At 64.6% G+C, this 41,697-nt stretch carries 35 protein-coding genes, 2 pseudogenes and 1 riboswitch; of the genes and pseudogenes, 18 read left to right on the top strand and 19 right to left on the bottom strand.

Going from position 1 to position 41,697, the window contains the following annotated elements; genetic code table 11:
* Positions 1–237 (top strand): hypothetical protein (locus tag ACESNG_RS17260; protein WP_373069971.1); only part of this gene is annotated, 237 nt, incomplete at its 5' end.
* A 155-nt stretch (positions 238–392) separates the two neighbouring features.
* Here ACESNG_RS17260 and ACESNG_RS17255 read toward each other — a convergent pair.
* Positions 393–2,468: a penicillin-binding protein 1A gene (locus ACESNG_RS17255; RefSeq protein WP_373060456.1), complete on the bottom strand. Its 2,076-nt coding sequence runs from the start codon at positions 2,466–2,468 to the stop codon at positions 393–395.
* A gap of 116 nt (positions 2,469–2,584) precedes the next feature.
* Between ACESNG_RS17255 and ACESNG_RS17250 the strand changes: the two are divergent.
* The 5 genes and pseudogenes from ACESNG_RS17250 to ACESNG_RS17230 all read left to right on the top strand — a co-directional run.
* Positions 2,585–3,421, top strand: a pseudogene (locus ACESNG_RS17250) (nitrilase-related carbon-nitrogen hydrolase); the annotation flags it as partial.
* A 258-nt stretch (positions 3,422–3,679) separates the two neighbouring features.
* A complete protein-coding gene (locus ACESNG_RS17245) occupies positions 3,680–4,510 on the top strand; it encodes an NAD+ synthase (RefSeq protein ID WP_373060458.1) in 831 nt (276 codons plus the stop codon).
* A gap of 53 nt (positions 4,511–4,563) precedes the next feature.
* On the top strand, positions 4,564–5,139 hold the full coding sequence (locus ACESNG_RS17240; protein WP_373069969.1) for a HupE/UreJ family protein: 576 nt from the start codon (positions 4,564–4,566) through the stop codon (positions 5,137–5,139).
* Entirely contained in the window at positions 5,136–5,408 is a 273-nt protein-coding gene (locus tag ACESNG_RS17235) for a hypothetical protein (RefSeq protein ID WP_373060452.1), read from the top strand. Before ACESNG_RS17240 ends, ACESNG_RS17235 begins: the two co-directional genes overlap by 4 nt.
* The gene (locus ACESNG_RS17230) at positions 5,405–5,680 is read left to right on the top strand and encodes a DUF6702 family protein (RefSeq protein WP_373060450.1); all 276 of its coding nucleotides are present in this window, start codon (positions 5,405–5,407) and stop codon (positions 5,678–5,680) included. Before ACESNG_RS17235 ends, ACESNG_RS17230 begins: the two co-directional genes overlap by 4 nt.
* On the opposite strand, the gene ACESNG_RS17225 is transcribed toward ACESNG_RS17230, so the two are convergent.
* Positions 5,575–6,441 (bottom strand): creatininase family protein, encoded by an 867-nt coding sequence (locus ACESNG_RS17225; RefSeq protein WP_373060448.1) that lies wholly within the window; start codon positions 6,439–6,441, stop codon positions 5,575–5,577. The genes ACESNG_RS17230 and ACESNG_RS17225 overlap by 106 nt on opposite strands.
* A gap of 134 nt (positions 6,442–6,575) precedes the next feature.
* Here ACESNG_RS17225 and ACESNG_RS17220 point away from each other — a divergent pair, with 134 nt between their 5' ends.
* The 4 genes from ACESNG_RS17220 to ACESNG_RS17205 all read left to right on the top strand — a co-directional run bounded on the left by ACESNG_RS17220 (position 6,576) and on the right by ACESNG_RS17205 (position 9,734).
* Entirely contained in the window at positions 6,576–6,992 is a 417-nt protein-coding gene (locus tag ACESNG_RS17220) for a transposase (protein WP_373060446.1), read from the top strand.
* A gap of 611 nt (positions 6,993–7,603) precedes the next feature.
* The gene (locus ACESNG_RS17215) at positions 7,604–8,017 is read left to right on the top strand and encodes a hypothetical protein (protein ID WP_373060444.1); all 414 of its coding nucleotides are present in this window, start codon (positions 7,604–7,606) and stop codon (positions 8,015–8,017) included.
* A gap of 71 nt (positions 8,018–8,088) precedes the next feature.
* Entirely contained in the window at positions 8,089–8,973 is an 885-nt protein-coding gene (locus tag ACESNG_RS17210) for a trypsin-like serine protease (protein WP_373060442.1), read from the top strand.
* A 554-nt stretch (positions 8,974–9,527) separates the two neighbouring features.
* Entirely contained in the window at positions 9,528–9,734 is a 207-nt protein-coding gene (locus ACESNG_RS17205; protein ID WP_373060440.1) for a hypothetical protein, read from the top strand.
* A gap of 112 nt (positions 9,735–9,846) precedes the next feature.
* Here the strand turns inward: ACESNG_RS17205 and ACESNG_RS17200 are convergent, their stop codons facing one another.
* From ACESNG_RS17200 to ACESNG_RS17180, 5 genes are all read right to left on the bottom strand, one after another.
* Positions 9,847–10,638: a creatininase family protein gene (locus ACESNG_RS17200; RefSeq protein WP_373060438.1), complete on the bottom strand. Its 792-nt coding sequence runs from the start codon at positions 10,636–10,638 to the stop codon at positions 9,847–9,849.
* Positions 10,639–11,499 (bottom strand): neutral zinc metallopeptidase, encoded by an 861-nt coding sequence (locus ACESNG_RS17195; RefSeq protein WP_373060436.1) that lies wholly within the window; start codon positions 11,497–11,499, stop codon positions 10,639–10,641. It lies immediately after the preceding gene.
* A 16-nt stretch (positions 11,500–11,515) separates the two neighbouring features.
* Positions 11,516–13,504, bottom strand: coding sequence for a DUF3857 domain-containing transglutaminase family protein (locus ACESNG_RS17190; protein ID WP_373069967.1), 1,989 nt, complete (start codon positions 13,502–13,504; stop codon positions 11,516–11,518).
* Positions 13,505–13,572: 68 nt separating this feature from the next.
* Entirely contained in the window at positions 13,573–13,890 is a 318-nt protein-coding gene (locus ACESNG_RS17185) for an HNH endonuclease (protein ID WP_373069966.1), read from the bottom strand.
* Positions 13,891–14,213: 323 nt separating this feature from the next.
* On the bottom strand, positions 14,214–14,678 hold the full coding sequence (locus tag ACESNG_RS17180) for an HIT family protein (protein WP_373060430.1): 465 nt from the start codon (positions 14,676–14,678) through the stop codon (positions 14,214–14,216).
* A gap of 176 nt (positions 14,679–14,854) precedes the next feature.
* Here ACESNG_RS17180 and ACESNG_RS17175 point away from each other — a divergent pair, with 176 nt between their 5' ends.
* Entirely contained in the window at positions 14,855–16,981 is a 2,127-nt protein-coding gene (locus ACESNG_RS17175; RefSeq protein WP_373069965.1) for a thiamine pyrophosphate-dependent enzyme, read from the top strand.
* A 66-nt stretch (positions 16,982–17,047) separates the two neighbouring features.
* On the opposite strand, the gene ACESNG_RS17170 is transcribed toward ACESNG_RS17175, so the two are convergent.
* From ACESNG_RS17170 to ACESNG_RS17130, 9 genes and pseudogenes are all read right to left on the bottom strand, one after another.
* Positions 17,048–17,173 (bottom strand): hypothetical protein, encoded by a 126-nt coding sequence (locus ACESNG_RS17170; protein WP_373060460.1) that lies wholly within the window; start codon positions 17,171–17,173, stop codon positions 17,048–17,050.
* Between the two features lie 116 nt (positions 17,174–17,289).
* A pseudogene (locus ACESNG_RS17165) lies at positions 17,290–18,835 on the bottom strand (polysaccharide biosynthesis protein); the annotation flags it as partial.
* Between the two features lie 283 nt (positions 18,836–19,118).
* Positions 19,119–20,597, bottom strand: a complete 1,479-nt coding sequence (locus ACESNG_RS17160; RefSeq protein WP_373060426.1) for an SLBB domain-containing protein — start codon at positions 20,595–20,597, stop codon at positions 19,119–19,121.
* A 9-nt stretch (positions 20,598–20,606) separates the two neighbouring features.
* Positions 20,607–21,662 carry a polysaccharide biosynthesis/export family protein gene (locus ACESNG_RS17155; protein WP_373060424.1) on the bottom strand — a complete coding sequence of 352 codons (1,056 nt, stop codon included), beginning with the start codon at positions 21,660–21,662 and terminating at the stop codon, positions 20,607–20,609.
* Between the two features lie 105 nt (positions 21,663–21,767).
* The gene (locus ACESNG_RS17150) at positions 21,768–22,139 is read right to left on the bottom strand and encodes a type II toxin-antitoxin system VapC family toxin (protein WP_373060422.1); all 372 of its coding nucleotides are present in this window, start codon (positions 22,137–22,139) and stop codon (positions 21,768–21,770) included.
* A gap of 6 nt (positions 22,140–22,145) precedes the next feature.
* Entirely contained in the window at positions 22,146–22,400 is a 255-nt protein-coding gene (locus ACESNG_RS17145) for a type II toxin-antitoxin system Phd/YefM family antitoxin (RefSeq protein WP_373069964.1), read from the bottom strand.
* 69 nt (positions 22,401–22,469) lie between these two features.
* Positions 22,470–24,107, bottom strand: coding sequence for a hypothetical protein (locus ACESNG_RS17140; RefSeq protein WP_373060230.1), 1,638 nt, complete (start codon positions 24,105–24,107; stop codon positions 22,470–22,472).
* Positions 24,104–25,027: an ABC transporter ATP-binding protein gene (locus tag ACESNG_RS17135; protein WP_373069963.1), complete on the bottom strand. Its 924-nt coding sequence runs from the start codon at positions 25,025–25,027 to the stop codon at positions 24,104–24,106. Before ACESNG_RS17135 ends, ACESNG_RS17140 begins: the two co-directional genes overlap by 4 nt.
* 5 nt (positions 25,028–25,032) lie before the next feature.
* Complete coding sequence (locus ACESNG_RS17130; protein ID WP_373060226.1) at positions 25,033–25,455, bottom strand: GntR family transcriptional regulator; 423 nt, start codon at positions 25,453–25,455, stop codon at positions 25,033–25,035.
* Positions 25,456–25,585: 130 nt separating this feature from the next.
* Here ACESNG_RS17130 and ACESNG_RS17125 point away from each other — a divergent pair, with 130 nt between their 5' ends.
* From ACESNG_RS17125 to ACESNG_RS17110, 4 genes are all read left to right on the top strand, one after another.
* Positions 25,586–28,549, top strand: coding sequence for a prolyl oligopeptidase family serine peptidase (locus ACESNG_RS17125; protein WP_373069961.1), 2,964 nt, complete (start codon positions 25,586–25,588; stop codon positions 28,547–28,549).
* Positions 28,550–28,746: 197 nt separating this feature from the next.
* Positions 28,747–29,316 carry an RNA polymerase sigma factor gene (locus ACESNG_RS17120; protein WP_373069959.1) on the top strand — a complete coding sequence of 190 codons (570 nt, stop codon included), beginning with the start codon at positions 28,747–28,749 and terminating at the stop codon, positions 29,314–29,316.
* Positions 29,313–30,593, top strand: coding sequence for a hypothetical protein (locus ACESNG_RS17115; protein ID WP_373060220.1), 1,281 nt, complete (start codon positions 29,313–29,315; stop codon positions 30,591–30,593). Before ACESNG_RS17120 ends, ACESNG_RS17115 begins: the two co-directional genes overlap by 4 nt.
* 100 nt (positions 30,594–30,693) lie before the next feature.
* Entirely contained in the window at positions 30,694–31,185 is a 492-nt protein-coding gene (locus tag ACESNG_RS17110; RefSeq protein WP_373060218.1) for a hypothetical protein, read from the top strand.
* Positions 31,186–31,195: 10 nt separating this feature from the next.
* Here the strand turns inward: ACESNG_RS17110 and ACESNG_RS17105 are convergent, their stop codons facing one another.
* From ACESNG_RS17105 to ACESNG_RS17095, 3 genes are read right to left on the bottom strand one after another with little or no spacing between them, the layout of a single operon-like run.
* Positions 31,196–32,983: a Mur ligase family protein gene (locus ACESNG_RS17105; protein WP_373060234.1), complete on the bottom strand. Its 1,788-nt coding sequence runs from the start codon at positions 32,981–32,983 to the stop codon at positions 31,196–31,198.
* A 5-nt stretch (positions 32,984–32,988) separates the two neighbouring features.
* Positions 32,989–35,853 carry a cyanophycin synthetase gene (cphA, locus tag ACESNG_RS17100; RefSeq protein WP_373060216.1) on the bottom strand — a complete coding sequence of 955 codons (2,865 nt, stop codon included), beginning with the start codon at positions 35,851–35,853 and terminating at the stop codon, positions 32,989–32,991.
* Positions 35,854–35,859: 6 nt separating this feature from the next.
* Entirely contained in the window at positions 35,860–36,738 is an 879-nt protein-coding gene (locus ACESNG_RS17095; protein ID WP_373069957.1) for a cyanophycinase, read from the bottom strand.
* Positions 36,739–36,813: 75 nt separating this feature from the next.
* On the opposite strand from ACESNG_RS17095, the gene iadA reads away from it, so the two are divergent.
* From iadA to ACESNG_RS17080, 3 genes are all read left to right on the top strand, one after another.
* Positions 36,814–37,977 (top strand): beta-aspartyl-peptidase, encoded by a 1,164-nt coding sequence (iadA, locus tag ACESNG_RS17090; protein WP_373060212.1) that lies wholly within the window; start codon positions 36,814–36,816, stop codon positions 37,975–37,977.
* Positions 37,978–38,117: 140 nt separating this feature from the next.
* Positions 38,118–38,321: riboswitch (cobalamin riboswitch) on the top strand.
* A 188-nt stretch (positions 38,322–38,509) separates the two neighbouring features.
* The gene (locus ACESNG_RS17085; RefSeq protein ID WP_373060210.1) at positions 38,510–40,930 is read left to right on the top strand and encodes an ATP cone domain-containing protein; all 2,421 of its coding nucleotides are present in this window, start codon (positions 38,510–38,512) and stop codon (positions 40,928–40,930) included.
* 20 nt (positions 40,931–40,950) lie between these two features.
* A partial coding sequence (locus tag ACESNG_RS17080) for a carboxypeptidase regulatory-like domain-containing protein (protein ID WP_373069955.1) occupies positions 40,951–41,697 on the top strand: 747 nt, incomplete at its 3' end.

The raw sequence follows: 41,697 nt of genomic DNA, 5'->3' as shown, positions 1-41,697 counted from the left end.
TGCTCCGCGAGCTTCGCGCGAACCTGCCGACTCTCCGACAGCTCCGAAGCAGCCGCACGCACCGCCGTTCGCGCGAAGTCCGCGAAGATCGCGAAGGCCCGCGAAGCACAGCAACCACAGGAGTGGTGGTTCGGCGCGCCCAGGTCCGCTGGCGTGATGTCCGTATCGATCCTTCTTGCTGTTCTTCGCGTCTCGCGAAACTGTTCGTGGCAGAGAACAAGGCGGACGTTCGCGTGATGCTGTGGCCGAGAGGATGGCTCCCGTGCGCCGACATCTCGTCCGCTGCCAAAAGCACCCGCAGATCATGCAGAATCTGTTGCACGAGCAGCACGTGCAGTATGCCGCATGACAGCACTATGCACTAATTAGCGGCCTAGTCAGTAGCTCTCAGCTCAATACCCGATCGGTCCCAACCGGAACAAGCTCCACGGCCACACCGGTGCTCCCGGTTCGGTGCCTGCCATAAACCACTCGACGTACCGTCGTTCGCTCGGCGTCGTCGCATTTGATGGCTGACCGCTGGCCCGATCGAGCTCCACGGGCACCACGCCAGGCGGTGGAGTCCAGATCCCGCTGGCGCGATTTCCATACGCGGCCGCGAGAATTTGTCCGGCGATCGGCGCCGCCAGTGTTCCGCCCACGGCGCCCGGAGAGATCATGGCCGGCTTGTCGAAACCAAGCCACACGCCCGTCACCAGCTCGGGCGTCATCCCCACGAACCAGACGTCGGTATTGTCGTTCGTCGTACCCGTCTTGCCGGCCACGGGGATGCGTGCCGGCACGATCTTGCGAAGCGCCGTAGCCGTGCCGCGGGTGACCACGTCCTGCAGCATGTCGCGCATGATGAAGGCCACCCGCGGGTCCATCGCGGGCCGTGGCGGCGGGATCAGCGGCGTGAACACTGTGCGTCCGCTGCGATCCTCGATGCGCTGCACGAATCGCGGCTCGATGGCCACACCGCCGTTGTCGAACGTCGCGTACGCCGCCACGAAGTCGAGCGGCTGCACCACACTCGCTCCCAGCGCGCTCGAGGGATACGGTGAGATCGGCGCGCGCAAACCGGCCCGGCGCGCAAGGGCAATCACCGAGTCCATGCCGACAGTGAGCGCGAGCTGCACCGCCACCGAATTTCGTGATTTCGTGAGTGCTTCTCGTACGGTCAGCGCGCCGAGGAACGCGTTGTCTGCGTTGTCGGGACTGTAGTACTGCCCGTTGTCGAGCCGGATGCGCAGCGCGGTATCGGCAACCATGGCGTTGGCTGTGAGCCCCTGCGCGATTGCCTGAGCGTACACGAAGGCCTTGAAGCTCGAGCCGGGCTGACGATTGCCGTCCACGGCGCGATTGAACGAAGACCGCGCGTAGTCACGGCCACCCACGAGCGCCCGCACGTCACCGGTGGTCGGATCGAGCACCACCGCCGCGCCTTCCAGACACGCCTCGACTTTCGCCGCCTTCGCTGGCGCGGCAAGGGTATCGCCGGCCACTCGAGCGCATCGCTGGCCGCGAAATCCGGGACGCGTTTCGATCTCGTCGAGCCCGCTGCTGAGCGCTTGCTGCGTTGCCCGCTGCAACGCGGCGTCGATGGTGGTGTGAATGCGGTACCCGCCCTGCATCACGGCGATACCCGCGCGCTCGGCCTGTACGCGCACCACGTCGACCACCCATGGCGCTGGTGAACGGATGAACGTGACCGTGCGCACGGGTTCGCGTTGAGCGGCGGCCAACTGCGCGGCGCTGATGTAGCCCTGCTCCGCCATCAGCGCGAGCACCGTGTTGCGTCGCGTGCGATTGCGGTCGGGATAGCGCGCCGGGTCGTATTGCACGGGGCTCTTCGGCATCGAGGCCAGCGACGCCGCTTCGGCCAGCGTGAGATCGGCCGCGCCTTTGCCGAAGAACTGGCGTGCGGCCATTTCGATACCGTACGAACCGCGACCGAACGAGATCTGATTCAGGAACGCCTCGAGGATCTGCTCCTTGTTGTAGTGGCGTTCCATCTCACGCGCGGCCTGCTGCTCACGCAGCTTGCGCCCAGCCGTCACATCACGACGATCAATCAGATCGGGATGCATGTTGCCCACCAGCAGCTGGGTGATCGTGCTCGCCCCGCGGAGATTGCCCTTCGTCACCGCATCTTTTATCGCGCCGGCCACGCCCACCAGGTCCACGCCGTCATGTTGATAGAAGCGTTTGTCCTCCACGGCCACGAAGGCATGTCCCACGAACTTGGGCAGCGAGCGCAGCGCGATGTTGGTGCGGCGCCCCTTGCCCAGCTCCCCGATCAGCGATCCGTCCCGCCCCAGCACCAACGTGGCCTGCGCCGGCGTGATGATCTGCCACGCCTCGCCGGTGGCGCCGGGTGCCCGCTGCGCCGCCATGCCGAGTGGTAGGGTGGCCAGCGCGAGCGGCATCCATGCCATGGTCGCCAGTCGGATGCACGATCGTTCGAGTCGGGACTTCAGAGGACGCATGGGGGAATTGTACACGTGCGACCGCGACCCGGTACGCCGACCCCGTTCCGCCGTTTCATGCCTGAAACCCGCACGCGACCGTAGTCGATGCGGGCTGATCCTCGTAGTTTTCAGGTATGCCTGGTGATCCGATTCGTCCGCTGACGCTTGCCCTCTGCCAGTTCGCCCCCCGCAAGGGCGACACGGCCGCCAATTTCGCCCGCATCGGGCGTTTGTGCGCGCAAGCCTCCACCCTCGACCCGCGCCCGCAGGTCGTGCATTTCCCCGAAACCGCGCTCTCCGGCTACTTCGTGGAAGGCGGCGTCCGCGAGGTCGCCTGCACCGCCGGCGCCCTGGCCTACGATCTCGACGACACGTACCGCACCGCGTGCGCGGCGGCCGGGATCGACTGCGTGCCGATGGATATCGTGATCGGCTTCTACGAGCGCTGGCGCGATACGCTGCACAACAGCGCCGCGTATCTCACCATCGGCCTCGACGACGGGCCGCCCGTCATCCGGCACGTGCACCGCAAGAATTATCTGCCCACGTACGGCCTGTTCGACGAAGAGCGCTTCGTGGAACGCGGCACCGAGATCCGGGCCTTCGAAACGCCGTGGGGACGCGCGGCGATACTGGTGTGCGAAGATGCCTGGCATTCGATCAGTGGCACGATCGCGGCGCTCGATGGCGCACAGGTGGTGTTCGTGTCGTCGGCCGCCCCCGCCCGCGGCGTCTGGCCCCGAAACGACGGCGTGGCCGGACCGTACAGCGCCGCCCGCTGGGAGCGGCTCAGTCGTGACATCGCCGAAGAACAGGGCGTGTACACGAGCTTCGTGAATCTGGTGGGCACAGAAGGCGGCAAGCGCTTCTTCGGCACGTCGCATCTGGTGGGCCCCGGCGGCGACGTGCGTGGACGCGCGCCGGTGTGGGACGAGTCTTTCATGTCCCTCACCATCGATCTCGATGACCTCGTGCGCGCGCGTGCGGACGGACCGCTGCTGAGCGATCTGCGCGTGGCGTTACCGCATGTCCTCGACAATATTCGGCGTGTGCAGGACGGCACGTGGGTGCCGCTGTCGTACGACGGGCCGGAACCGGCCGCCGCCGATCTGCTCCGAGGGGCTCGCGGCTTCACCACCGGCGAGTTCGCGGTCCCCACTGCCGCATTGCAGCGCGCCAACTCGATCGTGCGGGCCATCCCCGAATCGCTACCGGTGATCCGACACGAAATGCGCGACCACGGCGGTCCGCCGCCGTTGGCGATCGATGCCGCGTTGACGGAAGAATGGCTCACAGGCTTCCTGCGCGACGAACTCACCCGACGTAGCTTCGGCAAAGCGGTCATCGGCATCTCGGGCGGCGTCGATTCGGCCGTCACCGCGTTTCTCGCGGTACGCGCCCTCGGCCGCGAGAATGTGATCGGCATTCGCCTGCCCTACCGCACGTCGAGCGCGGAATCGCTCGATCACGCCCAACTCGTGATCGACGCACTCGGGATCGAGTCACGCACCGTCGATATCAGTCCCGCAGTCGACGGTTATCTCACCGCTGAACCGGACGCCGACGCCTCGCGTCGCGGCAACATCATGTCGCGCATGCGCATGATCGCGCTCTTCGATCTCTCCGCCCGCTATCGCGCGCTGCCACTCGGCACCGGCAACAAAACAGAGCGCCTGTTCGGCTACTTCACGTGGCACGCCGACGATTCGCCGCCGATCAATCCGATCGGCGACCTGTACAAGACACAAGTCTGGGCGCTCGCCCGCCACCTGGGTGTCCCCGACATCATCATCACGAAACCGGCCACCGCCGATCTCATCGCCGGACAGACCGACGAAGGCGATCTCGGTATCAGCTATGGCCGTGCCGACGACATTCTCAACGGCATGCTGCACGGCTTCTCGCACGAGGCACTACGCGCGCGCGGTTTCCAGCTGGACGAACTCACACTCGTTTCACGTCGTCTCAACGGCACGCACTGGAAGCGCCGTCCGCCCGCAACCGCGTTGGTGAGTCAGTCGGGCATCGGCGAATCGTATCTGCGCCCGGTGGACTACTGAGCGCTCTCGCGCCACCGATCGCGTTCGCGTAACCGATATTCGACGAGTTTCGCGTGTACTTCGAACTTGGCTTTCGACATATCGCCGATTTGGCCGGGTACGATCACATCCTGTTCGTGGCGGCGCTCGCGATTCCGTTCGGTGTGGGAGATTGGCGACGGCTCGCCATTCTGGTCACCGCGTTCACCCTCGGTCACAGTCTTACGCTGGCCCTCGCCACGCTTCGTCTCGTGTCCGTGCCGTCGCAGCTGGTGGAAACACTGATCCCGGTCACGATTCTGTTCACGGCGCTCGATACGTATACGTCGGCCACACCGCAGCGGCCGGAGAATCCGATCACGCTTCGGAGTTATGGCGTGGCACTGCTGTTCGGACTCATTCACGGGCTTGGCCTCTCCACGTACCTACGCGCCTTGCTGGGCAGTGAAGAAAGCATTGCGGGGGCCCTGCTGGCGTTCAACGTCGGGCTCGAGATCGGTCAGCTCGTAATTCTCTCCATTGTGCTTGCGGTTGGTGCCGCGCTCGTGCCGGCGATCCTGCAGCGGCGCCGGTGGGTACAACTGTCGGTGGGCGTGACCGGTGGTTTCGCGCTCATGCTGTTGGTCCAGCGCCTCGGCGCTTGGTCGTGACCACCCCGTTGAAGCTGGCGACGCTGACGCTGGCCGCCGTGCTCTTCGGCGGCGGCGAGGTGGAGGGGCACGCGCCGCGCGACATGCACGAGGTGCACAGCACGCATACGCGCGCCGTGGTCGAGAACGGCGCGCTCATGTGGAAGGTACGGTTGTTCAGCGATGATCTGGAGAAGGGGCTGCGCGCGTATGCGCGTCACCCCGCCTTTGTGCTCGACCGCGACCCGAAGGCGACTCGCTGTTCACGGCGTACTTCAACGCCAAGGTGAGCGTGTCGGCCAATGGCCGCGCGCTCAGGGCATCGCTCGTACAACAGGGCGTAGATAAAGACCCTGTTGGCGGCACCGTGCACTGGTACCTGTTGCAGTTCAGCGCCGGGCGTGCACCAACGAGTCTGTGTATACGCAACGCGCTGTTGGCCGAGCTCTTTCCGAGTCAGGCCAACATCGTGGTACTGCTGTCGATGCCGGGCGAGAAGCGACACTCGCTGTACTTCGGCGACGGTGACATGGCGGCGCAGACGGTCGATCTGCGGCGCTGACCGCGCGAGCCCACCGATCCGCCAATATGGCGTTCGGCGGCACCCGCCAACTGCACGCAGAACGCCGCGATCCGCTCCACCGCCTGCGCCACGAGTATCGCGCCTTTCTCGGCCGTGGCGGCACGCGGATCGCCTACCCCCGTATCAGCCGTCACCTGCGTCCGGCGGCGTGGCATCGATGCCCAGCCGCTGCGTACGCCGTCGAATACGCTGGGCTTGGCGTGCCCATCGCCCCACGTGTCGCGGTCCGGCACCACCAAGTGTGGTGCCACGTGCATGATCGCCGCCGTCTCGAGCTCCCTCGCATGATCGCCGGCGCTGTCGAACACGCCGTGATCGCCGGCCAGCCACCAGTTCACGATCGAGAGCACGATCGGCGTGCTTGGCTGCAGCTCACGCACCCACGCCCGCAGTTCATTACCGCCGTGCGCACTCAGCAGCACCAGCGCGCGCACACCGTGCGGTGCGAGGCTGCGCACCACATCGCGCAACAGCGCCAGCTGCGTGCTTGGCATCCTGTTGGTCGTGAACGGCAAGTCGAGCTGCGTGGTATTCACACCGAACGGCACCGCCGGTAGCGCCACCACGTTCACGCCGCGCGCGGCACAGGTGGCGGCGACCCGCGCCGCCACTTCGCGCCCCATGATCATGTCGGTACCGTACGGTAAATGGGTGTTGTGCGGCTCGGTGGCGCCGCAAGGGAGTAGCGCGACCGGCCGCACACCTTCGCGCATCGCGGGCCACGTTTGTTCGTCCAGCACGCCAACGCGCGGCGCGTATCCGTCGTGCGCCGGTCGGCAGACGAACCGTACATGAATGACTCAGGGTTCACCCGACCCATCAACGTCTGCTGCGAACGATCGTCACCGACCGCCGCCTTGGCCGAAATTCCCTCGTGTCGTACGCACCGGACCCGCTGTGTCAGCCGAGCGAGCTTCAGCGCCATGCCAGACACGACCACGCGCTGATGACGCTTTTGATCGCCTCGCGGTTCCGCCACCTCGACGCCCGAGCTGTGCCCTTCTTGATCGTCGATGCGCACTACGAACGGGCTCTGCGAGAGAGCCACCAGCTGTCGATTGCCACCCTCTGGGTCATCGATATGCGGGCTCACGGCGATCGCGAGTATTTGGGCTGCGGGCTGGGCAATGCCGACAGCACAGAGCGTTGGAGCGCGATGCGACAGGATCAATTACTCGTGGGGCTGCACGACAGTCAGTGCAAAGTAAATGACGAGCATGCCGACGTGCGCAACGTGATGCTGAGCCCGGCATTGCCTGCGGTCAGCGTGGCTCGTCCACACCCTCTATGAAACGCCCGACGTGTCCGCGCTGACGGATCCCAAAAACCGCCGTCGCCTGTTCACGTCCAACGCGCTCGATCGCGAGTAGCGACAGATCCGGCACCGCACGAGCGTGACTCGACACGTTACGCGCGCGCCACAGAGCGCGATGACGGGAAGAGCACGCGATGCAAGATGCTCCCCACCACCCTCATCACAATTGAAACGCCCCGTGTACTGCCGTGATACCGATCACCAGCGGTAGTTGCTAGGCGACTGCAGCGTACGTAGTCTGAGCTTTCCTGCGCTAAAACATGGTCGACTCGTTCGGCGCGTTCCGCTCCCCTTCCATCAAACCATCGAGATTTATGGGTGAAGAAATTTTCGAAGTCACAGTACGCCGGTTTTGCAGCCCTCTTCGTCGCAATCTCCTGTAGAGAACAGAGTTGACCGACGGAAGCCGAACTCGTCAAACGGTCCACTGCGGTTTCGGTCAAGCCTGACCAGATTCGTCCCGAGGAGCGTTTTCCTTTCGACCTTGAATCGCGCGTTGTCGGATTCGGTGGGCTCTACATGAACGAAGCCAGCGAAGTACACGTGTGGGTCACAGCCAAAGGAATATTGAGACGGCACGCGCCGCCGTGACGCGCACCTTCCTTGACGGCACACTGCCACGACCGCTGGGACAGAAGTCCTCTGGCTTTGTGGTGGACGAGGCACTGTTCACCGTGTCTGAACTCGCCGCGTGGCGTGACCTCGTGTTCGACGCCGTGAACAATGGACAGATTCCATCTGCTGTTTCGTTAGACCTCGACGAACGGTTGAACCGAGTTTGTTTTGTGATGGATGGTCCCGAGACCATAGACCAAGCGCGAGCCGCCATTGTGAAGCTAGGCGTTCCAGCCGCAGCGCTATCAGTCGAACGTGGCACACGACCCGTTGATGCTACGGCGAGCACCACGCCGAACTCGATTACGGACCAAGACAGCGTCATCGTTGGCGTGATAGGAACGTCGGGGAGCCGAGCCCAGACGGTCAATCGTTTTGCACTGTGAGCTTTACCGCAACGACGAATGCCGGGCCAAGATTCGTGACTGCCTCTCACTGTTCGTCACACGAGTGGAGCGTGGACGGTGCGCTCATGCGCAACTCCCCATCGGTGCGCCAGATCGGCTTCGAGACCGAAGATCCCGCTGGATACGCTGGCGGGCTCCGGACGTGCCGAGGGAGTGACGCCGCGACGTATTCGTACTCAGCAGGTCTTGCTGGCCAAGTTGGCTTGATCGCCAGGCTGAATCCCGGCGGCTCTTTACAATGGAACCAAAGCACGCCGTTCTGGACTATTTCAGCGGCTGCGCCAACAAACATGTTCGTTGGCCTCAGCATCAGTAAGACGGGCATGATTACGGGCTGGACGTCTGGCCAGATCACGCATACCTGCAACGATTATTTTTCGTCTGGGACGCGCACGCGCACTTGCCAGAACGATGCCAACGTCTATCTGAAAAAGGGGGATAGTGGCGGCCCCGTATTCTTTGAAAACGGCATGGGTTCCGGCTACGTCACGTTGGCTGGCATTACCTCAGCGATTGGTGGCTGGCCGAACAACAACATGATTTTCTCTTCGTTTGCGCGCGTAGCGCAGAATCTGGCAATCGACGCGTACGATGTGATACATCCGTCGCTCTTCCCAGCCCAGCCCGTGGTCACTGGCAGCCTCTCAGGTAACAACCCCGTTCTGACTTGGCCTTCGGTACCGTCGGCGGTAAGCTATCGTCTTCTTCGTCAATGGTATCGATACTCGAACGAACAGGGTTCGAACGGTTTCGAGGACATGGGAAACGTGACCTCCCTGTTTTCCGGCGATTTTCTTATCGTCGATGCGTACACCGGCACCACGATTCCGAATTTCAGCACGGAGGGCTACGCGGCATATCAATTGATTGCGTACAACAGCAACGGCACGCCCTCTCGCACCAGCGTTATGAAGTACTTCCGTCTCGCTCCGTAGTCGGCTGCCTCGGCAACTTCATGCCGATGTCACGAAGTTCGTTACACCGGGCGCGCTCGAGACGTACATCGGTTTCTCGGCCAAGCGCGAACGGGTTTCGGCAAGACGCCCCTAACGCGTGAAGGCGCGGCAAAACCGGCTTCTCCGGTGAGCTCAGTTTCTCGTTTCTTCGCTTCGCGCACGACGGTCAACTTTTCGGAGCTCTCATGCGTTTTTCTGCTGGTGTTATTGGCATGCTAGCGTTGTTCACGTTCGCCGATCCCATCGGCGCACAAGTCTTTCGTGACCGCTTCGTCACCGCCGTGGTCGGACTCAGTTCGAGTCGAGGGGGTAATTTCCAGGAAAGAGACACGTATTCTGCGGATCTGTTGGTCGGCGCTCGCGTTGACGCGTCCGCGCACAAATCGTGGATTGTCAGCGCAGTCGCGGGCGGCGCCTTTCGAAACGGAAGTAGCTTAACGTGCACGTTTCGGGTCCCCGGAGGTCCGTGTGCGCCGCTCATGCCGTCCGTAGGGTACTCTGGCGCCTCCGCGGGGATTGAGCTTGGAAGTAGAGTGGCGACACTGATGCTGCTGGCCGGACCGGCGCTTGCGGTCACCACGGAGCAAGCCACGCTTGCACTCGCGGCACGAGTCGATCTAAGCGTTTTCGTCGTGAAGCGCGCAGCGTTGGTGATCTCCGCGCGAAACCTGACCATTCCCAGTCTCATGGGGATGCACACGAATGTCTACGGCATCTCTGCTGGCGTTCGTCTTCGGTAACCGCTCAGCGTTTCGTTGACTCCCGTGAATTCGCGCACGTCACTGGGAGCCGGATTTACCGCGTGCAAGGCGGAAGTTCGCAGACGATCGCCGCGTTACGTTCCGCGACCACCTACCTGTCCGCCCACATCGCATGCGGATCGACGACCGCCAGCTCCGCGCAGAATGCCGCGATCCGTTCCACCGCTTGCGCCACGAATACCGCGCCCTTCTCGGCCGTGGCCGCGCGCGGATCGCCCACTCCCGTATCTGCGGTCACCTGCGTCCAGCGACGCGGCAGCCATGCCCAGCCGCGGCGCACGCCGTCGAACACGCTGGGCTTGGCGTGACCGTCGCCCCACGTGCTGCGATCGGGCACCACCAAGTGCGGCGCCACATGCATGATGGCTGCCGTCTCGAGTTCGCCAGCATGATCGCCCGCGCTCGTGAACACGCCGTGATCACCAGCCTGCCACCAGTTCACGATCGCAAGAACGATCGACGTGCTGGGCTGCAGTTCGCGCACCAACGCCCGCAGCTCATTACCGCCGTGCGCATTCAGGAGCACCAGTGCGCGCACACCATGTGGTTCGAGGCTGCGCACCACATCGCGCAGCACGGCGAGTTGTGTGCTCGGCATCATGTTGATCGTGAACGGCAAGTCGAGCTGCGTGGTATTCACGCCGAACGGCACCGCGGGTAGCGCCACCACGTTCACGCCGTGCACGGCACACGCAGCGGCAACCCGCGCCGCCACTTCGCGCCCCATGATCGTGTCGGTACCGTAGGGCAAATGCGTGTTGTGCGGCTCCGTGGCGCCGAACGGGAGCAGCGCCACGGGCCACACGCCCTCGCGCATTACGGGCCAGCTCTGTTCTTCCAGCACGCCAACGCGCGGCGCATACCCATCGTGAGTTGGTATCACTCAGCGCCCTTGCCCAAACGTGTCGCAGACCCTTTGATCGCCCGACTCGAACCCTTTTCGGAACCAGGCCCGCCGGTCGGCCGACGACCCGTGCGTGAACGTTTCCGCGTTCACCCGACCCGTCTGCATCTTTTGCAGCCGATCGTCTCCAACGGCGGCGGCAGCCGACAGCCCCTCATCGAGATCGCCCGCCTGCAGAATGCCCGCGCGCGCGGCCGCGTAGCCCCACACACCAGCGTAGCAATCGGCCTGCAGCTCAATCGCGACGGAGAGCTGATTGCCCGCCGCCGGATTGCGCTGCACGGCATTGCGCATGTCGCGTTCCGTGCCGAGCAGGTTCTGCACGTGATGACCGATCTCGTGCGCCAGCACGTAGGCCTGCGCAAAATCACCGGGCGCGGCAAACTGTCGCTCGAGCTGATCGAAGAAGGAAAGATCGACGTACACCCGCTGGTCACCCGGGCAATAGAACGGCCCCGAGGCCGCGCTGGCGGGCCCGCAGGCCGATTGTACCCCCTCGCGGAACAGCACGAGCCGGGCGTCGCGATACTGCGGAATGAGCTGACGCCACGTGACTTGCGCCGTGTCGAGCACGAACGACACGAACTGCACCATCTGCTCTTCGCTGGCATCCGTGAGCGGCGCTTCCTGCGTAGCCGAGGCCGGCTGGCCGCTTGGTATCCCGCCGCCGCTGAACTCCGTGAGCAAGTCGCGCTTGAAGATCAGACTCAGCACCAGCAACACGACCGTGCCGCCGAGGCCCAGTTTCAAACCGCCGCCGCCGCCACGGAACCCGCCGCCGCCCGTCGCGCCACGGCGATCCTCGAGATTGTCGCTTCGTCCACCTGGGGTCCAACGCATGTCGTTCGCTCCGCAATTACGGCGCCGCAGTCGGCTTCACCGTCAAGAAGTCCTGATCATCCGCTCCAACCGTGCGCAGCCATACCAACACCTCGGCGATGCGCTCGGGGCCGAAAATTCCACGCTGTCCCTGCAACCGGCGCACCACACGTACCTCGCGACCGTTCTGCGACCACGTCGAACTGTAACTGCCGAAGAAGCTCGTGGCCGACAGATTTGCCGGGACGTCAACCGTCCAACCCGGCGGCAGCGTCACGGTCCATTCTGTGGCATGCACGATAGGTGCAAGAATCCGGCTCGCGTCAATTGGTAGCTGTCGGGCGCCGCGACTCTCGAGCTCGCTCAGGGCCGCGCGAAAGCTTCGCGCTGGTCCGCGTACCACCGATGGCACCGCCAGTACTTTCGTGGATCCGATGGATCGGATCAGCCCTTCGGACACCACCGAATATGAGATCTGCGCGTTGGCGCTGAAATCGCGGCCGTCGAACACCACCAGCGAATCGACGCGGGCGCTTCCGATCGCCTCGGCGCCGAAGATGCGCTGCGCGAGCGTTCGGGAGAATGCGGCGCGGCGCGTCGAGTCGAGGGATGTGCCCAGTCCGAGACGCAGCCCGTAGGTCGGTGATCCTTCCGCCCGCTCAACGGCACGACCGGCCGCCCGTCCATCCGCGCCGATCTGCATGGTGAGTTGCAAGGTGGAGATGTTTCGCTCCGTCGGCCGCACCGGCAGCGTGACGCGCTGCGCCGAACCATCGTCACCGACGATGATCGCGAAGCTCCCCTGATACGCATCCGGCAACTCGCCATAAGGAATCGACTCGGCGGTCAGGTCGGTGAGGCTCCAACCGGCGCCGTCGCGCACGGCGGCGATGGCGTGATTGAACTGCAGCATCGATGGCACGTTGGGGTCGGGGCGCTGCGACAGGGAGAGCAACACGGGATTCGCCGTGATGCGATACCGCCGGAGCGTTGCCACGAACAGCGTGGCTTTGTCCTTACAGTCGCCGAGCGACGTGGACAACACCTCGCCGGGCGTGCGCGGCTGATAGCTGCCCATGCCGAGTGCCACGGAGAGATACCGGATGTCTTGCGCCACGAAGCGATGCACCGCGCGAATGGTGTCGAGCGTCGTCCGCGCACCGCTGGCGCGCACGATGGAATCCATGCGCGCGGCGTCCGTGGCACTCAACGCGTATCGATCCTTCGATAAGCCGTGATACCAACTCGCGATTTCTGTCCACGTGCCGCGCGGACCCACGGTGATTGTCTGCGCGACGCCATTGGAATCGGCGGCGAACGGCTCGCCGCGAACACCCGGCTGATCACTCGAGGTCCACGTGTATCGACGACGGCCATTCACGATGTCGTCTCGGCGCTGCACGGTCAGATTGCGTTCCACGATCGTGGGCGCGTAGCCGTCAGGGACATCGAGCTCGACCAGCGAACGTCGGATGGTGACCGGACCGTTCAATCCAGCGAGAAAGAGAAAGTCGCCCGGGCGCGGCGGAGCGGACTCCTTCACCGTCCACGCGATGTCGACGACCGTACCGGCGGTTACGCCAGCGAGGGACAGACGACGCACGCGCTGATCCTGATAGATCGGATTCGCCATCGCCGCTGGCACGTCGGCATCCTGCATCTGCGCCGGTTTGTCGCCGATCACGATACCCGTGGTTCGCAGCACGCGCACCCATTCGATCGTGAGCGTCTGATGCGACGACGCGAACGCGAACGCCTGCTCGGCCAAGCCACGCGCGGCGCTTTCGTCGATGACCTGCACCGCCCGCCGGTTACGCTGCTGCCAGCGCCCGTCGGACTCCACGCGAAAACTCGACTCCTGCAGCAACACCACGAACGGCTGTCCTAGAGAGCGCGCCGGATCGACGGCGAGGCGTAACACCGAATCGGACGGCACCAGCGGCAACGGTGACGACGGCGTCACCTGCGCCGAAACCACGCACGCGCACGAGAACAGCAGGGCGCTCAGCGCCAGTAAACGAAGCATACGGAATGGTCGCATGCCCGCGTCGCCAGCGCGAGTCGCGCCTGCGCGTCACCTTCGGGAGCGTTCCGCTACGCCGCCATCCGGTCGTCGCGAGCGAAGGCCAGACTCACGGCGCGGCGTGCGCCACGCTTGAGTGCGCGATGGACCGAGCGGGCGTAGCGCACAAAGTTCGAACCGGCCCATGGATGTCGCTCGAAAAAATCGTATGGGAGCATGCCGCCCTTGAGACGATTACAGGGACCGCAGGCCGTCACGAGATTGCCGGGATCGTGCGCCCCGCCGCGGGTCAGTGGCACGACATGGTCAAGGGTGGCGCTGCGATGATCGAGACGCAACGCGCAGTACACGCAGCGTTGTCCGCAGTCGCGCAGGGCCGCGCGGCGCATAGCCTGTTTCGCCGCCACATGGGCCGCTATCTGTGGCCGAAGTGACGACGCCCCGGCGGAGGCGGTGAGCCTCACGACGGGGCGTTGGGAACAGTCGGCGCGAAAGAGCCGGCGCGCTGCGGGCCGGGATTGTGCCGATGGGTGGGCCGCACGGCACGAGCAAGAACTGAGGCGAGTGGAACGCATCATCCTCCAGGAAAACCGGGTGGACACGCACACCAAAGCTGAAACGATCGCTGCATCGATCTTTCGGACATCGCGACGATACGATCACGTTCCTGCTCCCGTCAAGACCAGAGCCGGACCGTTACATCAAATTCCGTTTACCCTCTCATCCCGCTGTTCGTGAGCGGGTCACGAAGCATGCTTCCGATCCGGGCCGCCATGCCATCGAGCTGCTGGCGGTTCGGCATCAGAGAGCCCGGGAACGGCAGGGGTACATCAAAGCCATCGCCTTCGCGGCGCGGGATCAGGTGAATGTGATAGTGCATCACGTTCTGGCCGGCGGCGGCGCCCGAGTTCACGACGATGTTCATGTCGCTCGCCCCCGACGCGGTCTGCACCCGCGGGATCAGCTTCGTCGCCACCTGATACAGATGGGCACCGATGTCCTTGGGGATGTCTTGTAGCACCTCGTAGTGCTCGCGAGGGACGACCAGCACATGACCGGGGTTGACCGGTTGAATGTCGAGGAAGGCGATCGCCACGGAATCCTCGTAGCAGATCGACACTTCGGCGGCGCCGCGAATCAAATCACAGAAGATGCAGTGGCCGCTGGACGGCGTCATAGGAGCGGTGCGAGCATGCATGGTATTTCACCAAAGAGTGGAGACGGCGACGCCAACCTGTCCCGGAAATCTACGCCCGGCACGCACTGGAGGATCCCAGCCGGGGAAAGTCCCTTCCGCTCACGTCGGGCGCTAAGATTAAGGGTTGTCTCTTTCCAGCCCTCCAAATCACTTCGATGGCCACTTCGACCCGCCCAAGCCGCCCCCGCAAGGGAGCCGCCGCCGAGCCTGCGCTGACGCGCGAGCAGATGGTGAACGCCTACCGTGTCATGTACACCTCGCGCCGGCTGGATGATAAAGAGATTCAGCTGAAGCGACAGAACAAGATCTTCTTCCAGATCTCCGGCGCGGGTCACGAGGCCGTGCTGACGGCGGCCGGCATGGTGCTGCGTCCGTCCTATGACTGGTTCTATCTGTACTACCGTGACCGAGCGCTCTGCCTGCAGCTCGGCATGACGCCCGCCGACATGCTGTACAGTGCCGTCGGCGCCGCCGCCGATCCGAACTCGGGCGGGCGGCAGATGCCAAGTCACTGGGGGAGTCGGGATCTCAACATCGTGTCGGTGTCGTCACCCACGGGCACGCAGTTCCTGCAGGCCATCGGCAACGCCGAGTCCACGCTGCGCGCGCGCCAGGGCCAACTCACCGACGGCTTCCCCGGCGATGACGTGACGCTCGTGACCACCGGCGACGGGACAACCAGCGAAGGCGAGTTCTGGGAGTCGCTGAACAGCGCGTGCAATCTCAAGCTGCCGGTCGTCTACCTCGTGGAAGACAACGGCTACGCGATCTCGGTGCCGGTCGAAGTCAATACCGCCGGCGGCTCGATCTCGAAGCTCGTGGCGTCGTTCCCGGGGCTCTATATCGAGGAAGTCGACGGCTGTGACTTCCTGGCGTCGTACGCGGCGCTCGACCGCGCGGTGACTTACGCGCGCGAGCGCAACGGACCGGCCTTCGTGCACGCGAAAGTGATCCGTCCATACTCGCACTCGCTCTCCGACGACGAGGTCTTCTATCGTCCGAAGGACGAGATCGAGGCCGATGCCGCGCGCGACCCACTCACGACGTTCCCGCGGTATCTGCTCGCCGAAGGTCTCGCTACGGAAGAAGAGTTGCAGGCGTTGCGTGACACGGTCGACGCCGAGATTCTCGCGGCCACCGACGACGCGCTCGAGCAGCCGCAGCCAGGCGCCGATACCGTCGGCTTCGCCGTGTACTCGCCGGATGTCGATCCGACGGCGGAACAGTTCGATACCGAAGACGATCCGCAGTTCACGGGTGAGCCGACCACCATGGTGGATCTACTCAACGCCTGCATGCGCGATGAAATGGCGCGTGACGAGCGCATCCTGGTGTTCGGAGAAGACGTGGCCGACGTGTCGCGCGAGGAGCACCTGGGCAAGGTCAAAGGCAAGGGCGGCGTGTTCAAGGTGACACACGGCCTGCAGACCAGGTTCGGCAGCGGACGGGTGTACAACTCGCCGCTGGCCGAAGCGAATATCGTCGGACGCGCCATCGGCCTCGCACACCGCGGCTACAAGCCGGTAGTCGAAATTCAGTTCTTCGACTACATCTGGCCCGCGTTCATGCAGATCCGCGACGAACTCGCCACGATGCGCTGGCGCTCGAACAACACGTTCAGTGCGCCCGTCGTCATTCGCACCACGTACGGCGGCTACATTCGCGGCGGTATTTATCACTCGCAGACGGGTGCATCGTTGTTCACGCACACCCCCGGCCTTCGCGTGGTGTGCCCCAGCAACGCGCTCGACGCGAACGGTCTGCTCCGCACCGCCATTCGCAGTGAAGATCCCGTGCTGTTCCTCGAGCACAAGCACCTGTATCGCCAGACGTACAACAAGAGCCGCTACCCCGGCCCAAATTTCATGATTCCGTTCGGCAAGGCGAACGTCCTGCGCGAAGGCACCGACGTCACGCTCGTGACCTACGGCGCCACCGTGCAGCGTGCTCTCGTGGCGGCCAATCAGATCGCCGAGGAAGGCGGACCGAGCGTGGAGGTCATCGACCTGCGCACGCTCTCGCCGTGGGATCAGGAAACCGTGTTCAACAGCGTTAAAAAGACCAGCCGCGTGATCGTGGCCACCGAGGATTCGCTCTCGTGGGGCTACGGTGCGGAAATCGCCGCGAAGATCGCGGACGAGTGCTTCGCGTGGCTGGATGCGCCGGTGAAGCGCATCGCCAGCGCCGACGTGTTTGTGGGATACGCGCCTTCGCTCGAGGACGCGACCCTGCCACAGGTCGACACGTTCCGTAAGGCCTACCTCGATATCGTCGCCTTCTGACGGCACACCACGTCTCATCGATGCCCCACGACGCGCCGTTCGTCTGCGTCGTGGGGCAATCGCCGTTCAGGCGACCAACGTGAGTTCGCGGGCCACCTGATGCGTGGTGCCAAGCGCGATGTACTCCGGCACCAGCTCCGCGATGCGCTGCCGCAACACGGCATCGTCGTCGCGACGCATCGCCGACTGCACCAGGCATCCACGTGGGCGTGTACGCCTGCCGGTGGAATGCCGAGGCGCGAGGAGAGAAGAGTCCGGTGCGCCGTGGGTTGCAGACTCTCATCGTCGCGTGAGAGCTCCTCGAACAGCTTCTCCCCTGGCCGCAGTCCGGTGAATTGAATCTCGACGTCGTCACCCACGCGCAGCCCCGAGAGACGGATCAGATCGGACGCCAGATCGACAATCTTGATCGGCTCGCCCATATCGTGCACGAACACTTCGCCACCCCTGCCGAGCACCGCCGCCTGCAGCACGAGCTGCACCGACTCGGGGATCGTCATCAAGCACCGCTGCATGTGGGGTGCGTGATCGTGATCGGTCCACCGGCACGGATCTGCCGCAGGAAGGTCGGCACCACGCTGCCGCGGCTGCCGAGCACATTGCCGAAGCGCACACTCACAGAGTTCCGGCCGGTCGATACCGCCGCGCGCTGTACGCGCAGCTCGGCGATGCGTTTCGTCGCTCCCATGATGCTGGACGGATTGACCCCTTGTCGCTGGAGATCAGCACGAACTGCGGCGTTTCGTAACGCACGGACGCATCGATCAGGGAACGCGTGCCTTTCACATTGTTGGTGATCGCCTCGGCCAGATTGTCTTCCATCAGTGGTACGTGCTTGTGCGCCGCCGCGTGGAACACGGTGCTCGGGCGATATTGCCTGAAGATCGCGTCCAGCCGCGTCTCGTCACGGATGTCGGTGATGAGGCACGTGAGAGGCACCGATGCGTAGTGGGAGCGCAGTGCCTGCTGGATATCGAAGATCGAGTTCTCGCCGTGTCCCAGTAGCAACAGGTGCGCCGGTGCATTGCGCGCTATTTGGCGGCAGAGCTCACTGCCGATCGACCCACCGGCTCCGGTAACGAGCACGGTCTGCCCTTGCATGATACGGCGCACCGAACCGAGATCGGTTTGCACCGGCTCGCGGCGAAGCAGATCCTGACTCTCCACCGGGCGCAATTGATTCACGCCGATGCGACCGGAGATAATCTCGCCGATCTGCGGCATGATCCGAATCTCCACACCGGCTGCGGTGTAGATGCGCACAATCTCGCGGATCGTCGCGCCGGGTGCGCTGGCCATCGTAATGATGACATGACGCACGCCATGCGTGAGAATACGATCTTCGAGTTCCCGCACCGAGCCGAGAACGCGAAGCCCACCCACGTGCAGGTTGCGCTTCGAGACGTCGTCGTCGAGATAGCCGATCGGACGCAGCCCCATGGCTGGATTCTCGAGCATCTCGCGTGCGGTGAGTCGTCCCGCCGCACTCGCACCGAGACTGAGCATCGGCGCCTGTACCGTGCGGTCACAACGCTGACGGCGGTGCACGATCCGCACGCGCGCCAGCAAACGCGGCAGCGTAAGCGCGGCAATGCTCCACACCGTGTGCGATGGAATGACCGAGAGTGGCAGTCGCGTCGGAGACAACCCGAGAACCGGCAGCAAAAAACCGCCAGTGTGACGTTGGCGATCGTCGCCACCGATACGGCGGCCATCATCGCCTTGAGTTCCTCGACCGAGGCCGTGCTCCAGGACCGGTGATACAGACGAAAGGCCGCCATGATGCCGAGCCACATCGGTACCGCGAACATCAGATGATAGCTCGCGGCCTGACGCCAACTCGAGTCGAGCCATTCGAGTCCTTCGAATCGCAGCGACCAGGCAATCCCCCAGACCGCCGTCAGCGTCGTGACATCGAGTACGAACAACTGACTGTGAGTCAGCCACGGCGCCTTGCGGCCCTCAGTCGATGACCCGGCCTCCGGCGATCGTGCCGGCGTCGGAGACACGGAACGGGACATCGTGATATTCACTCTCTGCGGCGAAGACTCAGTGGGTACTCATTCGAATATCAGGACAAAGAATGCCAGCCTTTAGCTGGCGGGTCGTAACGATTCGACCGCGTCGGCCGCGGGGTCTAGTTGGTACGGCTCAGCACCACGGCAAGCGTGACCAGACTGCCGAGGACCTGCGTCATCGTGCCCAAGAACTGCATCACATCGCGCTTGTCCGAAGGATCGCGGGCCGGCACGACGATCTGGCTCCCGATACGCGGTGTTGGCTGCTTCACAAGCGCAAACAGATACAGGTGGCGCGTCTCTACTTTCCCGTTGGCTTGCACCACGTATGCGCGCTTCGCGTCGGCGTTGCGTGTTGTACCACCGGCGGCGCGGACGTAGTGGGCGAGTGACGCGCCGGGCTCGTAGGGAAGGGCGACGGCCGAGTTGACGGCTCCCGAAACCGACACGAGCGCATTGTAGCGCGGCACGTGTACAGAGTCGCCGTCGATCAGCAGCAGGTTATCACGATCCTTCGCATTCTGCAGCACGCTGGGGAGGTCCACACCCACGCGTCCCACGGCATGCTGCCCGCGGTAGAAGGCCACGCCGGCGGAGTAGGCCGAGGCGGTGAGCCCGCCGGCGCGGGCGATCACGTCGGAGAGTCGCTCAGCTTTCGAGGTCAGCGCGTAGGTACCGGGGAACTGCACTTCGCCGGTGAGCGTCACGGTAGACTGCATCTGCCAGTCGGGCTGACGCAGCACCAGTACGTTGTCATAGGGTGAGAGACGCGTGTCGCCGGTGGGCGCGGCGGCGGCGCGCGACTCGACCACGTACGACGAATCGAGGGGCACACGGAACGTGATCGCCAACTGCCCCTGCTCATGCCGGTCGGGCAGGCGCGCGATCTCCGCTTCCTCGAGCGACGCGCTCGGCAGCAGGCCGCCGGCCTGCAGGATCAAATCGCGCATCGTCATGCCCTCACGATACGGATACTGACCCGGACTGCGTACCGCCCCGCTCATCGCCACGTACTGCGGGGCACGGAACTCCGTGAGAGAGGACACCGAAATCTCGTCGTCCTCCTGCAGCAGAACAGGTGACGTCGCGGTTCCGTTGCTGCGCAGCGTCGCCGGAATCTGCGCGCGCGTGGAGTCCGCGCGCAGACGCGAGACGATCACGCGTCCGAGACACGTGTCGGACTTGAGTCCACCGGCCTGACGGATCGCGTCATCGAGGGTGCTGGCCTTGTCGATACCCTGCGCGCCGGGCTGCCAGACGTTACCGGTGATCGTGATGCGACCGCGCACACGGTTCGAGACGAGTGGCACTTCCACGACATCGCCGGCTTCGATCGGGATGCGCACGGCCGTCGTGCCCTTGGCGGCGTCGGGTAAACTGACGTCGCCTACGATACGATCGCTACCCTCGGCTGTGCGTTGTGCCGGCGGCACGATACGCTGGATCCGAATACGCCGACGCGACGCATCATCCGTGAATCCACCGGCGGTCGCGATCAACTCATCGAGTGATTCGTTCGGTCGCAGTTCGTATGTGGCCGATCGCAATACGCCACCGCTCACACGAGCGCGCGCCCCGTACGTAGGCACGAAGAGCACATCACCGTTCTAGAGTCGCACATCACCATTGGCATCGCCGCGCAACAGATATTCGTACACGTCGAAGCGCTGCGAAGGCTTGCCACGGCGACGAATTTCTACCTGCCGCAGAGAGCCGCGCTCGCTCGGACCACCGGCGGCATACAGTGCTGTGAGCGCGGTGCCAGCGCTGGAAATGCGATAGCTGCCGGGCTGCTGCACATCGCCGACCACGAACACCTGATTACTGCGCAGACGCGCTACACTGACCGAGAAGCGCGTACTGTTGCCGATTCCCGAGTACACGCGCTGCAGCCGTGTACGCAACAAGACGTCGAGATCACCGAGGGTGAGATTCGCCACGGGTACCGTGCCGACGACGGGGATCACGACAAAGCTTTCGCGTGTGACGTCGAGAGTATAGGCCGCTTCGACGTCACCGCTGAGAATGAGCACCAGCTGATCACCGGCGCCGAGCTTGTACGACGCGTCCACCGGTCCACCGGCGTTCGCATCGAACATGGTCGTCGGCTGCGAGAACAGTGCGTATCCGAACAGCGTGGAGCCCTCGGCGTCGTAGCTGGTGCTCAGCTGACGGCCGTCGACGGCAGCGGTGTTGGCGGCGGCCGTCGTGGCTCCGTTCGCCGGCTTGGACGCACCGGTGGCATTGCGCGCATTGGCCATGTTGGCCGCGTTGGCGGCGTTGGTGCGGGGGCCGGTCAAGGCGACTCGGCGCAACACCACTGCGTCTTCGGAATCGACGATGCCGAGGGCCCGGACAGCGCTGATCAGCGAATCGGACGGTAATGTGGTGACCGCGGGGGCGGCGCCGCCCATGACCTGCTCCAGTAGCGACTCGGGATAACCGGCGGCGCGCAAGCGCGCCCGGAGCTGCGCGGCCGACAGACCTGAGGCCTGGATACGTTGCCGCAGTTGCGCCACCAATTCGGGGCGGTTCTGCACCAGATCCAGCGCTTGGGCCGGGGTTGGGATGTTCGCTGGCAGCGACTGCGCGCGCACAGGCTCGACAGAGGCGCCGGCCATGATGCTCGCCGCGAGCACCAGGAGCACTCGTGAACGGGACATCTTCAAAGATTCTGATAGAGAGAAAGGTCGTTCGTCAGGGAAATGACGAACGACCTTCCGGGGCTGGAACAGTCGGTTGCGAAACCGTGACGTTTGGCGGCGGGGCTATCCGCGGACAAGCTTCACGTCGTACAGTGTGAAGGAGTCGTCCCGTGAGATGACGACCAGATTCTCGACCTGCGCCTGCGCGATCAGCATGCGATCGAAGGGATCGCGATGGTGCGAAGGGAGACGCGTCGCAGCTTCAGCGTGCCGGAAGAGGACCGGCAGCTCGGTGAACGCGGAGGCCTCGGTCGCGGAGGCGACGGTTCGACTGCCACTGATCTTGCCGAGCGCGACTTTGATGGCGATCTCCCATGCCGAGGCGCTACTCACGAAGACCTCGTCAGCACTCCGGATCGCCTTCGAGGCCGCGGACGACAAGCGCGCACCGGAATCCCACCAGATCAAGACGTGCGTATCGAGTAGCACGCGCACGCGACGTCAGTCCGCTTCGAAGGTGTCGAGCACGCTATCGGGCAGCGGCTCGTCGCACGTACGGGTAACCTTCCATAGCCCCCTGCCCTGTCCGGGGATTAGGAGATATCGCGTGTCTTCCATGGGGACGAGCCGTGCCATCGGATACCCCGACTTCATGATCACGATTTCCTCGCCGGCGGCGGCACGATCCACCAGCGCCGAGAGCGGGGTTTTCGCGTCGTAGAGAGCGACGGATTCGCGGACGACTTTCTTCGGCATTCGAAGTGCGGGTGTGCGTGAACGATGGCGATCCCCGAAGTGTTAAACGGTTGACCAATTTGGTCAAGTTCAACGACGCGGAAGGACGTGTTTCGTTGAGAGGGCAAGTCGCCCGTCCAGCTCCCAGTGAACTACACGAAGCGTCGCCCCCTTCAGCCAGTCCGCATCGAGCGTTCGGTCGTCCGCCGCCTCGACGCCGTCCAGCTCAAAGCGCTGGTATCGACGCTCGATGCCGGGGAGCACCACGGCCTCGCCACTACTCTGGGAGTTGCCTTGCTGCATGACGACGGCATCGCCACGTGAGGCATTCTCAAGCACGAACAGATACGGTCGCGTGAATCGCCAGTCGCCGTTTTCGATCGCGCCGTACGCTGGGGCGCGCGTCGGGCCCAGCGTCGACCAGCTGACGTTGAACGCGTCCGGGCCGGATCCCGCGCGTCTACGGAACGAGAGTCGTCTTCCGCCTTCGTTCTTCTCGACGTCACCATTGAGCGGTATCGACGCCACCTCGACCTGATGGTACCGATTGAGCACGACGTCGACGCGCACCTTCGTAACTGCGTCGGTGCCGAGACGCTTCAAGATCGCGGATGTCGGGTCAGCGAAATCTGGCGTGAGGCTGTACCCTTCAGGTTCTGCGGCGCTCCGGCGAACGGAGGAGGATGTTGCGCGATTTACGGCAAGCGTACCTCGATGGTGTACGTCGCGCTCGGCTCCGTGTCGCAGTCGCAAGCCTTTGGGCAGCATCACGAGACGATCGACCTGCGCGTATCCGATAGTGCCTCGCAGCGAGACCGCCACGCTGTCCCCGTTCGCGAAGTACGCCGTGAGCAGACCCCAGCTCAATGAATAGCGGGCACCCGGCGTCTCTCCCGTCAGGCTGACGTCGACTTTCGCGACACCATCGTTGCGCGTACCGGACGCCAGCGACACGCTATCCACCTGCAGCGACTCCGGCGCCGCGACCAGCGTCGCCGGAGTCACGGAGGGCTGGCCACGACCCGCCAGCGAGATCGATGGCTTCGCATTCAACGCAAAGAGCCCCAACCCAGTGAGTAGCGCCGCGAGCGCAACCGAGAGTCGCCGCGGCAGTCCCCGCAGATACGTCACGGCGATGACGGTGCCAATGGCGAGAAAGACCGGCAACAACGGGACGCTCGGCAACACGCGAGTGAGCCAGACCGAGACGCTGCCAGCGAGATTCAGGACGCCGGCGAATCCGATCAGCGAAAGGAGGAACAACAGGATCGCCGACTTCAATTCCGTGGTGCTCACGGCGACGAGCGCAGAGACCGCTACCCACATCGCGAGCATTCGGGCAGCCGGTGCTGTGTGCTGCACGACCTCCGTGAGCGTCAGGTTGAACGATGCAACGGCCATCAGCGCGATGACCAGCGGACACAGCACGAAGATCACGCTGATCAGCAGTGACTTCTCCAGGAACAATGCCGACGAGCGCGTGGCTTGGCCACGCCAAAATGCTTCTGGTCGTAGCGGTGAGTCGCCCTGCACTGCGAACGCCGCCGCCATAGACAAGAGACCCGTACAGAGATACGGCAGCGACGCGCGAGGAATGGAGACGACCTCCACCGCTCCCAGTGCCGTGATCACGGCAAGTGCGAGCACCGCGTAGCAGGCCGCGATCACCCAGCGCATGCGTAGCAGATCGAAGCGCAACAAATGCAACGTCTGAGCGGCGAGGTTCATGCGACCGCCTCCGATGGCAGACTGGTCACATCCTTCTTCGCCAACGCGAGATACAACTCCCGGAGCGTCACTTCATGCTCGTCGATCGCGACCATGGCGCCCGGCATTGCCTGCGCGATGGCCGCGCCGCCGATGCCGCTGCCGAACACCGACACCCGTTGCCCTGACTGTTCCACGCGCAGCCACGACGCGGGTCGCGAGCGCGGCAACGATATGCCCGGGGCGAGGGTGAACTCCACCCGCCGATACCGGTCGCGCAGCTGCTCCCATGGTGCGGACACGTCGATTCGACCATCCCGCAGAAATCCTACCCAGTCCACCAGCATTTCGATCTCCGCGATGTCATGGGTACTCACCAGAATCGTCCATCCATGCTCACCCGCCGTCTCGAGTAATCCGCGCACGAGCTCCTCCTTCACCGCCACGTCCATGCCGGTGAACGGTTCGTCCATCAGCAACAGCCGCGGGCGGGGCGCGAGTGCACAGAGCAACGCGGCCTTCATGCGCTCCCCGCGAGACATCGTACCGATCTTCTGTGTCGCATCGAGCTCGAAGCGACGGCGCAGATCCGCCGCGAGTGTCGCGTCCCACGTGGGATACAGCGGTGCGCAGTACGCCTCCATCTGCTCGAGCCGCATCCACGTGGGGAGTTCCTGCCCTTCGGCCACGTAGGTGAATCGCTGTCGCTGCGGTAGCGTCATGCCTTGCACGCGGTCGCCGAACAGCGATACGGAGCCCGACTGCGCACGCTCGATCCCCGCGAGCACGCGCAGCAGCGTCGTCTTGCCGGCGCCGTTTGCGCCGAGCAATGCGTACGTAGCCCCTTCGGGAATCGTGAGATCGAGTTCGTGCAATACGCGCTTGCGGCCATACCGGTGCGAGAGTCCCTGCACGGCGACGGCGCTCTGTGTTGTCGTCATTTCAATCACTCCGACGTCGCCGCACAAATGGCGACTTTTGGTTGAGTTTCGCTACGGAGTTCGCGCCAACGCGAGGCCACCGCCTGCACCACATCCTGTTCTGCGAGCCCCAGACGCATGGCCTCCACCACCAGCTGTTCCACTGGCTTCGACAACAGTGCCCGCTTCTCCGCCGCCGACGACTCCGTGCCGATCGCGACCACCGTCCCCACCCCCGGCAGCACCTCCAGCACGCCGTTACGCACGAGCTCGGCTACCACTTTGTGCGCCGTGTTGGGATTGATCTTGAGCGCCTGACTCAGCTCACGAACCGAGGGGAACGGCGATCCCGACGGTAGCACGCCCGACACCACGGCCTTGGTGGCTGCATAGACCACCTGGCGGTAGGGGGACTCGCCGGGGACGAGAAATATGGGAAACGGCAGCATGGTGTACTAGTTGTACTAGTACAGCTAAAAGTCAAGAGGCATGAGAAACGGAGGTCAACCGCGCCACCGCGGTGGCGCTCTCCCGCCCCAGCCGTAGCTTCCCCTCCGTCCTCTCACACTCGGAGTTCCGATGTTCGCATTCCCGAGGCGCCCTCTCGCGATCGGTGCGCTCTTGCTTGCCGCCCCCGCCGTGACGCTAGCTCAGCCGGCCAGTGGCAACGCCAGTGCAAATGCCGCCGGTCGTGCCGGCACCGCGCGCGTCATCACCCCGGCCGATATTTCGGCCTGGAAGTCCATCCGCGGCACCACGCTTTCCAACGATGGAGCCTGGTTCGCCTACACGATCGCGCCCAATGAAGGCGACGCCGAGGTGGTGATCCGTCAGACCTCGTTGGGCGGAAAGGAGCACCGCTTCGCCATCGGCGAGGCGCCGGCAGCCGGCGGCGGGCCTGGCGGTGGTGGCAACGCCGCGTTGCAACTGTCCGGCGACGGCAGGTGGGCCGCGATGCTGGTGTATCCCAAGGCGGCGGACCAGAAGCGCATGCGTCGCGAACGTCGTACCGTGCAATCGAAACTGCGCCTCGTGAATGTCGCCACCGGCGAAACGCGTGAGTTCGACAAGATCCGTCGCTTCTCGTTCGGCGGTGACTCGCCGAAGTGGGTCGCGATGCAGGCCTACGCGCCGGAAGTCGGCGGCGGTAGTGGCGGTGGCGGTGGCACTAGCGGCGGCCTTCCCGGCCCCGGCGCGCCAGGCATGGGCGGCAATCCGATCGGCGGCGGCGCGGCGCGGGTGGAAGGCACCGACCTCCTGCTGCATGAGCTGGGCACCAATGCCAGTTTCAACGTGGGCAACGTCGGTGACTTTGCGTTCGACGACAAAGGCCGTTGGCTCAGCTACACCATCGACGCGCGCGATCAGCTCGGCAACGGCGTACAGCTGCGCGATCTCGCCAGCGGCACCGTGAAGTCGATCGACGCCGGTAAGGCGCTATACCGTCGCCTCGCCTGGACCGACAGCTTCCCCGCCTTCGCCTATCTCAAGGGCACGATCGACAGTGCGACCACCGACACCACGTGGACCGCGGCCGCCGTTGCGCGCGTAGGCTCGCCCACGCAGCAGATGATCGCGGTGGGCAACGGTGCCACCGCAGCCCTCCCCACTGGCATGGAAGTGAGCCCGGAGCGCACGCCGCGTTGGCTGGAGCAGATGGACGGACTCGCGATCGGCCTCCGCGTGGCGACGCCGCCGGTGCCCAAGAGCGAACAGCTCGAAGACGACGATCGTCCGTCGCTCATTCTGTGGCATAGCAAGGACGCACGCTTGCAGTCGATGCAGATCGTGCAGGAGAATGCCGACAAGAGCTTCTCGTTCCTGGCCACGTTCCTGCCCGCGACGCAGAAAGTCGTACAGCTCACCGACGACATCGTGCGCACCGGCACACTCGGCGCGCGCGACCGCTACGTGCTCGGCACCGACAATCAGGCGTACGAGCGTCAGAGCAGCTACGACGGCGTGCAGCGCCGCGATCTGTACCTCATCGACGCCCGTACGGGAACGCGCACGCTGGTGAGGAAGGAATTGCGCGGCGCGTCCACGTTGTCACCCGACGGCAAGTCGGTGCTCTTCTGGGACGACGGCAACTTCCACGCGTACGACGTGGCCACCAAGGCGATCTCCAACGTGACGGCCGGCGCGCCGGTGTCGTTCATCAACACGGAAGACGATCACAATGTGGACCGTCCAAGTACGAACATCGTGGGCTGGAGCAAGGATGGGCGCTTCGCGCTGATCAGCGACAACTACGACGTGTGGCGTATCGGCATGGCGGGCAAGAGCTGGGCGAATCTCACCGGCAACGGCCGCGCCACGCGCACACGCTACTCGCGCGTGATCAACACCGACCCGCGTGAGCGCAACATCGACCTGGCCAAGCCCGTGTACATGGCCGCGATGCAGGCGCTCACCAAGAAGGAAGCGATCGTGCGCATCGATCCCGCCAAGGCCGGCGCGGTCGCGATCACCGGATGGCGCGATGCACGTCATGCGCCGATGAAGGCACGCGACGCCGAGGTGTGGGTGTCGTCGATTCAGACCTCGACGCGCTTCCCCGACTACTGGCGCGTATCGTTCGGCGGCGGTGCGATTGCGGACTCGGTGCGCTTGTCCGACGCCAATCCGAGCATGAACGGCGTGGCGTGGTCGGCTGGGTCGCGGCTCGTGAACTACGTGACCGAGAAGGGCGACTCGCTACAGGGCGCGCTGTATCTCCCGGCGGGCTACGAAGAGGGCAAGAAGTATCCCACACTGGTGTTCATCTACGAGCTGCAGTCGGACAACCTGAACGGCTTCTACTCGCCCACCTTCTCGAGCTCGCCGAATGCGTTGATCGGCGTGCACAACTCGCGAGGCTACGCGGTGTTCCTGCCGGACATCGTGTACAAGATCAACGACCCGGGTATGAGTGCGGTGTGGAGTGTGGTGCCGGCGGTGAAGGCCGCAATCAAGACGGGCATCGTGGACTCGGCCAATGTGGGGCTGCACGGTCACTCGTGGGGCGGCTACCAGACGGCGTTCCTGATCGGCCAGACCAACATCTTTAAAAGCGCGGTAGCCGGTGCGCCACTCACCGACATGGTGAGCATGTACAGCTCGGTATACTGGAACTCCGGCAGCACGAATCAGGGCATCTTCCAGAGCTCGCAGGGCCGGTTCAAGGGCAACTTCCTGGACAACAAGGACGCCTACGAGCGCAACTCGCCGAACCGCTTCGCCGACAAGGTGAAGACGCCGCTCATCATCTTGCACGATGACAAAGACGGCGCGGTTGATTTCAATCAGGGCATCACGTTCTACAATACGCTGCGTCAGCTCGACAAGGACGTGATCCTGCTGGAGTACGTGGGCGAGAACCACGGCCTGGCGCAGCTCAAGAACCGCAAGGATTACGATTTGCGTCTGATGGAGTACTGGGACAGCTATCTGAAGGGTGAAAAAGCGCCGGAGTGGCTGGCCAAGGGGATTCCGCGCCTCAAGCTCGAAGAACATCTGCGCGAGCAGAAGAAGAAGCTCGAGGCCAAGAAGATCGCGATGTAATGCTTGATGTTGGTGATGGTGATGGTGGGGTGCTTGCTGAGAGGTGGTGAAGCGCCGAGGGTCTCCCAGTCGCCGTTGCTGCGCTTCGCGCAGAGACGGCTTTGGGAGACCCTCGGCGCTTCTACCTACTTCACGTGGGGCACGCTTCCGGCCTCGAATGTAAGCTTCCCCTTACGCCGGGCATTGATCCTGTACTCATGAGTCACTCCGCCTCCTCCTCGCTCCCAGTCCCCGACGCTACGCGGCCGGCCACGCCCATCTCGCTGCCCGCGATTCGCGCGGGCGACCCGGACGCGTTGGCAGCGTGCTACCGGTCGCATGCACCGGCGTTGATGGCGCTGGCGCTCCGGCTCACGGCATCGCGTGAGGACGCCGAGGACATCGTGCACGACGTGTTCGTGGGGCTGCCGGAGGCACTGGCGCGCTACGACGAGCGTGGGCAGTTCGGCGCGTGGATTGGTCGCGTGACCACGCGCGTGGCACTGATGCGTCAGCGACAGGTGCGTCAACGCGGCGACGTGTCACTGGTAGACATCACGGAGCCCGCCACGAGCACGCCGGACGGCGATCCTGTGCTGCGCGAGAAGGTGCTGCAGGCGCTGGCCACGCTCACCCCGCCGCTGCGTCATGTGTTCGTGCTGCGGGTGATCGAGGGCTATTCACATGCGGAGATCGCGAGTCTGCTGGAGATCTCCACCAACACCTCTGAAGTCCGGTTGCACCGCGCGGTGCAGCAGCTTCGTCGAGTGCTGGAGGCTTACGTATGAACCGCCGTGCACTCTTCACGGACGATCGGGATCTGGCGGCGCTCGTTCGTCAGGCTACTGATGTCGTGCCCTCCGGCGTACTGCTGGAGCGGATTCACGCGAGCCGCGCCGATGGCATGCGGGTGATGCTTCCCCACGGCGATGCAGCCACGGTGCCAGTCGTGCCCCAGGCACCGTCGTCAGCGATCGATGCTCTCACGGTGGAGCAGCTGGCCGGGCGTGTGTGGATGATCGGCCTCGCGGTCGCAGCCGCACTCGTGGCGGCGGTGACCGCGCTGTGGCCGCGACTGGACGCACGGGGCTCGCTGCCGGCAACGGCGCGGGCGCTGCCGCGACAGGCGCCGCCGACGATGGCCGACTCCGCGCTGTTCGACTCGCTGACACACACGACCGCGATGGCCTCGCCTCGCGAGGGCCTCGCCGAACGCCTCTCGCCGTGGCCGCGCGTGGCGTTCGCGCAATCGGCAGGAAAGGCTGCGCGCAATGCGCCGTATCCCGGGCTTATGGCGCTCGACGAGTCCAGACTGAAGCCGGGCCGGCGAAGCTATCTGCGTAGTGTGGGGAATGCGAGGCATGAATTGCTGCCGTACACGACGTACACGGTCGAGCTCGACTCCGTGGAGTTGGGGGAGCAGCGCGCCTGGTGTCTCGTGACTGTCACGCAAACATCAGCGGGGCCGGCCGAGAACAGCGAACGCAATGCAGAGCACGATACAGTCTGGCTCCGGCGAAGCGATTTACGACCGATCCGTCGGGCGCGTCATGCAGGTTTCCTGCGCATGCGGCAGACGTTCACCGACAGCACATTGTTGGAAACGGACTCCTTGGTCGCACCTCCGGGAATGACGCTCCGGAATGGCATGACGCTCATGCCGTTTCGCAACGGCACGTCCAGAAGGCTGCAGACGCGCGTTCCGTTCGTGCCCACCGAAGAGACGATGCGGATCGTACTGCGCGCCGCGCCGCTCCACGAAGGCTGGCGCGCCAGCGTCGGCGCCCTCTCTGGCGACGACCGCACCGTTGCCATGGGCGAGTCCGAGTATCTGAACCTTCGCGTCGATGGGTCGCGCGACATCCAGACGCTCAGCGGCCACTACGCCACGTGGCGGGTGGTCCTCGAGACCGGGGCCAAACCTGAAGTCTGGTACGTCAGCAAGGAAACCGGGGAAACGTTGCTCACCGAAGGATCGTGGGGGGGCAGCTATCCGGTTTCTGAAACGCGACTGCTGTTCGGCTTCGAGGAGACGAAACGCCTGTCAGCCGTGCGGAACCGCTAGTAAAAAGGGCCGGATGTCATTGACGTCCGGCCCTTTTTGCTGCACCATCAAAGGGAACCGGTTGCAGACTCTCGCAGCATCCCAAGGCCCGGAGATCCCAATGCGTTTTGCTCAGTCGCTCTGCCCTCTTGCCGCACTCCTGCTGTCGCTGTCCATACCGCACGATGTCGTCGCGCAGGCCGCACCCGCCAAATCCGTCGCACTGGTGTCCGCGCCCACGGCCAACCCGAATCGGGTGACCTACGTCGCGGTGAATTCGGTCGACTACAACTTCATGGCAACTGATCAAGTGCCGGCCGGTGTCGTCGCCTTCAACCTCACGAACGGCGGCGCCGACCTGCACGCCCTCGCGATACTCGAGCTCCCAGCCAATCATACCCTGCGTGAGTTCCTCGATATGTACCACAGCAAAGGTATCATTCCGCCGTGGATGCCAACGCTGGGGCAAACCGCTCCGATCGCGCCGAATCAGGAAACGTTTCTCACGGTACGCATGAAGCCGGGCCGCTACATCCTCGCCTGCCTTATCCCGGCGCGCGACGGTCGTGCGCACACGGAGAAGGGCATGGTCAAGCTGATCACGGTCAAGTAGCCGGTCGCCGCTATGCGGTAAAAGAGGAATCGGGCAGCGAGTCGCCGGCACGCCAACCTATGGTTCGCAGCTGTTCGAGATACCCCGTAACCCGCCCGCGCTCGGCGTGGGTGGGAACCACCAGCACGTCGCCCACCTGCGCCCACGCGAGCAGCTCGTGCACGGCCTCGAACTCGCTTGCCGAAATCGACACGCAGTTGGTAGGCGCGCCTACGCGCCGTAGCTCATCAACGAGCAGCGCCGGCAACTCCCCTGCGGGACGGCCGCGCAACAGCGACACCATTTCCTTCACGATCACCCGCTCGAACGGCGCGACGCTCCACGCCGCCCGCGCGAGTGCGCGCAGCTGATCGTCGTCGCGATCACCGGCGTTTCCGAGCACCAACCCGCGTCGCGTGGCCGGGACCGCAGCGGCCGTCGCGCAGAGCGCGCGAATACCTTCGGGATTGTGCGCATAATCCACGAATACGGTGATGCCGCCGAAGGCGTAGCGCTCGAGTCGACCCGCGTTGTCGTGCAGCGCCGCACCAAAGCGGCGAAGTGCCACATGTACCGCCGACAGCGACACCCCGGAGCAGCTGGCCGTGAGCGCCGCCGCCAGTGCATTCTCCACGTTGTGGCGCGCCGCACCATCGGCGGTCACGGGCATCTCGCTCACGCGACCGGCGTCGCCCCAGACGCCCTCGCGACAGACCATCAGGTGCCCGTCGTGCAGCACGGCACCGTCGCCATGCGCGTCGATACCATCCGCCACGAGTTCGGTATCGGCGTTCATGCTGAACCACACGATCGGTACGGTATGCACCGTCGCGAGTCGCTCACCGAGCGCGACGAGTGTGGCGTCATCGGCATTGAGCACCAGACGAGCCTCCGGCCGCAGTGCGCGGATCATGACCGCCTTGACATCGGCGAGATCCTCCAGCGTGTGGACGCCGTACTCACCGAAATGGTCGGCCGAAATATTGGTGATCACCGCGACGGTGGCGTTGGTCGTGCCGAGTCCGCGGCGCAGCATGCCACCACGCGCCGTTTCAAGCACGCCCACTTGCACGTCGGCGTCGCGCATCACGAGCCGCGTACCCCCAGGCCCCGTGTAGTCACCAAGGCCCAGCGTGTGCTTCTCGACATCAGACTCCACGAACACTCCGTCGCTGCAGCTCCAGCCGGTGGTCGCCCCCGCAGCGCGCCACATCGCCGCGATGAGCCGTGTGGTCGTGGTCTTGCCGTTGCTACCGGTCACCATGATGAGCGGGATATCGCTCACGCTGTCCCACGCTACCGACGCCGACGCTGGCGCCTCGCCATGAGCCCACGTGATCACACCACGCCCACTCCCCACACTGACCGCTTCATCGTCGATGCTGAAGGCCACACCGCGGGTGAGCGCGCCGGCCTCGAGCTCGCGCACGTGGGGGTGACGGGCACGTTCCTCGGCGTATTGCGCACGCAGCGCTGGCGCCGCATCGGGCACTTCGCGCTGATCCACGTAGGCTTCCGATTCCACCCACGCCATTTCGGCCACGGCGGTGGCGGTCATCAGTCCGTCGATTGGCGCCGAGAGATAGCAGGTCGCGTCGCCGATGCTGTGCCGGGCGACGAATTCGATATTCTCCCAGCCCAGCGCCTGCGTGAGCCGACGCGCCGCGTACGGCCAATGATCCACCGCACGACGCGCTTCGTCATCGACCACCGCCACTGTGACGACCGCGCCCGGCGCAGGTCCGTACCTATTCGGTCCCTGCAACCGGCGGCAGTCCCGGATGTTCGGCGACGGATACTCCGGATCGTCGACCGACACGTGGGTCAATCGCTGGCCTCAGGCACGAGGATCACGCCTCGCTCGTCGCGCATGAGCACAACGTCGTTGGTCATGCTGTTCCACTTGGCCGCCGGCTCTACCGTCGTAGCCGGTGCCGCGGTCGAACGCGCCGGCGCCGCGTCGTCGGCCGGCGATTCTTCCGACACCTCGGCGCGCGGTACCGCACGCGCGGCACGCACCGGCGGCATCACGCGTTGTTCGGCTTCCGGACGGAAATTGATGATCTGCTTCCAGCCACGAGCGAGAACATCAGCGAACACGAGCACGAGGTCACCAGCGCGTGCCATGCGCAGCGCCGCGTCGATCGCTTCCTGTTCATCGATAATCATGGTCACGCAATCCGCCGCGACTCCACCCGCCATCAAGGCGTCGCGTAACATGCGAGGTACTTCATCGGGGCTACGCCCGCGCGGCGAATCATCACGACGCACGATGTAGTGGTCAAAGCCGCCGGCAGCGGCAACCGTCCCGACGGCCGTGATGTCCGCGTCGCGCCGATCGCCGGGAGCCGCGAGCACACAGATCCGTCTGCCTACCGGCTTCATCCGATTCACGAGGTCGCACAGTGCCGCGATCGCATGCGCGTTGTGACCGTAGTCGAAGAGCACCTTGAAGGGATGCTCGTCGTACACGTTGAGTCGGCCGGGCGCCTGGAAGAACGTGGTGTCGAAGGTGCGCAGCCCGTGACGGATGTCCTCGAGCCGTACACCCATCGAGAACGCCATCGCCGCCGCGAACATGGCGTTCTGCACGTTGAACGTGGCGCGGCCCTCCAGCGTGGCGGGAATGAGGTGGGTCCAGAGCAACGGAATGTGCGCCCCACGATCGTAGATCGTGATCATCTGTCCGTTCACGCCAGCTTCCAGCGCGATGGCGCGGCCACCAGCGCGAATGTGCTCGCGTACCAGATCGTGCGCGGGGTCCATCGTCACGTAGCACACGTGCTTCGCCTTCGTGTAGGCCCCCATACGGAGCGTGTTCGGATCGTCGGCATTCAGCACCGCAGTATCCGTTGCGATCTCCACCACCGTGCGCTTCACTTCGGCGAGCTGTTCGAGCGTTTCGATACCCTTCTGTCCGAGGTGATCGGGCTGAATGTTGAGTACCGCGCCCACGTCCACGTGCCGCATCGCCATTCCTGCACGCAACAGACCACCACGGGCCGTTTCCAGCACCGCCACCTGCACCGCCGGATCGCTGAGCACGATGCGCGCCGACGTGGGGCCGGTCATATCCCCTTCGACCGTGCGCTGCCCGTCGATGTATACGCCATCGGTGGTCGTGAGTCCGACCCGCTTGCCGGCGAGCTTGTGAATGTGAGCCAGCAATCGCGACGTGGTCGTCTTGCCGTTCGTACCGGTGATCGCCGCGATCGGAATCGTACTGGGCGCCCGATCCGGGAAGAGCATGTCGATGACCTTGCCGGCCACGTCACGCGGGCGTCCTTCGCTGGGCGCCATGTGCATGCGGAAGCCGGGCGCCGCGTTCACTTCGCACACGGCGCCGCCGATATCCTTGTACGACTCGGTGATGTCGGGCGTGAGGAAGTCCACACCACCGACATCGAGGCCGATCGCCTTGATGGCGCGCACCGCCATCTCGGCGTTGTCGGGATGCACGACATCGGTCATGTCGGTGGCGGTGCCGCCCGTGGACAAGTTCGCGGTGAGGCGCAAGTACACATCTTCACCAGCTGGCGGCACCGTGGCAGCGTCGTAACCCAACGTGGCGAGCAGACCCATTGCGGGCTCGTCGAGCTCGAGCTGCGTGAGCACCTTCTCGTGACCGATGCCGCGACGCGGATCACTGTTCACGATGGCGATGAGCTGTTCGATGCTGTGCACGCCGTCGCCCGTGACCTTGCCGGGCTCGCGCTTGCTGACCGCCACGAGCTCGCCGTTGATCACCAACATGCGATGATCGTGTCCCGTGATGTAGCTCTCCACGATCACGCTGCGCGAAATCTCCTGCGCGCGCAGAAATCCGGCGACCACCTGCTCCGGCGTGGCGAGGGCGATCGACACCCCGCGCCCGTGATTGCCGTTGTACGGCTTCGTCACCACGGGATAGCCGATCGTCTTCGCGGCGCTGATCGCCTTCTCGGCCGACTGCACCAGGCGCTGTTTCGGTACCGGCAGCCCGAGGTTGGCCAGAATACGATTCGTCTCTTCCTTGTCGCCCGCGAGTTCGACGGCAATGTGCGACGTCCCGCCGGTGATCGTGGCCTGAATGCGCTGCTGATAGCAGCCGTAGCCCAGCTGAATGAGACTCTGTTCATTCAGGCGAATCCACGGAATGTCGCGCGCTTCCGCGGCGTGCACGATGCTCGCGGTACTTGGCCCCAGTGCCCGGCGCTGGGCGTAGCGAATGAAGGCGTCACGACGCGCCGCCAAATCGAAGCTCGGATCGGTATCGCGCGGGCGGAGTGCCACCGGCAACAGATGGTGCAACAACTCGAGCGCCACGTCGGCCGCTTCGTGTCCGACATCGGCCTGCTCGTGCTCAAATACCACGTCGTACACACCGGAGGTCGCGGTTTCGCGCGTCTTGCCGAAGGTGACCTTGACCCCGGCCACGTTCTGCAATTCGATAGCCACGTGCTCGAGCACATGCCCCATCCACGTGCCGTCGTCCTCCGTCATGCGACGTACGAATCCGCCGGCCACACCGTACGAGCAGCCATGTTCGTGCAAGCCCGGCAGCGCCTCTAGTAGCGCCCGAATGAACTCGTCACCCAGTCGCCTTGTAGGCCACTCTTCGAGCGCTCCAAGGTCGAGGACGAGCCGGATAACCGGGAAGTGCGCGTAGTGGCTCGGCCCTACATAAGTGGCGCGTTCGAGAATCTTCATGGTGTGCTATTCGGCCGTGACGAGGGAGTCGCCCAGCGCAGAATTGAGCGCGTCGTGCGGTGATGTTGCCGACGCCGTGGCGACCGCCAGCCGTGTCCGGAGATTGAAGCTCGCGCCGGCCGCGAGCAGATGCAGTGTGGCGCCAAGCAGGGTGACCGCCTCGCCGGGCTCCGCCTCGGCAATCGACGAGAACGACACATTGGTCGGATCGATGATGGTGACCGAGCCGGCACCCATGACGTCGATCGTGTCGTCCGGCCCGATGAACGCGGCGGTGTCCTCGTCGACGCCGAGTCCGAAAGCGAATGGATTGTAGGCCAGTGCAGTGAGCAAGCGCCCCAGTCGATCGCGCTGACGGAAGTGCTGATCGATGATCACGCGGTTCGTGAGCCCGAGACCGGCGCACATGGTGACCATACCGGCGCGCGGCGAACTGCCCTCGGCCCCGTATGCGATCATGTGTTCGCTGAGATACGCGGCGCCGGCGCTGGTGCCGGCGATATGCATGCCTGCCGCGTGCCGCTCGCGCAGCAGATGGCCAACCGGCGTGCCACCAAGAGTGGTCGACAGCTTGAGCTGATTGCCGCCGGTGATGAACACCCCGGTCGCGGCGCTCAGCCACTCGAGCCAGTCGCCATCGTCACAGTCGCTGCGCCGCTCGAAGTTGAGCGCCTTGGCCTGCGTGACGCCGTGGCGCTGAAACACGCGTTCGTAAAACGCGCCCATGTCCGGTTCGGATGACGCAGTGGGGATGACGGCGATGCGTGCCGCCGTGCCACCGCTCAACGCCACGAAGCGGTCGAGAATAGCCGAAGTAAGCAGCTTGCCACCAATCGGGATGATCCAGCCGCGCATAAGTCGTGGATTCGCGTGAACCGTACTCACCGTCGCGTACATCGCCGTACGTGTCGAGCGTGTGCAAAGCTAACGCTGGCCGTGGCCACTGGGTAACGTTCCGACATGCTGCTGCTACGCAATGCGACTGTATTCGCTCCCGAATCGCGGGGGCAGATGGACCTGCTTATCGGCGGTGAGCAGATCCTGTGGATGGGCGCGTCCCTCAGCTCGCTGCCGAGCGCATTGGGCGTGATCGAGGTCGATCTCGAGGGGCGCGTGGTGATTCCGGGGTTGGTTGACGGCCACGCCCACCTGACCGGTGGTGGTGGCGAAGCCGGCCCACACACCCGCGTCCCCGCGCCACCGCTGTCCCAGTACACCAACGCCGGGGTCACAACGGCCATCGGGGTGCTTGGCACCGACGACGTCACGCGGAGCACGGCCGAACTGGTGGTCACGGCGCGCGGTCTGGTGGCCGAAGGGCTGTCGGCGTGGTGCCACACGGGCGGATACCACGTACCTCCAGCCACCCTCACGGGCAGTGTGCGCGGCGACATCGTGCATCTCGATCGGGTAATCGGTGTGGGCGAGCTCGCAGTCAGCGATCACCGGTCCAGTCAACCGACGCTCGACGACTTGCTGAAGGTGGCGGCCGAGGCGCACGTGGGCGGCATCATGACCGGCAAGGCCGGCGTCGTGCACTTGCACATGGGCGATGGGGAGCGCGGACTCGATCTTGTGCGGCAGGCGCTGGACGCCAGCGAGATTCCGGCGCGGGTGTTCAACCCCACGCACGTGAATCGCAAACGGGCCCTGTTCGAGGAAGCGATCGCCCTCGCCCGACGTGGGTGCGTGGTCGACATCACGTCGTTCGACGTGTCGCCCGAGGACGACGCGTGGAGCGCCGCCGACGCGCTGGAGCGGTTCTGGGCCAGCGGGGCGCCCGCCACGAATGTGACGGTGAGCAGCGACGGCGGCGGATGCCTGCCGGTGTTCGACGCCGACGGCCGGGCGGTCGAGATGGGCGTCGGTCACGCGGGCACGCTGCTGGACACCCTGCGGGAGCTCCTGGCCCGCGAACACCGTCTGGAGCGGATCCTCCCCGCCTTCACCAGCAACGTGGCGACGCTGCTCCGCCTTTCGGGCAAGGGCAAGCTCCGTGTGGGGGGCGACGCCGACTTGGTGGTGCTCGATAGCGACCATCGTGTGCGCGACGTGATGGCCCGCGGCGCTTGGCATATTCGGGGCGGAATGACCGTTCGCCGTGGCACCTTCGAGCCAGCGTAACGCCGGTGTCCGGACGTGCCTGAGATCGGTCCCCGAAAATGCGCTGATTGGTGGCTTGTGTAAGGAAACAAGTATTGACTTCAGTCGCTTTTAGCTGGAACTTCAGTTTCCCGCTGTTGTTCGTGACAGCAGGCAACTGTTTCAAGACATAGGCATTTGGTCAACGATTCCGAAGCTGGGGTCGGCGCTAAGAGGGAACCCGGTGTGATTCCGGGGCGGCCCCGCCGCTGTAAGGGAGGACGAAGGAACAGCACGCCACTGGGTACTCGATATGGGTGCACGGGAAGGCCGTTCCGGAGGACGAATCCCGAGCCAGAAGACCTACCAATTGCCGGAGTCCGCGCGCACCCTCGTGGGAGGGCACGCCGGGGATTGCTGCGTGCCATTCACTCGAGTGGCGCCTGCTCCGCTGGGCTCCTTGCTGCGCATCGCAAGGAGCCTTTTTCGCCGCCCGGCGTGTCCGTTGGGCGATGGAGAGCGCAGCTCCTCGGGGGTGTGCATTCAACCGCTGGTTCACCCGAAGGAGGCACCCTTGGCCGTATCCGTCGCCCCGCGCAGTTCCGAGTTTCGAGCCAGCTACGACGCCGCCACTATCAAGGTGGTCACAGAGGTCGTCAATCGTGACGGCGTATCGGCGCCGTGGGATCCGGAGCGCATCACTCGCGCGATCGCGCTCGCGTTTTACGCGTCGCGTCACGACGATGCGCCGAACCCGCTTCACGACGATGCCGCTCACCGCTTCGGACTGGGCTTCACCGACTTCGCCGACGTCTGCGCCATCACGCAGCTCGTGGTGAACACCGTGGAGCGTCGTGCGCAGGACCATGTACCCGCGGTCGAGGAGATCCAGGACATCGTGGAAATGATGATCGCCGCGCGCGGTCACTGGGACATCGCGAAACGTTACGTGCTGTATCGCGCGGCGCGCGCCCAGCATCGCCTCAACGTGCACGGCGAGAACGGCTTGCAGGACTACATCTTCCTCTCGCGCTACTCGCGCTACCGGGAAGATCTGGGTCGTCGCGAAACGCCGGCCGAGGCCTTCACGCGCGTGATGGACATGCATCGTGGCCATTTCGCCGATCGCGTCGATCTGCCGGTGGCCGGATTCGGCAACCGCACGCTGCGCGCGCTCATGGTGGACACGGAGGACGCGCTGCAACGCCGCGCGATCCTGCCCTCCATGCGCTCGCTGCAGTTCGGCGGTCGCGCCATCGAAGCGAACAATGCGCGCATGTTCAATTGCGCGTTCACGCACATGGATCGACTCGACGCCTTCAAGGAGTCGTTCTTCCTGCTCATGTCGGGCACGGGCGTGGGCTTCAGCGTGCAGAAGCAGCATGTATCGCAGCTCCCGACATTCCCGCTCCGCGCCGCCGAGAACGAACTGCCGGTGGTGCACTATATGGTGCCCGACACGCTCGAAGGCTGGGCGGATGCGCTGGATGCCCTGATCCGCTCGTACTTCGACGGCACGAAGGTCGAGTTCAACTACAGCGCCATCCGTTCGCGCGGCCAGCAGCTGCGCACCTCCGGTGGTCGCGCGCCGGGACACTTGCCGCTCAAGAAGGCGCTTCGCGCGGCTGAACACATGCTGGACCAGGTGCCGGGCCGAGCGCTCCGTTCGATCGAAGTGTACGACATCATGATGCACGTCGCGGTTGCCGTGCTCTCCGGCGGCATCCGTCGCTCGGCCACCATCTGTCTCTTCTCGTCCGACGACGACGAGATGGCGTCGGCCAAGACGGGCAACTGGTTCGAGACCAACCCGCAACGTGGCAAGTCGAACAACTCCGCGGTGCTCGTGCGCGAGTCGGTGCAGACGTCGGATTTCGCGAAGCTGTTCGAGTTCCAGAAGGAGTTCGGCGAGCCGGGCTTCTACTTCGTTGACGACGCAGAATACGGCGCGAATCCGTGCGTCGAGATCGGTCTCGCGCCTTACATGGTGGTCGATGAAGCGGCGCAGGCGAAGCTGGCGAAGTACGGCCGCCCCGATGTCGCCATCGGGTCGCGTGTGTCGGGCTGGCAGATGTGCAACCTCACCACGATCAACGCCGGCGCCTGCGACAGTGAAGAGTCGTTCCTCGCCTGCTGCCGCGCGGCGTCGCTGCTTGGTACGCTGCAGGCGGCGTACACCGACATCCCGTACCTCGGTGCCGCCTCGCGCGTGATCAACGAGCGCGAGTCACTGCTCGGCGTGTCGATCTGCGGCATTCTCGATCGCCCGTCGCTGCTGCTCGATCCGTCGGTGCTGGAACGTGGCGCGAAGGAATGTCTCGACACGAACGCCGCGATCGCCGAACACCTCGGCATCGCGCCGGCCGCGCGTATCACCTGCGTGAAGCCGGAAGGCACCGCCAGCCTCGTGCTGGGCGCGGGCTCGGGTATTCATCCGCATCATGCGCGTCACTACTTCCGTCGCGTGCAGGCGGCGCGTACGGAGCCGTTGTACCAGTGGTTCAAGCTGCACAATCCGCACATGACCGAAACGTCGGTGTGGGATCCCGAAACCACGGACGTGATCACCTTCCCGGTAAGCGCCGAGCCCGATGCGATCCTGCGCGAAGACGTCGGCGCGGTACAGTTTCTGGAGTACGTGCGTCTGGTGCAGGAACACTGGGTCCGCGCCGGCCGCCGTCACGAGCAGTACAACCCGGGACTGCACCACAACGTGTCCAACACCGTGACCGTGAAGGACGAAGAGTGGGACGCGGTGCAGCAGTTCATCTGGGACAACAAGGAATACTTCGCCGGCATTTCGCTACTGCGCGAAACGGGTGACAAGATTTATGCGCAAGCGCCGCGTGAAGAGGTGACGAGTGAGTCGGATATGATTCGCTGGAACGCCCTGTCGTATCGCGACGTCGACTACACTATGTTGCTCGAGGGCGTGGACATGACTACGCTTGGCGACACGGTGGCCTGTGCCGGTGGAGCCTGCGAGATCATCTAATCGCGCGAGCGCTTTTTCCAATGAAGACCTCACTTCGTTTGCTCCCGCTCTTGCTGTGCATGGCAACCACTGCACTCGCCCAGACACCTGCCTCCAACGTCACGGTGTCCGGGCGAGTGCAGGATGCGCAGACAAAGACGCCGCTGCCGTTTCTCACCGTGCAGCTGCTCACGGAGAAGGACAGCGTATTCGTGACCGGTCGCCTGACCGATGGTGCCGGCGCGTTCACGTTCACGGGGCTCAAGAAGGGCACGTACCTCCTCGACGCGAGAATCATCGGCTACAAGCCGCTGCGCCAGCGGGTCCTGATCGGCGAACTCAGTGCGTTCCTCGACCTCGGCGTGCTACCAATGGAAGCGGTGGCGTCGGCGCTTGGCCAGGTCGTCGTGACGGCCAACGCGTCCGAGATCGCCAGCACGATGGACAAGAAGACCTTTCGCGTGGCCGACAACGTGGCCCAGGCGGGCGGGTCGGTGGTGCAGGCGATGTCCGTATTGCCGGGGGTCACGGTCGGTGAGGATGGCAAGATCCAGTTGCGCGGCAGCGACAAGGTGGCCGTGTTGATCGATGGCAAGCAGACCGCACTGACCGGGGCCGGATCCCAACGCGGTCTGGAGAACCTGCCGGCGTCGGCCATTCAAAGCATCGAGATCATCAACAACCCGGGCGCGAAGTACGACGCCAATGCCAGTGCCGGCATCATCAACCTGATCCTCAAGAAGGAGGAGCAGACGGGGCTTACGGGCAAGGTCGGCCTGATGGCCGGC

Origin of the sequence: Gemmatimonas sp. (genome assembly GCF_041689975.1) — a bacterium.
Lineage (GTDB): Bacteria > Gemmatimonadota > Gemmatimonadetes > Gemmatimonadales > Gemmatimonadaceae > Gemmatimonas.
This window is presented reverse-complemented; position numbering and strand designations above follow the sequence as displayed.

Excerpts from the sequence above, each read along its gene's own strand:
- ACESNG_RS17255 (WP_373060456.1), bottom strand. The coding sequence starts at position 2,468 with ATGCGTCCTCTGAAGTCCCGACTCGAACGATCGTGCATCCGACTGGCG.
- ACESNG_RS17245 (WP_373060458.1), top strand. The coding sequence starts at position 3,680 with ATGCGCGACCACGGCGGTCCGCCGCCGTTGGCGATCGATGCCGCGTTG.
- ACESNG_RS17195 (WP_373060436.1), bottom strand. The coding sequence starts at position 11,499 with ATGCGTTGGACCCCAGGTGGACGAAGCGACAATCTCGAGGATCGCCGT.
- ACESNG_RS17190 (WP_373069967.1), bottom strand. The coding sequence starts at position 13,504 with ATGCTTCGTTTACTGGCGCTGAGCGCCCTGCTGTTCTCGTGCGCGTGC.
- ACESNG_RS17185 (WP_373069966.1), bottom strand. The coding sequence starts at position 13,890 with ATGCGCCGCGCGGCCCTGCGCGACTGCGGACAACGCTGCGTGTACTGC.
- ACESNG_RS17180 (WP_373060430.1), bottom strand. The coding sequence starts at position 14,678 with ATGACGCCGTCCAGCGGCCACTGCATCTTCTGTGATTTGATTCGCGGC.
- ACESNG_RS17175 (WP_373069965.1), top strand. The coding sequence starts at position 14,855 with ATGGCCACTTCGACCCGCCCAAGCCGCCCCCGCAAGGGAGCCGCCGCC.
- ACESNG_RS17155 (WP_373060424.1), bottom strand. The coding sequence starts at position 21,662 with ATGTCCCGTTCACGAGTGCTCCTGGTGCTCGCGGCGAGCATCATGGCC.
- ACESNG_RS17145 (WP_373069964.1), bottom strand. The coding sequence starts at position 22,400 with ATGCCGAAGAAAGTCGTCCGCGAATCCGTCGCTCTCTACGACGCGAAA.
- ACESNG_RS17140 (WP_373060230.1), bottom strand. The coding sequence starts at position 24,107 with ATGAACCTCGCCGCTCAGACGTTGCATTTGTTGCGCTTCGATCTGCTA.
- ACESNG_RS17135 (WP_373069963.1), bottom strand. The coding sequence starts at position 25,027 with ATGACGACAACACAGAGCGCCGTCGCCGTGCAGGGACTCTCGCACCGG.
- ACESNG_RS17130 (WP_373060226.1), bottom strand. The coding sequence starts at position 25,455 with ATGCTGCCGTTTCCCATATTTCTCGTCCCCGGCGAGTCCCCCTACCGC.
- ACESNG_RS17125 (WP_373069961.1), top strand. The coding sequence starts at position 25,586 with ATGTTCGCATTCCCGAGGCGCCCTCTCGCGATCGGTGCGCTCTTGCTT.
- ACESNG_RS17120 (WP_373069959.1), top strand. The coding sequence starts at position 28,747 with ATGAGTCACTCCGCCTCCTCCTCGCTCCCAGTCCCCGACGCTACGCGG.
- ACESNG_RS17115 (WP_373060220.1), top strand. The coding sequence starts at position 29,313 with ATGAACCGCCGTGCACTCTTCACGGACGATCGGGATCTGGCGGCGCTC.
- ACESNG_RS17110 (WP_373060218.1), top strand. The coding sequence starts at position 30,694 with ATGCGTTTTGCTCAGTCGCTCTGCCCTCTTGCCGCACTCCTGCTGTCG.
- cphA (WP_373060216.1), bottom strand. The coding sequence starts at position 35,853 with ATGAAGATTCTCGAACGCGCCACTTATGTAGGGCCGAGCCACTACGCG.
- iadA (WP_373060212.1), top strand. The coding sequence starts at position 36,814 with ATGCTGCTGCTACGCAATGCGACTGTATTCGCTCCCGAATCGCGGGGG.